The sequence below is a fragment of the Antarcticimicrobium sediminis genome (assembly GCF_004348975.1).
GTDB classification, from domain to species: Bacteria; Pseudomonadota; Alphaproteobacteria; order Rhodobacterales; family Rhodobacteraceae; genus Antarcticimicrobium; species Antarcticimicrobium sediminis.
In genome coordinates this window covers 1-55,577 of sequence record NZ_SMFP01000016.1, presented here as the reverse complement: position 1 = coordinate 55,577, position 55,577 = coordinate 1, and the positions used below count along the sequence as shown (strand labels likewise).

General features: G+C 60.3%; 56 protein-coding genes and 10 pseudogenes (1 of these 66 running past the window's edge). 37 read left to right on the top strand and 29 right to left on the bottom strand.

Annotated elements, in window-relative coordinates:
* From E1B25_RS18635 to E1B25_RS18605, 7 genes are all read right to left on the bottom strand, one after another.
* Window positions 1-383, bottom strand: the 5' portion of a protein-coding gene (locus E1B25_RS18635; protein WP_132831096.1) for a (2Fe-2S)-binding protein. It extends 106 nt beyond the left edge of the window; 383 of the gene's 489 nt are visible here — the first part of the coding sequence; its start codon is at window positions 381-383; its stop codon lies off the left edge, out of view.
* The gene (locus E1B25_RS18630; RefSeq protein ID WP_132831095.1) at window positions 380-1,255 is read right to left on the bottom strand and encodes an FAD binding domain-containing protein; all 876 of its coding nucleotides are present in this window, start codon (window positions 1,253-1,255) and stop codon (window positions 380-382) included. The genes E1B25_RS18635 and E1B25_RS18630 overlap by 4 nt, the downstream gene beginning before the upstream one ends.
* Window positions 1,256-1,265: 10 nt before the next feature.
* Window positions 1,266-2,363 carry an ABC transporter ATP-binding protein gene (locus E1B25_RS18625; RefSeq protein WP_132831094.1) on the bottom strand — a complete coding sequence of 366 codons (1,098 nt, stop codon included), beginning with the start codon at window positions 2,361-2,363 and terminating at the stop codon, window positions 1,266-1,268.
* Window positions 2,364-2,377: 14 nt separating this feature from the next.
* Window positions 2,378-3,334, bottom strand: coding sequence for a carbohydrate ABC transporter permease (locus E1B25_RS18620; protein ID WP_132831093.1), 957 nt, complete (start codon window positions 3,332-3,334; stop codon window positions 2,378-2,380).
* 2 nt (window positions 3,335-3,336) lie between these two features.
* Window positions 3,337-4,257: a carbohydrate ABC transporter permease gene (locus tag E1B25_RS18615; RefSeq protein WP_206338584.1), complete on the bottom strand. Its 921-nt coding sequence runs from the start codon at window positions 4,255-4,257 to the stop codon at window positions 3,337-3,339.
* A gap of 90 nt (window positions 4,258-4,347) precedes the next feature.
* A complete protein-coding gene (locus E1B25_RS18610; RefSeq protein ID WP_132831092.1) occupies window positions 4,348-5,676 on the bottom strand; it encodes an extracellular solute-binding protein in 1,329 nt (442 codons plus the stop codon).
* 237 nt (window positions 5,677-5,913) lie between these two features.
* Window positions 5,914-6,525, bottom strand: coding sequence for a TetR/AcrR family transcriptional regulator (locus E1B25_RS18605; protein WP_132831091.1), 612 nt, complete (start codon window positions 6,523-6,525; stop codon window positions 5,914-5,916).
* Window positions 6,526-6,806: 281 nt separating this feature from the next.
* Between E1B25_RS18605 and E1B25_RS18600 the strand changes: the two genes are divergently transcribed.
* Complete coding sequence (locus E1B25_RS18600) at window positions 6,807-7,118, top strand: NIPSNAP family protein (RefSeq protein ID WP_132831090.1); 312 nt, start codon at window positions 6,807-6,809, stop codon at window positions 7,116-7,118.
* Window positions 7,119-7,294: 176 nt separating this feature from the next.
* Here the strand turns inward: E1B25_RS18600 and E1B25_RS18595 are convergent, their stop codons facing one another.
* Window positions 7,295-7,894: a helix-turn-helix domain-containing protein gene (locus E1B25_RS18595; RefSeq protein WP_165937677.1), complete on the bottom strand. Its 600-nt coding sequence runs from the start codon at window positions 7,892-7,894 to the stop codon at window positions 7,295-7,297.
* 192 nt (window positions 7,895-8,086) lie between these two features.
* Between E1B25_RS18595 and E1B25_RS18590 the strand changes: the two genes are divergently transcribed.
* The 13 genes and pseudogenes from E1B25_RS18590 to E1B25_RS18530 all read left to right on the top strand — a co-directional run bounded on the left by E1B25_RS18590 (window position 8,087) and on the right by E1B25_RS18530 (window position 19,558).
* Window positions 8,087-9,691 carry an ABC transporter substrate-binding protein gene (locus tag E1B25_RS18590; RefSeq protein WP_132831088.1) on the top strand — a complete coding sequence of 535 codons (1,605 nt, stop codon included), beginning with the start codon at window positions 8,087-8,089 and terminating at the stop codon, window positions 9,689-9,691.
* A 62-nt stretch (window positions 9,692-9,753) separates the two neighbouring features.
* Entirely contained in the window at window positions 9,754-10,716 is a 963-nt protein-coding gene (locus tag E1B25_RS18585) for an ABC transporter permease (protein WP_132831087.1), read from the top strand.
* Window positions 10,713-11,540 carry an ABC transporter permease gene (locus E1B25_RS18580; protein WP_132831086.1) on the top strand — a complete coding sequence of 276 codons (828 nt, stop codon included), beginning with the start codon at window positions 10,713-10,715 and terminating at the stop codon, window positions 11,538-11,540. Before E1B25_RS18585 ends, E1B25_RS18580 begins: the two co-directional genes overlap by 4 nt.
* 1 nt (window position 11,541) lies before the next feature.
* Window positions 11,542-12,402 carry an ABC transporter ATP-binding protein gene (locus E1B25_RS18575; RefSeq protein WP_132831085.1) on the top strand — a complete coding sequence of 287 codons (861 nt, stop codon included), beginning with the start codon at window positions 11,542-11,544 and terminating at the stop codon, window positions 12,400-12,402.
* Complete coding sequence (locus E1B25_RS18570; RefSeq protein WP_132831084.1) at window positions 12,402-13,205, top strand: ATP-binding cassette domain-containing protein; 804 nt, start codon at window positions 12,402-12,404, stop codon at window positions 13,203-13,205. Before E1B25_RS18575 ends, E1B25_RS18570 begins: the two co-directional genes overlap by 1 nt.
* Window positions 13,206-13,222: 17 nt before the next feature.
* Window positions 13,223-13,960, top strand: coding sequence for a DUF1028 domain-containing protein (locus E1B25_RS18565; RefSeq protein ID WP_132831083.1), 738 nt, complete (start codon window positions 13,223-13,225; stop codon window positions 13,958-13,960).
* 49 nt (window positions 13,961-14,009) lie between these two features.
* Window positions 14,010-15,161 (top strand): acetylornithine deacetylase, encoded by a 1,152-nt coding sequence (argE, locus tag E1B25_RS18560; protein ID WP_132831082.1) that lies wholly within the window; start codon window positions 14,010-14,012, stop codon window positions 15,159-15,161.
* Window positions 15,162-15,415: 254 nt separating this feature from the next.
* A pseudogene (locus tag E1B25_RS22615) lies at window positions 15,416-15,550 on the top strand (IS110 family transposase); the annotation flags it as partial.
* A 251-nt stretch (window positions 15,551-15,801) separates the two neighbouring features.
* A complete protein-coding gene (locus E1B25_RS18550) occupies window positions 15,802-16,185 on the top strand; it encodes a hypothetical protein (RefSeq protein WP_132831081.1) in 384 nt (127 codons plus the stop codon).
* A gap of 39 nt (window positions 16,186-16,224) precedes the next feature.
* The gene (locus E1B25_RS18545; protein WP_132831080.1) at window positions 16,225-16,797 is read left to right on the top strand and encodes an NYN domain-containing protein; all 573 of its coding nucleotides are present in this window, start codon (window positions 16,225-16,227) and stop codon (window positions 16,795-16,797) included.
* A 20-nt stretch (window positions 16,798-16,817) separates the two neighbouring features.
* Window positions 16,818-17,087 (top strand): GSU2403 family nucleotidyltransferase fold protein, encoded by a 270-nt coding sequence (locus E1B25_RS18540; RefSeq protein WP_132831079.1) that lies wholly within the window; start codon window positions 16,818-16,820, stop codon window positions 17,085-17,087.
* A gap of 123 nt (window positions 17,088-17,210) precedes the next feature.
* Window positions 17,211-17,300: pseudogene (locus E1B25_RS18535) on the top strand (transposase); the annotation flags it as partial.
* A gap of 338 nt (window positions 17,301-17,638) precedes the next feature.
* Window positions 17,639-19,558, top strand: coding sequence for an FAD-dependent monooxygenase (locus E1B25_RS18530; protein ID WP_132831078.1), 1,920 nt, complete (start codon window positions 17,639-17,641; stop codon window positions 19,556-19,558).
* A 292-nt stretch (window positions 19,559-19,850) separates the two neighbouring features.
* On the opposite strand, the gene E1B25_RS22225 is transcribed toward E1B25_RS18530, so the two are convergent.
* Entirely contained in the window at window positions 19,851-20,057 is a 207-nt protein-coding gene (locus E1B25_RS22225; RefSeq protein WP_165937675.1) for a hypothetical protein, read from the bottom strand.
* A gap of 59 nt (window positions 20,058-20,116) precedes the next feature.
* Between E1B25_RS22225 and E1B25_RS18525 the strand changes: the two are divergent.
* The 3 genes and pseudogenes from E1B25_RS18525 to E1B25_RS18515 all read left to right on the top strand — a co-directional run bounded on the left by E1B25_RS18525 (window position 20,117) and on the right by E1B25_RS18515 (window position 23,090).
* A pseudogene (locus E1B25_RS18525) lies at window positions 20,117-20,807 on the top strand (IS6 family transposase).
* Between the two features lie 122 nt (window positions 20,808-20,929).
* Window positions 20,930-21,424: a hypothetical protein gene (locus tag E1B25_RS18520; protein ID WP_132831077.1), complete on the top strand. Its 495-nt coding sequence runs from the start codon at window positions 20,930-20,932 to the stop codon at window positions 21,422-21,424.
* 934 nt (window positions 21,425-22,358) lie between these two features.
* Window positions 22,359-23,090 (top strand): site-specific integrase, encoded by a 732-nt coding sequence (locus E1B25_RS18515; RefSeq protein ID WP_132831076.1) that lies wholly within the window; start codon window positions 22,359-22,361, stop codon window positions 23,088-23,090.
* A 100-nt stretch (window positions 23,091-23,190) separates the two neighbouring features.
* Here the strand turns inward: E1B25_RS18515 and E1B25_RS18510 are convergent, their stop codons facing one another.
* The 9 genes from E1B25_RS18510 to E1B25_RS18470 all read right to left on the bottom strand — a co-directional run bounded on the left by E1B25_RS18510 (window position 23,191) and on the right by E1B25_RS18470 (window position 31,179).
* Complete coding sequence (locus tag E1B25_RS18510) at window positions 23,191-23,397, bottom strand: hypothetical protein (RefSeq protein WP_132831075.1); 207 nt, start codon at window positions 23,395-23,397, stop codon at window positions 23,191-23,193.
* A 516-nt stretch (window positions 23,398-23,913) separates the two neighbouring features.
* Window positions 23,914-24,903 (bottom strand): NAD(P)H-quinone oxidoreductase, encoded by a 990-nt coding sequence (locus E1B25_RS18505; RefSeq protein ID WP_245510769.1) that lies wholly within the window; start codon window positions 24,901-24,903, stop codon window positions 23,914-23,916.
* Window positions 24,904-24,987: 84 nt separating this feature from the next.
* Window positions 24,988-26,037, bottom strand: a complete 1,050-nt coding sequence (locus E1B25_RS18500; protein ID WP_132831074.1) for a TRAP transporter substrate-binding protein — start codon at window positions 26,035-26,037, stop codon at window positions 24,988-24,990.
* Between the two features lie 34 nt (window positions 26,038-26,071).
* Window positions 26,072-27,376 carry a TRAP transporter large permease gene (locus tag E1B25_RS18495; protein ID WP_132831073.1) on the bottom strand — a complete coding sequence of 435 codons (1,305 nt, stop codon included), beginning with the start codon at window positions 27,374-27,376 and terminating at the stop codon, window positions 26,072-26,074.
* Complete coding sequence (locus E1B25_RS18490; protein ID WP_245510768.1) at window positions 27,373-27,891, bottom strand: TRAP transporter small permease subunit; 519 nt, start codon at window positions 27,889-27,891, stop codon at window positions 27,373-27,375. Before E1B25_RS18490 ends, E1B25_RS18495 begins: the two co-directional genes overlap by 4 nt.
* On the bottom strand, window positions 27,888-28,919 hold the full coding sequence (locus E1B25_RS18485; RefSeq protein ID WP_132831072.1) for a phosphotransferase family protein: 1,032 nt from the start codon (window positions 28,917-28,919) through the stop codon (window positions 27,888-27,890). The genes E1B25_RS18490 and E1B25_RS18485 overlap by 4 nt, the downstream gene beginning before the upstream one ends.
* A complete protein-coding gene (locus E1B25_RS18480; protein WP_132831071.1) occupies window positions 28,916-29,155 on the bottom strand; it encodes a hypothetical protein in 240 nt (79 codons plus the stop codon). The genes E1B25_RS18485 and E1B25_RS18480 overlap by 4 nt, the downstream gene beginning before the upstream one ends.
* A 24-nt stretch (window positions 29,156-29,179) precedes the next feature.
* Window positions 29,180-30,388, bottom strand: coding sequence for an acyl-CoA dehydrogenase family protein (locus E1B25_RS18475; protein WP_132831070.1), 1,209 nt, complete (start codon window positions 30,386-30,388; stop codon window positions 29,180-29,182).
* 17 nt (window positions 30,389-30,405) lie between these two features.
* Window positions 30,406-31,179 (bottom strand): SDR family NAD(P)-dependent oxidoreductase, encoded by a 774-nt coding sequence (locus E1B25_RS18470; RefSeq protein ID WP_132831069.1) that lies wholly within the window; start codon window positions 31,177-31,179, stop codon window positions 30,406-30,408.
* Here E1B25_RS18470 and E1B25_RS18465 point away from each other — a divergent pair.
* Complete coding sequence (locus E1B25_RS18465) at window positions 31,178-32,068, top strand: TetR family transcriptional regulator (protein ID WP_245510771.1); 891 nt, start codon at window positions 31,178-31,180, stop codon at window positions 32,066-32,068. The genes E1B25_RS18470 and E1B25_RS18465 overlap by 2 nt on opposite strands.
* Window positions 32,065-34,416, top strand: a complete 2,352-nt coding sequence (locus E1B25_RS18460) for a molybdopterin guanine dinucleotide-containing S/N-oxide reductase (RefSeq protein ID WP_132831068.1) — start codon at window positions 32,065-32,067, stop codon at window positions 34,414-34,416. The genes E1B25_RS18465 and E1B25_RS18460 overlap by 4 nt, the downstream gene beginning before the upstream one ends.
* Window positions 34,417-34,658: 242 nt before the next feature.
* Here E1B25_RS18460 and E1B25_RS22380 read toward each other — a convergent pair.
* From E1B25_RS22380 to E1B25_RS18435, 5 genes and pseudogenes are all read right to left on the bottom strand, one after another.
* Window positions 34,659-34,757 (bottom strand): annotated as a pseudogene (locus tag E1B25_RS22380) (IS5/IS1182 family transposase); the annotation flags it as partial.
* 15 nt (window positions 34,758-34,772) lie between these two features.
* The gene (locus tag E1B25_RS18450; RefSeq protein ID WP_132831067.1) at window positions 34,773-35,069 is read right to left on the bottom strand and encodes a hypothetical protein; all 297 of its coding nucleotides are present in this window, start codon (window positions 35,067-35,069) and stop codon (window positions 34,773-34,775) included.
* A pseudogene (locus E1B25_RS18445) lies at window positions 35,069-35,332 on the bottom strand (transposase domain-containing protein); the annotation flags it as partial. The pseudogene E1B25_RS18445 and the gene E1B25_RS18450, both read right to left, overlap by 1 nt.
* A gap of 230 nt (window positions 35,333-35,562) precedes the next feature.
* Window positions 35,563-36,135: a GNAT family N-acetyltransferase gene (locus E1B25_RS18440; protein WP_132831066.1), complete on the bottom strand. Its 573-nt coding sequence runs from the start codon at window positions 36,133-36,135 to the stop codon at window positions 35,563-35,565.
* Window positions 36,135-36,443 carry a type II toxin-antitoxin system TacA family antitoxin gene (locus tag E1B25_RS18435; RefSeq protein WP_132831065.1) on the bottom strand — a complete coding sequence of 103 codons (309 nt, stop codon included), beginning with the start codon at window positions 36,441-36,443 and terminating at the stop codon, window positions 36,135-36,137. The genes E1B25_RS18440 and E1B25_RS18435 overlap by 1 nt, the downstream gene beginning before the upstream one ends.
* Window positions 36,444-36,570: 127 nt before the next feature.
* On the opposite strand from E1B25_RS18435, the pseudogene E1B25_RS18430 reads away from it, so the two are divergent.
* Window positions 36,571-36,675: pseudogene (locus E1B25_RS18430) on the top strand (IS6 family transposase); the annotation flags it as partial.
* Between the two features lie 31 nt (window positions 36,676-36,706).
* Here E1B25_RS18430 and E1B25_RS18425 read toward each other — a convergent pair.
* On the bottom strand, window positions 36,707-37,786 hold the full coding sequence (locus E1B25_RS18425) for a helix-turn-helix domain-containing protein (protein ID WP_132831064.1): 1,080 nt from the start codon (window positions 37,784-37,786) through the stop codon (window positions 36,707-36,709).
* Between the two features lie 4 nt (window positions 37,787-37,790).
* Complete coding sequence (locus tag E1B25_RS18420) at window positions 37,791-38,096, bottom strand: WGR domain-containing protein (protein ID WP_245510767.1); 306 nt, start codon at window positions 38,094-38,096, stop codon at window positions 37,791-37,793.
* 305 nt (window positions 38,097-38,401) lie between these two features.
* On the opposite strand from E1B25_RS18420, the pseudogene E1B25_RS18415 reads away from it, so the two are divergent.
* Both E1B25_RS18415 and E1B25_RS22220 read left to right on the top strand, forming a co-directional pair.
* Window positions 38,402-39,375: pseudogene (locus E1B25_RS18415) on the top strand (IS5 family transposase).
* A gap of 336 nt (window positions 39,376-39,711) precedes the next feature.
* Complete coding sequence (locus E1B25_RS22220) at window positions 39,712-39,888, top strand: hypothetical protein (RefSeq protein WP_165937674.1); 177 nt, start codon at window positions 39,712-39,714, stop codon at window positions 39,886-39,888.
* Window positions 39,889-40,069: 181 nt separating this feature from the next.
* Here the strand turns inward: E1B25_RS22220 and yczE are convergent, their stop codons facing one another.
* A complete protein-coding gene (yczE, locus tag E1B25_RS18410) occupies window positions 40,070-40,663 on the bottom strand; it encodes a membrane protein YczE (RefSeq protein WP_245510766.1) in 594 nt (197 codons plus the stop codon).
* Between the two features lie 279 nt (window positions 40,664-40,942).
* Between yczE and E1B25_RS18405 the strand changes: the two genes are divergently transcribed.
* Window positions 40,943-41,590, top strand: a complete 648-nt coding sequence (locus E1B25_RS18405) for a hypothetical protein (protein WP_132831062.1) — start codon at window positions 40,943-40,945, stop codon at window positions 41,588-41,590.
* Window positions 41,591-41,815: 225 nt separating this feature from the next.
* Here the strand turns inward: E1B25_RS18405 and E1B25_RS18400 are convergent, their stop codons facing one another.
* Entirely contained in the window at window positions 41,816-42,718 is a 903-nt protein-coding gene (locus tag E1B25_RS18400) for a LysR family transcriptional regulator (protein WP_132831061.1), read from the bottom strand.
* A gap of 139 nt (window positions 42,719-42,857) precedes the next feature.
* Here E1B25_RS18400 and E1B25_RS18395 point away from each other — a divergent pair, with 139 nt between their 5' ends.
* The 14 genes and pseudogenes from E1B25_RS18395 (at window position 42,858) to E1B25_RS18335 (ending at window position 54,754) form a co-directional block, all read left to right on the top strand.
* The gene (locus E1B25_RS18395; RefSeq protein ID WP_132831060.1) at window positions 42,858-44,351 is read left to right on the top strand and encodes an ABC transporter substrate-binding protein; all 1,494 of its coding nucleotides are present in this window, start codon (window positions 42,858-42,860) and stop codon (window positions 44,349-44,351) included.
* A gap of 101 nt (window positions 44,352-44,452) precedes the next feature.
* Window positions 44,453-45,406 (top strand): ABC transporter permease, encoded by a 954-nt coding sequence (locus tag E1B25_RS18390; protein WP_165937673.1) that lies wholly within the window; start codon window positions 44,453-44,455, stop codon window positions 45,404-45,406.
* Window positions 45,403-46,221: an ABC transporter permease gene (locus tag E1B25_RS18385; RefSeq protein WP_132831059.1), complete on the top strand. Its 819-nt coding sequence runs from the start codon at window positions 45,403-45,405 to the stop codon at window positions 46,219-46,221. Before E1B25_RS18390 ends, E1B25_RS18385 begins: the two co-directional genes overlap by 4 nt.
* The gene (locus E1B25_RS18380) at window positions 46,218-47,027 is read left to right on the top strand and encodes an ABC transporter ATP-binding protein (protein WP_132831058.1); all 810 of its coding nucleotides are present in this window, start codon (window positions 46,218-46,220) and stop codon (window positions 47,025-47,027) included. Before E1B25_RS18385 ends, E1B25_RS18380 begins: the two co-directional genes overlap by 4 nt.
* Window positions 47,020-47,826: an ATP-binding cassette domain-containing protein gene (locus E1B25_RS18375; RefSeq protein ID WP_132831057.1), complete on the top strand. Its 807-nt coding sequence runs from the start codon at window positions 47,020-47,022 to the stop codon at window positions 47,824-47,826. Before E1B25_RS18380 ends, E1B25_RS18375 begins: the two co-directional genes overlap by 8 nt.
* A gap of 40 nt (window positions 47,827-47,866) precedes the next feature.
* Entirely contained in the window at window positions 47,867-49,273 is a 1,407-nt protein-coding gene (locus E1B25_RS18370; RefSeq protein ID WP_132831056.1) for an amidase, read from the top strand.
* 232 nt (window positions 49,274-49,505) lie between these two features.
* Window positions 49,506-49,652, top strand: a complete 147-nt coding sequence (locus E1B25_RS18365) for a hypothetical protein (protein WP_245510765.1) — start codon at window positions 49,506-49,508, stop codon at window positions 49,650-49,652.
* 82 nt (window positions 49,653-49,734) lie between these two features.
* Window positions 49,735-50,446 (top strand): annotated as a pseudogene (locus E1B25_RS18360) (IS6 family transposase).
* Between the two features lie 46 nt (window positions 50,447-50,492).
* Window positions 50,493-50,615, top strand: coding sequence for a hypothetical protein (locus E1B25_RS22760; RefSeq protein WP_280960255.1), 123 nt, complete (start codon window positions 50,493-50,495; stop codon window positions 50,613-50,615).
* A 186-nt stretch (window positions 50,616-50,801) separates the two neighbouring features.
* Entirely contained in the window at window positions 50,802-51,392 is a 591-nt protein-coding gene (locus E1B25_RS18355) for a TetR/AcrR family transcriptional regulator (RefSeq protein ID WP_132831054.1), read from the top strand.
* A gap of 48 nt (window positions 51,393-51,440) precedes the next feature.
* Entirely contained in the window at window positions 51,441-51,857 is a 417-nt protein-coding gene (locus tag E1B25_RS18350) for an organic hydroperoxide resistance protein (RefSeq protein WP_132831053.1), read from the top strand.
* A gap of 3 nt (window positions 51,858-51,860) precedes the next feature.
* Entirely contained in the window at window positions 51,861-53,018 is a 1,158-nt protein-coding gene (locus tag E1B25_RS18345; RefSeq protein ID WP_132831052.1) for an iron-containing alcohol dehydrogenase, read from the top strand.
* Between the two features lie 12 nt (window positions 53,019-53,030).
* Window positions 53,031-54,065, top strand: a complete 1,035-nt coding sequence (locus E1B25_RS18340) for an NADP-dependent oxidoreductase (protein ID WP_132831051.1) — start codon at window positions 53,031-53,033, stop codon at window positions 54,063-54,065.
* Window positions 54,066-54,076: 11 nt separating this feature from the next.
* Entirely contained in the window at window positions 54,077-54,754 is a 678-nt protein-coding gene (locus tag E1B25_RS18335; RefSeq protein ID WP_132831050.1) for a type 1 glutamine amidotransferase domain-containing protein, read from the top strand.
* Between the two features lie 78 nt (window positions 54,755-54,832).
* Here E1B25_RS18335 and E1B25_RS18330 read toward each other — a convergent pair.
* Window positions 54,833-54,928: pseudogene (locus tag E1B25_RS18330) on the bottom strand (IS5/IS1182 family transposase); the annotation flags it as partial.
* A gap of 103 nt (window positions 54,929-55,031) precedes the next feature.
* A pseudogene (locus E1B25_RS18325) lies at window positions 55,032-55,454 on the bottom strand (IS6 family transposase); the annotation flags it as partial.
* Window positions 55,455-55,577 lie beyond the last annotated feature (123 nt).

The window sequence follows — 55,577 nt, the reverse complement described above, 5'->3', positions numbered from 1 at the left end:
ACCCCGGCTTCATCGGGGTCGGGATTGTCGCGCAGCCAAACCTCGAAGGTCAGCACGATGCCAGGGGTGCAGAACCCGCATTGCAGCCCATGCACTTGGGTGAGTGCGCGCTGCAGCGGAGTCAGTTCGCCGCTCTTCGCCACGGCCTCGATGGTGGTCAACTCGTGACCTTCCATCTGCACCGCATAGGTTAGGCAGGCGCGCGCCGGTGCCCCATCGATCAGGATGGTACAGGCCCCGCAGACACCGTGTTCACAGCCCACATGGGTGCCGGTAAGGCCAAGATCTTCGCGCAGCACGTCGGCCAAGGTCTTGCGCGGTGCCACCACGAGATCGTGCGTCGCACCGTTCACGGTCAGAGAAATGGACACGGGTTCAGTCATGACGGGCTCTCGGTTTTCAGGACGGCGGCGGTCAGGGCGCGCGCGGTCACAGCCTCGACCAACTCGCGGCGGTAATTTGCGGGCACCTGCGGGTCGTCCTCGGGTGTCACGTTGTCGGCGGCTTGGCGCGCGAGGACGGCGATTGTTCCGACATCGGCCGCGAGCCTGCATGCGTCGCGTTCCACTACCGCGAGTCGTTCGGGGACCGGGCCGACGCCGCCCACGCCCAGTCGAAGATTGGAAATCGCGCCGTGGCCATCACGCCGCAGTGTCAGCGCCACGCTTACCAGCGCGAAATCACCGTGGCGGCGGCTGAACATCTCAAAGCCCCAGCCTTCGGCCGGGGCCAGACGGCGAAAGCGCACGGCGGTGACCAACTCGTCGGGGGCAAGATCGACGGTCATGATCGACTGCACGAAATCGACCGCCGGGACCACGCGGGTGGTGCGCGCCGAACGGATCACCACCTCGGCGTCCAAGGTGATCGCAACGAGGGCGTATTGCGCCGCCGGATCAGCATGAACCAAACTGCCGCCCAGAGTACCGCGCTGGCGGATCGCATAGTGACCGATGCTCTGCGCGGCCTTTGCCAGCAGCGGCAGCGCCCGGGCAATCTCGGGGTCGGTCGCCACTCGGTGATGACGGGTAAGCGCGCCGATTTCGACCACCGCATCAGTGACCCGGACAAAATCGAGTTCCAGCAGATCGTTGAGATCGACCACATGTTCGGGCCGGGCAAGGCGCATGTTCATCATTGGCCCCAGGCTCTGACCGCCAGCCAACGGTTTGGCGGTAACCCCGAGGGTCGCCATCAGCCCCAGCGCGTCGTCGAGACAGCCGGGGCGATGGTAGGTGAAGGAGGCAGGTTTCATGTTGGAACAATCACCACAGCAGCGAAGCGCCACTATCCTTGTCGAACAGGTGCAGGCGATTCAGGTCAACCGACAGCGACACGTCGTCGCCCACCTTGTGAGCGAGGTCCTTGCCAACCCGGAAGAACAGCTCGTTGCCATAGAAATCGAAACCCAAGAACTGGTCTGATCCCACCGGCAGCACCGAGTTCACCTTGCCATGGATGGTGGCACCGGGGCCGCCAGCGGCAGCCTCGTCAACATCTTCGGCACGAATGCCAAGGCGGACCTTGCGGCCGTCCTGACCGCTGAGCTTGGCGGTGATCGCTTCCGGCAGGTCAAGCGCCAGCGCTTCGTGAAGGAACTGCGCGCCACCGCCTGCGAACTTCAGTGTGCCATCGATATAGTTGATGGGCGGACTGCCCAGGAAGGAGGCGACGAAGGTGTTTTCCGGTCGTTCGTAGATGTCATCGGGGGTCCCCACCTGCTTTACCACGCCATCCTTCATCACCACGATCCGGTCAGCCAGGGTAAGCGCCTCTGCCTGGTCATGGGTGACGTAGACAAAGGTGGTCTGCATCGACTGGTGAAGTTCCTTGATTTCAGCCCGCATCGAGATGCGCAGCGCCGCGTCGAGATTCGACAATGGCTCGTCCATCAGGAACACCGAGGGTTCGCGCACCATCGCGCGACCCAAAGCCACGCGCTGGCGCTGGCCACCCGAAAGCTGGCTCGGTCGCCGGTCAAGCAAGTGCGTTATTTCCAGCTTTTCGGCGGCCTCGCGCACGCGCTTGTCGATCTCGGCGCGATCAACCTTGCGCATTTGCAGACCGAAAGCGATGTTGTCGAACACGGATTTGTGCGGGTAAAGCGCGTAGCTCTGAAACACCATCGCGACATCGCGTTTGTGTGGCGGTGTGTAGTTGACCAGTTCGTCGTCAAACAGAAGCGCCCCGCCCGAGACGTCTTCGAGTCCCGCGATCATGTTGAGCGTGGTTGACTTGCCGCAACCAGAAGGCCCGAGCAGAACGAGGAATTCCTTGTCCTGAATGTCGAGGGTGAGATTCTGCACGGCATGGAAGCCGTTGGCATACTTCTTCTCGACGTTATTGAAGCGAATGCGCGCCAAGGGAGGGTCCTTTCCTAGCCTTTCACCGCACCGGCGGTGAGGCCGGAAACGATGTAGCGTTCAAAGATCACCGCGACGATGATCGGGGGAACGATGGCCAGAACTCCGGCCGCGTTGATGAAAGAGAAACTGATGGTGAAGTCGGAGGTAAACGCCGCCAGCACGATTGGCAGGGTCTGCGAGGCCGAAGTCTGGGTGAACATCAGCGCCAGCAGGAATTCGTTCCAGCTGGTGAGAAAGGCAAACAGCACCACCGCCACCAATGACGGAAGCGACAGCGGCAGGAACACCCGCACCAGAGCCTGGATTCTCGAACAGCCGTCGACCCGTGCCGCCTTGTCCAACTCGTCGGGCAGACCTTCGAAATATTGCACCAGGATGAACACGGTGAACGGTACGGTGACCGCGAGATAGGTAAGCACCAGCGACCAGATCGAGTCGAGCATGCCCAGATTCTTGATGACCAGAAAGAACGGCACCACCAATGCAATATCGGGAATGACCCGGGTCATCAGGATGAAGTAGATCGACGCATCGCGGCCCATGAACCGGATCTTGGCCAGCGCATAGGCCGCTGGTACGCCGACAAGCAGGTTCAGGATCACCACCAAAGTGGCCACCACGGTAGAGTTCCACATCGCCGGCAGCAGGTTCTTGGCAGTCGAGGGGATGTAGCCGCCCGAGGCCGGGTCCTGCCCGGAGCGGTTTTCGTAAGTGATTTCTTCCTCGTTGCCGGCTGTGAAAATCGCCTCGAAATTGCGCAGCGTTGGATCTTCAGGAATCCAGTGCGGCGGCACCGAAACGATCTCGGCCTCGGTCTGGAATGACGAAGAGACCAGCCAAGCCACCGGTGCCAGCACATAGATGGCGACGACAAGCGCGCCGATCAGGATCGCCAAATTTCGCGAAATACGCGCCAGTTTCTGGCGGCGGCGATAATCGACGGCGGGTTTGTGGATCGTGTCCGTCATGGTCAGACTCTCCGGCCCAGGGTGCGGATGAAAATGTAGGATAGAGCAAAGGTAACCAGCGCCAGAACGTAGGACATCGCCGCGCCGCTGCCGAACGAAAGGTTGCGGAAGGTTTCGACGTAGATGTGCCAACTCAGCACATGACTGGCATCGCCCGGACCGCCTTCGGTGAGGATGAAGAACAGGTCGAAATGGCGGATTGCCATCATCGTCTCGTAGATCATCACCAGAAGGAAACCGGGCTTCATCGCGGGCAAAGTGACGTGGACGAAGCGGCTCCAGACTGTTGCACCATCAACCCGTGCCGCGGCGTAGAGATCCGAGGGGATTGCCTTCAGCGATACCAGAAGTAGGATCGTGGCCAGCGGCACTTCCTTCCAGACGAAAGCGTTGGCAATAAGGTAGATCGTCTTGTTCTGGTCGCCAAGGAAGACCATGTAGCGGCTGATGAAATCCAGTTGAAACAACAGACCGTTGAGCGCGCCGTAACCCGAGTCGTAAATCCATTTCCACATCAAGGCGTTGGCCACATACGGAATGGCCCAGGGCACGAGGATGATGGTGGAGAGCACCCGGCGGAAGCGGAAATCCTGGTTGAGCAGCAGCGACACCAGCAGTGCGATCACCGCGATGGCGCTAACCGAAACGACCGAGAATACCACAGTACGCGCAACCGATGTCCAGAACAGTTCGTTGCCGAACAGGTCGGTGTAGTTGTCGAGCCAAACAAATGGCGTGCGGTTCGGTCGGGTCAGCTTGATACGGAAAAAGCTGAGATAAAGCGAATAGAGGATCGGGAAGACCGCCACCAGCATGAGCACCAGCATCACCGGTGCGAGAAAGATCATGGCGCTGCGTTCTTCATAGCCGAATGCGGCGCGCAGGCGGCTGCGCCCGGGTTGGATATTCACCGTGTCTGTCACGCTGCGTGCCCCGTTTCGTGAATGGTCAGGCCGGCGACGCCGGCGCGTTGGGCCACCCGCCAGCACGAGCGCTGGCGGGTGAGATGAGGATTAGTAGTCTTCCTTGAGTTCGTCCCAAGCGTCGGACGACTTGGCAATTGCCGAAGCGACGTCGGTGTTTCCAAGGATCGCCGACTGCCAAGCCGTGCCGTTGGTCTCGTTCCACTCGCCAAACCACGGTGTGACCACGTCTTTCTGCATCGCCAATGACTGCTGTGCCTTGATCACCTCAACATCGCCGTAGGCATTGTATGCAGCCTTGATTTCAGGGTCGTCAAACAGCGGCTTCACACCGAAGCCTGCGCCGATATCAAGGAACAGCAACTTCTGGAATTTATACGCACCGTCAGATTTTCCACCGAACCACTCGATCAGCTTGGCTGTCGCCTCAGCGCGGATAGGATCTGCCGCGGCTTGGCTCGACATGCCATGAAAGCGCATCCAGCCCACGGTATTGTGGGCACCGTTGCCGCCCTTGGGCATCAGCGTCTGCTGCACGTTTCCAGCAACCTGAGACTGCTCTGGATCGTTCAGCATCCGCAGCCGGTATTTGGCAACCATCGCAAAGGCATGGTTGCCCGAAGCAAACGCCTTCAGACCTGACAATTCGCCAGTTTCAACACAAGCGGGGGACACGATGCCGTGTTTGCTGACGGCGTCGACGACCCATTGCAAGGCCTCCATTGCGCCGTCTTTTTCGCTTGTCATGCTCGACATGCCATTTTCGTCGATGAACCGGCCACCATGCGAAAACACAAGCGTCGACATGAATTCGATCAGCCAGCTTTCCTGAGCCATTGCCAGCATCATCGGATAGTCCGAGATACCCTTTTCCTTCATCACAAGCGACTGCTCGACAACTTCGTCCCAAGTGGTCGGGGGGGCGTCGAACCCAGCCGCCTTCACCTTTTCCTCGTCGTAAAGGAACGCCATATAGTCGGTGTAGTAGGTCAGCCCGTACTGACGACCGTTATACGTCATCGAGTCGTTGCAGAACTCTTCCGCTTCTGAGTTGTACTGTGTCAGGTTCTTGAACCCGTCGACCGGGGCGATCCACCCGGCCTCTACCCATTCCGGCAACCACGCGTCTGACACCCACATCATGTCCAGCGGCGCGCCGCCGACAAACTTGGTGACCATGCCTTCACGGTACTGCGCCCAAGGCGAGTTGCCGTAGTTTACGTTGATGCCGGAGCTGGCGGTGAACGCGTTCAGGTGGCTCTGCACCGTGTCGACCGCAGCCGACCATGTATGCATCGTCAAGTCAGAGGCACCTTGGGCCAGCGCGAGCCGCGGCGCGGCCAGTGCCATCGTACCTGCGGCCGCCGAGGTCCGCAGGAAGTCGCGCCGTCTCATGTGTGAGTTGAAGGGTCGTGACATGTTTTTCTTCCTGTTGGCTATCCGTTCGAGCCGCCCCGCAACACCGCGCTACGGGGACCAACTCGCCGTATGGTCCTTTGACTTCTGTGGCTTGACGTTAGCGAATCGATTTCTTGTCGTCAATTGACGACTTATATCACCACTTGAAACACCTGAACCGCATACGGAACCGGTGCCGCACGCCGCAGGACGCCGGAAAATTCAGCACTTTGAGAAGCGTAAGGGGCGGCGGCGGGCCTAGCGAGCGTCCGAACAGGCTTCGATCATCGGCCCCAGCCCCGCCAGAAAAAGGTGCACATGCATGGCGACGATGGAGGACTCGGGAACCTGCAGGCTCGCTTTGTAGATGTGTCGCCGAATCGCGTAATGCGAAATGCCCCCGTGCAGGGTCCAAGCCATTTCGTGAATCATCGCGCGGTCGTCGGGCAGGGTTACGTCGAGTTCGGCTGCGGCCTCTTTTATCAGCACTTCGAGCAACTGAGTGACGATGCTGGCAATGTAATCCGGCGCCATCGAACTGTCGGCCAGTGACGCGTAGAGAAACAGCCGCATCCACTTGCGGGTGAGCGTGGTGTCCAGATAATCGACGTAAAACGTCGTAATGCGTTGCTCTATTGGAAGACTGCGATCTTGCAGGTCGGCGAACCACTTGCCCTTGAATGCACCGAGGATCTCTTCGCGATAGACCTCGGCAACGATGTTTTCCTTGGTCGGGAAAAACCGATAAAGCAGCCGCTGCGACACTCCCGCGGCTTCGGCCAAGCGACGGGTTGGCCCGGTCAGCCCGTTCTCGGCAAAGAAATCCGAGGCGGTGCTGAGGATCTGCGCGCGCCGATCGGCGTGCGACATGCGCGCTGTGCCACCGGTGGCGGTCGCGGGCTTGTCGCCGGTTCGCCGGGCATTCGCTCTCAACGCGTCGGACTTTGCTCTCAAGATAACACCCCCGCCACAAACCGATCTGGCCTTAGCGTATCAACTCATGAAGGCCAAGGCATCTCCCGTGATTTGAGAGTCTACGCCCGGACAAGTATGTCGTCAATCGACGACTTATGGGTTGCATCGCCAGGAAAACGGGTCTTTAATTTCACAGACAGCACGCCCCGATACCGTTCAATAGCAGGCAGATTCCCATGATCTATGAAAAGCGTACCTACCGGATTACCGCCGGCAAAGCCCCCGAATTTCTGAACATCTACGAGGCCGGGGGCCTGGAGATTATCACCCGCTATGCCAAGTTGATCGGCTGCTGGGTCACCGACAGCGGACCCTTGAACTCGGTGGTGTTCATTTGGGCCTATGACGACTACGCCCACCGCACCGCCCAACGCGCCAAGCTCGGCGCCGACCCGGAATGGCAGGCCTTCGCACCAAAGATCCTGCCCTACCTCGATCACCAGGAGAGCGTATTCCTGCTGCCGACAGCATTCTCGCCGTGCGGCTGAGCAGCCGCCGGCAAAGCCCCCGTTCTGTTCTCCAGTAAACCAGACGGCTTTGCCGGTTTGCTCAACCCCTTGTGTGAGCGGCGCTCGATCCCGGGCAGATCGTAGCCTGTCAGTGATCAGAGTCCTCGGCGGCCGACCTTTTTGCACGGACCAACTGCAACAAGGCCGATGCCCCCTCAGTAGGGCGGGGAGTTCACCCAGACGATACGCGCGGTTGTCGTTCCGATATTGCGATAGCGGTGCGGCAATTCGGAATGAAAGAAGAAAGAGCCGCCCGGACCAACCAGATGGGTCTCGTTGTCGACCGTGATCTCGATATAGCCGTCGATCACGAAGCCCACCTCTTCTCCGTCATGTGAAAGCGCCCCTGCAGACCCACCTCCGGGGGCGACAACATGCAGGTTCGCGTTCAACTGTCGCCCCTGCGCATAGGGAATCAAGCGCTCCAGCAGCGTGTGGCCATCCTTGGTCGCCGCCCCGAGCTCCATCTTGGGCCGCTCACCTTCCTTATACACGAAACAAGACCGCTCCGGCGCATCGACAAAAAGACCCGCGATCGAGGTGTCAAGCTGCATGGCGATACGGGACAAAAGATCGAGGCTTGGCACAACATGGCCGCGCTCAGCTTTTGACAGCATGCTTTCCGAGCACCCTGTCAACGCGCCCAATTGCTTCAAGGTCAGCCCGCTCTTACGGCGCAGGTGGCGCAATTTGTCGCCGAGGTTCGCGGGGGCTTCGGCAGAAACGTCGGGCGTATCGCGCTGGGTGTCTGGCATTTTCGCTCTCCTTGATCGGCGCCGCCGTACTGACTGGTGGGAGATTGCACGAGAATTAAACAACGCGCCGAAACAATGGTCACTACAACTTACTCCGCCCATTTCGTTCTACAATTTTACTTGCCAGACGGTCAAATTGTAATACTGTTCAAGCTCATTCAAGTTTCGTGAAGCACCCCGGAACGAATAGCGTTGAACAATCAGGAGAACACAATGGCTGGATCCAAGTCTATCCGTGGTTTGAATCTTACGCGCCGCGGCCTTCTGGCAAGCACCGGCGCCGCAGCGGTCCTTGCGGGGTTGTCGGTCTTCCCCGGCAAACTTGCTGCACAGGAAAGCCCCGTCAACGGGGGCATCCTGAAGGTTGCCTTCTCCGCCGACCCAGCCGGTTTCGATCCCGCAATGGGGCCATCGGGCATGTCCCACGTCATCATCGAGCAGGTCTATTCCACTCTGATGTCGGTCGACCCTGATGCCCTGCCCTACCCTGATTTGGCCGAAAGCTTCGAGGTCAGCGAAGATGGTCTGACCTATACGTTCAAGCTGCGCGACGGCGTGAAGTTCCACAATGGCGATCCTTTGACGGCGGAGGATGTGAAGTTCACATTCGACCGTCTCAGCGCCGAGGATTCCGGCTATTCCTATAAATCGCAGATCGAGACGATCAAAAGCGTCGATGTTGTTGACCCGCTGACCGTCAAGTTCACGCTGACCGTACCGACCGGTCCCTTCCTTACCTATATGGCCTTCCCCGGATCGTCGATCGTGCCGAAGAAATTGATTGAAAGCGGCCATGACTTGAACGCCCAACCGGTCGGAAGCGGCCCCTTCAAGTTCATCTCCTACCAGCCTCGCTCCATGGTCAAGTTCGAGAAGAACGCGGAGTTCTACGAGGAAGGCAAACCCCATTTCGACGGGATGGAGTTCCACCTGATCCCGGATGTCACAGCGCTTACCAATGCTGTCATCTCGGGCACCGTGCATTTCACCAACGAAGTTCCGCCGAAGGATTGGGCGAGCGTCTCTACCTCTCCAGGCATCGTTGGCGAGACCTTGGAAGGGTCGCGCTATTACTGGCTGTTGATGAACAACACCATCGCTCCCTTGGACAACCCGAAGGTGCGACAGGCCATTGCCTATGCGATCAATCGTCAGGCCATCACGGCCGCGACCTTCTTTGGTCAGGCAAAGCCGCTTCTGGGTGGTGTGATCCCCGAGTGGAACTGGGCCTACCCCGGCATCACCGCGTTCACGCCTCAAGGCGACATCGAAAAAGCCAAGGCGCTTTTGGCCGAGGCCGGTGTGCCCGAGGGTTTCACAACCTCAATGACGATGGCATCTTCCTTCCCCGCGATGGTGGCTATGGCGCCGATCCTGCAGGCCAACCTTGCCGCCATCGGCATCAAGGCGGAAATCAAGACCATGGAAATCCCGCGCTATTGGGACGAGGTCTGGGCACCGAGCGCCTTTGACATAACCACCATGTATTGGGTCAGCCCCCTCGCCGATCCGGATGATTTTGTCTACAATAACTATGCTTCCGGCACCGGCATCAACGTACAGAAGTCGTCCTCTGAAGCGATGGACAAGCTGCTGCGTGATGCGAAATCGGCGACGTCGATCGAAGAACGCAAGGCGCTTTACAAGCAACAACAGGAGTTGGCGCTTGAGGAAATGCCGATTGTGCCGCTGGTCAACGCCTATCTGCTGATCGCCTATACGGACAAGTTGAAGAACTACAAACCGATGCGGACAGGATTCCTCAAAACGCTCAAGGACGCGTGGCTCGAAGGCTGATCGACCGGAAAGAGAATAAAGGGGCCGCCCCAAAGGGCGGCCTCACCCTTTGAATTGGAAAGATGTGTAGCATGGCCCGCTTGGTTCTGACGCGGCTCGGGGCGTTCCTTTTGACATTGTTCGCTGCATCGGCCGTGTTGTTCCTTGCGATCAACGTGATCCCCGGATCGGCGGCGCGATCGGCCTTGGGCATCGACGCAACTCCGCAGGCCATAGCCCGCTTCGAGGCGACGCGGGGGCTGGATCGTCCGTTGGTCGTGCAATATATCGACTGGCTGGGCCAAACCCTGCAGGGGGATCTGGGAACAAGCTTTCAAAGCGCCGTGCCGGTTGGGCCGGAATTGCTGCTGCGTCTTCCAGTGACGTTGGAACTGGCTTTCCTGGCCTTTCTTATCGCCAATCTGATCGCCTTTCCCTTGGGCACCATCGCCGCGGCGCGCCATCGTCGCGGGGCAGATCGGGTGTTTTCAACCTTGGCCTCATTCCTCGGTGCCATGCCGAATTTCTGGCTGGCCACGCTGCTTGTCATGGTTTTTTCCATCAAACTGCGTTGGCTTCCCCCCGGCGGCTTTATCCCTTTTTCCGAAGATTCCGTGCAAAACCTGAAGTTGATGATCATGCCTGCCCTATCGCTTGGCCTTGTATCTTCCGCGCTTTTGCTGCGCATCATGCGGGCATCCATGCTTGAGGTTTTATCACGCGATTACATTCGCACGGCCAAGGCAAAGGGGGCCTCTGAAGTCCTGACCATCAAACGCCATGGTTTGCGAAACGCCGCAATCCCATATTTCAACGTCGCGGCGGTGGAGCTTGGGTTTCTATTTGGCTCGGTCGTCGTCATTGAAGACATTTTCCAGCTCCCAGGCATCGGTTCGCTTGTGCTGGTCGGCATCATCAACCGGGATTATCCGGTGTTGCTGGCGGCGGCGCTGGCGATCACCGTCTTTGTGCTTCTGGCCAATCTGGCCGTCGATCTCTGCGTGGCGCTCTTGGATCCGCGCCGCTCAAAAGGGAGTCAGGCATGAGCGAGGGTTTCGATTTCTATCGCTGGCGCCCGGTCATCTTTGGGGCTGTCATTGTCGGGGCCATCCTGATTTGCGCGATCTTTGCGCCTCTCATCGCGCCCTATTCGCCCTATGATCTTGACTATATGGTCATGCTGCAGGGGCCCAGTGCGACCCATTGGCTCGGCACCGACGAAATCGGGCGCGATATCCTGTCACGGATCATCTATGGCGCTCGGATTTCGATGCAGGTTGCGTTCATTGCTGCCGGTATCGGGCTGATTTTCGGCACGGTCATCGGGGTGACCGCAGCCTATTTCGGTGGCATCACCGACATGATCCTGATGCGCTTCATGGAGCTGCTATTCTCGTTTCCCGCCATTTTGTTGGCGGTGGTTCTGATGGCAAGCCTTGGCACATCGGTGCTGAACGCGATGATCGCCATCGGCATCGTGTTTATTCCGGGCTTTTCCCGCTTGGCCCGCGCCGCGACCGAGGTTGTTCTGCGTGAGCAATATGTTGAATCGGCGCGCGCCATCGGGATGAGCCATGCCCGGATCCTGTTTCGGGAAATCACGCCAAATATCGTGGCCCCCCTGCTGGTCGAGGCGGCGATTGCCTTTTCCTATGCGATCTTGCTGGAATCAGCTTTGTCTTTTCTTGGGCTTGGGGCGCAGCCGCCCGAACCGACATGGGGCAACATGCTGAACACCGGGCGCGGGTTCATGGCGCAATCCGCGATCATGAGCATTGCACCCGGCATGGCAATCTTTCTGACCGTCATCGGCTTCAACCTTATCGGGGACGGCCTGCGCGACGCGCTTGATCCGCATATGAAGGACTGAGATGGCAAGCCAAGTTTCATCAGACCCCCGGGTTCACGACAAACCCGACACCGTAGCGTCCCTTTCAGTCGAGGGGCTAAGCATCGAATTCTCGCGTCGTCGCGTCTGGACCCCTGTGGTCCATGACGTGTCGATGCGCGTGATGCCGGGAGAGATCGTCGGGGTGATCGGCGAGTCCGGTTCCGGCAAGACCCTGAGTTCACTTGCAGCCTTACGACTGTTGCCAAAGCAGGCGCGTGTGGCCTCCGGAAGGGTGCGGCTGGGAGATGTCGACATTCTGACGCAAAGCGAATCCCAGATGCGTAACCTGCGCGGCAACCGGATGGCGCTGATCCCGCAAGATGCGATGCAGGCGCTGAACCCGACGATGCGGGTGGGATTGCAAGTGGCCGAACCCATTTCCCTACACAGCGGCCAGCGATTGAAATCTGTGGCAGGTGTCGCCGCGAAGCTGTTGGAAACGGTGGGGATCGCCCGCCCTGAACAGCAAGCCCGTGCCTTTCCGCATCAGTTTTCAGGCGGCATGCAACAACGCGCCATGATTGCGATGGGCCTTGCCCTTGCGCCAGGCCTGCTGATCGCTGACGAGCCGACCACCGCGCTGGATGTCACGGTGCAAGCGCAGGTTCTGAACCTTTTGCGCGACATCCGCGACACGCGCGGCACCTCCATCATGTTCATCACCCATGATCTTGGCGTCGTGGCAGAGCTTTGTGACTGGGTTTACGTCATGCGCCATGGCCGGATCGTCGAGCAGGGCTCGGTGCGGCGGATCTTTATGGACCCGCAAGAGGAGTATACAAAGATGTTGCTGGCAGCGACGCCCAGCATTCACGGCCCGCGCCGTAAAGGGGGCGTGTAATGTCGCAGGACCTGATCCGAATTCGGGCCGTCAGCAAGGAATTTGGAGCCACGGGCTGGTTCAAGAAACCTGTCGGCGTCAAAGCCGTGGACGGCGTGACACTTGCGGTGAAACGCGGGCAGACACTTGGCATCGTTGGTGAATCCGGCTCGGGAAAATCCACACTGTTGCGCATGGCGCTACGCTTGATAAAGCCAAGCTCTGGCACAGTTGAGATTGATGGGCAGGATATCTGGACCTTACAAGGTGCCGAGTTGAAGGCGTTCCGGCGCAAGGTCCAGCCAATCTTTCAGAACCCCGCCTCCTCGTTCAACCCGCGCCAAAGCATCGGCCAGATCCTTGTTGCGCCGCTTGAGGTTCATGGCATCGGCGACCGGGATAGCAGGCGGGCCAAGGTGGCCGCACTCCTTGAGCGCGTCGGACTGCCGAAAGACGCAATCGACCGGCATCCGCACCAGCTTTCGGGCGGGCAAAAACAGCGCATCGCAATCGCGCGGGCAGTGATATTACAGCCCGAGGCGGTGCTCGCGGACGAACCAACCTCGGCACTGGATGTGTCGGTGCAGGCGCAGGTGCTGGACCTGTTCGATGACATCAGGCGTGATTTGGGCCTGACCGCGATCTTTGTCAGCCATAACCTCGCTGTGATCCGACAGGTCAGTGATCAGATTGCAGTCATGCGCCACGGCAGTGTCGTAGAATATGGCGAGGCGGATCAAGTTTTTGGCGATCCGCAGCACGAGTACACCAAAACCCTGATCGCGGCGGTCCCTGACCACCGCAAACTGATGCGCGCCCTCTGAAACCAAGGAGACATAGAATGTTCCAATTCAACACCTTTTCAATCGCGGCCCGTTGTCCCCGGACCGGTATGTTGGGCGTAGCGGTATCGACCGCAGTTCCGGCCGTGGGCGGCCTTTGCAGTTACATCAAGGAAGGTGTTGGCGCGATAGCGACACAATCCTGGGTCAATCCCTACCTTGGGATTGATGGCCTCAAGCTGTTGGAAGAAGGATTGAGCGCACAGGACACACTGACACGCTTGCTGGCCGATGATACGGGCCGTGATGACCGTCAGATTGGTATCGTCGATGGGCAGGGGCGCACTGCGGTCCACACGGGTGCAAGCTGTGTGGATTGGGCAGGCCATATCGTTGGCGATGGCTTTACGGTACAGGGCAATATGCTGATCGGGGCCGCAACGATTGAGGCGATGGCGGCTGCCGCAAAGGCCAGCGAAGCCTTTGACCTGCCCGAGCGGTTGATGTTGGTGCTGGAAGCCGGACAAGCGGCGGGCGGCGACAAGCGGGGCAAACAATCCGCCGCGCTCAAGGTCTTCAACCGCGAGGCATACCCTTGGTTGGACGTCCGTGTCGACGAACACCGCAATCCCGTCGCTGAATTGCGACGGATCTTCGAAATCGCAAAGCACCAGCTTTTGACCTTCACCAAAGGCATGCCGACACGCGCCAATCCGCTTGCCGAGTTGCCATCCGGGGTAACGTCGATGCTAATGACGCCGCCGCCCTATCGTCCTGGTGGTTCTGGCGGGCTTTGACTTCCAACCGCTTCTACCTCTTTGACGGCGCCCCAAAGGCTTTGAAACAATGACACCCACCGAACGTATTCTCCGCGATCTGGTCGCCTTCGATACGACCAGCGCCAAATCCAACTTGGAATTGATGGCCTATGTTCAGGACTATCTTTCCTCTTTTGGTATCGCCTCGCGCCTGATCCATGACGCAACTGGAAACAAGGCGAACCTTTGGGCGACCGTCGGCCCCGACCGGGATGGCGGCCTGGTGTTGAATGGCCATACCGACTGTGTGCCCGTGGTGGGCGAGGTGTGGCAGTCTGATCCGTTCACCCTGACTAATCGCGACGGAAAACTTTTTGGCCGAGGCTCGGCGGATATGAAGGGCTTCGTAGCGGCGTCGCTGGCGGCTGTGCCGGAACTGATCGCGATGAATCTGGAGCGCCCCGTACATCTTGCGCTGTCACATGACGAAGAAATCGGGTGCATCGGTGTGCGAACGCTTCTGCGTGACCTCTCTGATCGGGGTCAAAAGCCAGCTATGTGCATCGTCGGGGAACCGACGCTGATGCAGGTCGTCACCGGCCATAAAGGCGGGCGCGCCTATCGCTGCCATTTCACCGGTCACGCAGTACATTCCAGCCTTGCGCCGCAAGGTCAGAACGCCATTGAATCTGCGGCAGCGTTGGTCATGTTCCTGAAGGGCGTCGCGGCGGACCTGGCGGCTGGCCCAAGCGACGCTGATTTCGACCTTGTCCATTCGACCCTGTCCGTCGGTATGATCCAAGGCGGGACCGCTATTAACATCGTCCCGGCCGATGCCACCGTCACCTTTGAGTTCAGGAACCTACTGGAAGTCGACCAGCAAGAGATCTTTGATCGCATTGAAGGCGAAGTTTTCAGCCGCATCCTTCCCGAAGCCCAACAGCGCTTTCCGGGGGCTTCGGCAACCTTCGAGCAGATCTATGAATACCCGGCCCATGCAATCAACGCAAACGCGCCACTGGTGAGCGCGATGAAGCATATCGTCGGGCGCAACGATCACAGCAAGGTGGCTTTCGGGGCCGAAGCAGGTCTGTTCTTGCGCGAACTTGGCCTTCCGACTGTGCTTTGCGGGCCGGGTTCAATCTCCGTCGCGCATCGGCCTGACGAATATGTGGAACGCAGTCAACTTGCCAAGGCGGATGCAATGCTCCGGCGCGCTGCGCAGGAGTTCTGCAAATAGGAGAAGGAACGACCTTGTGTCAGCGGCGAATGAAAAGCCAGCAACATGGCGGCGCAAAACCAGACCAGCGGCGCATTGGCCCGCAGGGCGAGAAGCGCGCGAAGGAAGCGCCACCTTCTCGGCGATGCATGCATCGCCTGCCGGTCAATGGGTTGATCCGCGTAAAGCGTAAGCTCAATTCTGTCGATGTGGTCGATACCTAGGCTGATCTGTTCATCCTGCGAGGGCTCCTGACAATCCCAGCAGAGGTGCAAGACATCACTTGGAAAGCGCGGACACGCCTGACGACGCGGTATCGCAAGCTCGTCCAGCGCGGAAAGAAGTCGACGGATGTGACCACCGCCATTGCGCGTGAGATGGCAGCTTTCATATGGGATACAGTACGCTGAGCCATGCCTGCCGGCTGACCATCACCTTCGTGCGCTCAATGGCATGCACGGGATCAACGGCAGGGGAATATCCGACAATCGCTTTGTGGCCAACCTCCGGTTGATACCCGCCGCAAGATAGGAATAGCCCCGAGACGCATATTCGGTCCTACGGTATCCAGCCCACGCATCAGAGCTTGTTCACTGACGTCTTCAGACTTCGCGCCCACCTTTGGGCGTCCAGATTGCAATAAACGCTTCAGCGCCCCCATTTGAGTGCAAAAATACTTGAAAAAGGACATCAGAGCATTGCTCAGGCCTCACACCTGCCGTTCCGCAAACAAGAAAACGATGCCGGGTATCAGTTCAGCTGGCGGGCTGCAGCGTTTCATCTCGGATCACTTCGCAACCTGCAACTGCTTTTCCGTCGCGCACGCCGCCGAAACGCCCAGGCCATCATGACCACCGGATGGAAGCTATTGGCGCTTGGAAAGCGGCGTCCGGCACCACTTGAAGCGACCATCAATCTGGGACACCGATCCTCTTTCGTTGACGTGACAACGCCTTGCCGCCGAACCATCCGACCCGCTGACACGCTGACGACTGCAGACACCCCGAGAGACCCGCTGACAGGTGCTGACGACCCGCTGTGGTGAGGGCTGGCGGCACAGCGGGGAGCAGAGTACAAAGTATTTATGATTGCTCCGATTGTTTTACTCTTGGCTTCCAGCATTGCTGTGGCGGCGACCCTGCTCGTTCCGGACTGGTCGGATTTTCTAATCGTTTCCGGACCCTGCTTTCTAGCAAGTGTCTTCCTGCTTGTCCGCGCGGTCACAAGGCGCACCCAGCGACAGAAGGAACAATGGGTCATCGTCGACGGATCAAATGTCATGCACTGGCGTGAAGGTACGCCCCAGATCGAGACCGTGAAGGAAGTTGTTGGCCATCTCTCGGCGCTCGGCTATACGCCCGGCGTCATGTTCGACGCCAACGCTGGATACCTTCTGGCCGGGAAGTATCTGCATGACGGAGCCCTTGCGAAAGTCCTGGGCATTCCAGAGGAGCGTGTGATGGTGGTTCCGAAGGGGACGCCCGCTGACCCGGTAATCCTAGCCGCCGCGCGCGACCTAGGGGCAAAGATAGTGACGAACGACCGTTTCCGTGACTGGGCTGACCAGCATCCAGAGGTGTACCAGCCTGGCCACTTGATCCGTGGCGGATATTCCTCTGGGAGGATCTGGCTGAATATCGGCGGTCAGTCTGCCTAGGTGTTTGATCCCACGGTTTGATGGTGCGATCCTTTCTCAGGAATGGAAGGGAGCATTATGGGACAAGTTCGTCACGGGAGCGCCACGGTGAGGCCGAACGGTTGAAATCCCGCAACGACCGGGCGCAAGCCGCCTTTCTGATTGCAGTGCTCTCAGAGGACCGTCCCGACGAATTGGCCCTTGCCTATGAGGAAGCCCTGTCTCGCGGGCCGCGCTGGCGTGCGCGGATCATGGCCAGCTCGGCGCGCATGCCCGAAACATCGGCGCAACTGGCGGATCTGGGTGTTTAAGCGTAAAAGTTGCCCCAGCGCCCTCGGAATGCGAGGTGGTAGCGACCGTAGCGCCAGATGGCATGGCCGATAATTTCAGGCGGCAGGCGCCGGCTTCGACCATGGGGGCGGAAACCTGCAGCCAACCCTGACCGGCTGAAATCCGAAGCAAGCTTCGCGGCATTATGTGGCGTCAGTCCCGTCCCCGCCTCTTCCGGAGAAACGGTTCGGCACGGAACCGTTACCGAAATCATGACCTTAGATCATGCTAAGGGGAAGTGTGCGGAGGATTGAGATTGTACCGTTTGGGGCACTCATTCAACTCGGGCCTAGATGTGGAAAGGGCACCCCTTGGGCGCCATATGTTGATCTTGGTTCGCGTTGGCCAGATCCTGTGACCAATTTCCACTGGCGCCCACCGCTCGCGTACACTTCATAAAATGGTATTTTTTTGGTAATTTCCATACTGCCTATGATAAGCATACTTTCTATTTGACTCCATATAGTAAGTATAGGTAGCATATACTTGACCCGAGCGAATGCTCACATCTACATAATTAGGAGGAGAGCTTATGCAGTATTACTTGGATGGCTTTCGCGCCGGTGATCCCGACCTGAAAGAGGCCGCGCCCTGCCGCCGCGCGTACAGCGATTTTGCCCCGCTCCCTGAAAAGGTGGATGTGCTCATCGCCGGGTGCGGGCCCGCAGGCCTCTGCCTTGCTGCACAGCTTTCCCAATTCCCTGAAATCGACGTCATGATCGTCGAGCGCAAGCCGGGCCCGATGGAGAAGGGGCAAGCCGACGGGGTGAATACCCGAACCATGGAGATGTTTCAGGCCTTTGGATTTGGCGAGAAGGTCAAGCGCGAGAGCTATTGGGTGAACCAGACAGCCTTCTGGACGCCCGACCCGGAAATGCCCGCACATATCCGCCGTATTGGTCGGGTGCAGGATGTGGCTGACGATTCCTCCGAGATGCCGCATACGCTGATCAACCAAGCCCGCATTCATGAGCTCTTTCTTGACGTGATGCGAAAGTCGCCGAAGCGGCTTGAGCCGGACTATGGCTGGTCCGTCAAGGACCTGACCATCGACGAGACCACGCAGGATCACCCCGTGACGGTCACGCTCGAAAATACCGGCGTGAACCTTGGCGCGACTCACACCGTGCGCGCCAATTACGTCGTTGGCTGCGATGGTGCCCGCTCGAACGTGCGCAAAGCGATTGGTGGAACGCTGCACGGCGATGCCGCACATCAGGCATGGGGGGTGATGGACATCCTAGCCAATACCGACTTTCCAGACATTCGCCAAAAATGCATCGTTGCCTCTAAGGCCGAGGGCAACATGCTGATCCTGCCGCGCGAAGGCGGCTATCTCTTCCGCATGTATGTCGAACTCGATAAACTCAATCCCGATGAGCGCGTCGCCGGTCGCAACCTGACCTCTGAGGACATGATTGCCGCCGCGAACAGGATCATGAAGCCCTACTCGCTCGACGTGAAAGAGGTAGTATGGTGGTCGGTCTACGAGATCGGTCACAGCATGACTGACCGGTTTGACGATGTCCCGGAAGAGCAGAAAGAGACCCGTAATCCGCGGGTCTTCACCGCGGGAGACGCGTGCCACACGCACAGTCCGAAAGCGGGGCAGGGTATGAATGTGTCGATGCAAGATTCCTTCAACCTCGGCTGGAAGCTGGCGCATGTGTTCCGGAAACGGGCGGATCCAAACATCCTACACAGTTACTCCGCCGAACGCTGGGCCGAGGCCAAGCGCCTCGTTGACACCGACCACAAATGGGCGAGGATCATGTCAGCACCTCCGGGCGAGTCCGACCTAGATGGTTCCGATATGCCGCGCATCCAGAAGCAGTTCATCGAGAACCTCGAGTTTACCGGTGGGCTGGCTGCGCACTATGCCCCGTCGGCGTTGGTCGGGCCGGACACCCATCAAGCGCTAGCCCGTGGACAGATTGTGGGGAAAAGGTTCCACTCGGCTCCGGTCGTACGGTTCTCTGACGCAATGCAGATGCAGCTCGGCCATGTCGCCGAGGCCGACGGACGTTGGCGCATCTACGCCTTCGCAGGAGCCGGGGACAACATCGCCAAAAGCTCAGAAATTCATAAGCTCTCGGATTGGCTAGAGAAAAACCCGTCCTCCCCTGTGGCCCGGTACACGCGCGCCGACGAAGATATCGACGGTTTGATAGACTTCAGGGCGATCTTCCAGCAGACTTTCGATGCCCTTGCCTACGATGAAATGCCGTCACTCTTAAAGCCAGCTAAAGGCAGATATGGCCTGCATGATCATGCAAAAGTCTTCTGTGTCGATCACAAGGGGGCAGGCGACATTTTTGACATGCGCGGGCTTAACCGTGAACGTGGATGCATGGTTGTGGTTCGCCCCGACCAATATGTTGCCCACGTACTGCCGCTGAATGGATACGCAGAATTGTCCAACTTCTTTGCGGAGTTTCTGCGACCAGTCTGAGGGGCACAACCTATTGAGGTGACCCTGAGAAATGGGCGCAAATCTATCATCTCAGCGCGACGGGGGTCCCTCTAATATTGCCCCGCCTACCACATTCTGACCGCCGTCCGATGGCATTTCCGGCTTTGATCACGATGGCAGGTTGAAAGCGCCAGAGGGAAACTGCAGCGCGCTCGGGACACTGTTTCTCTTACGTTGACATGACAATGCCGCAGCGACGTACTGCGCCGGTTTCGCGCCAGACGGTTCTGGCCGCTTTCGCGAATCTCGACGCGGTGACTGCTATGTATGCTCACATGCAGGCGCGCTCTGGCGGCACGCCGCGCGCGGTATGAGGTAACGTGGAATAGCGATACAGCCTGCTCACCGCGACTGGCTGCCGCTGGCGCAGGCTGCTTCTTTCTATGTGCTCATCGAATGCAAGGGGACGCACCCCAAGGCCGACGATACGGCATTTCAGGAAATGCTTGAAGCCGCGCACGAACAGGGCATTCGGCACTGTCAGGTTGCTGGGGCTGTTCCGTCCCAGCAGTCTCCAGTCAGTTTAACTTTGAAGATTTGTCTCAGATCAGAGGCTTCCGGTTTCCATGGAGCATCATCGGCTACGCTGTCTGGGCCTATCATCGCTTCACCTTGAGCCTTCGTGACGTGGAAGACCTTTTGGCGGAACGAGGCACACGGTGTCCTACGAAACGTTCCGTGATTGGGTCGGCCGCTTCGGGCACCAATTTTCAGCCAAAATCCGGCGGGACCGCCCGGCGCCAGCTGACAAATGGCATCTTGACGAAGTCGCCATCCGGATCAGGGGTCGAACGCATTGGCTATGGCGCGCGGTCGACGAGAATGGAGATGTGCTCGACATTATCGTCCAGTCGAGGCACGACAAGACTGCCGCACTGCGCTTTCTGCGCAAACGTCCCAAACGCTGGGGCCGTCCGCGCGTCATGGTGACTGACAAGCTGTGGTCCTGTGGTGCGCGAAGGTCGAAATCGCACCCGGGCTTAAACACCTCCAGCACAAATCGCTGAACAACCGAAGCGAGGCCTCCCACAGGCACACTCGAAAACGCGAGAAGATCATGGGCCGGTTCAAATCTCCGCGCTATGCGCAGCGCTTTCTATCCGTACAGGACCAGACCGCAAATGTGTTCCGCCCGAAACGCCATCACCTGAACGCCCAATCCTATCGCCATGCGAGAACCGATGCCTTCGCCCTTTGGACGGGCTATGCAGCGGAGCTAGCTGCCTAATTGCCGGAGATCACCCAATAGTCTAGCTCGGCTTCAACAACCTAACAAAGCCGCAACCCGGCTTGCTTTAGCGTTTGCGTAATTTTCGCCGCCCATCTGCTTGTCAAACAGGAGCCAAGCAGATGGATCATCACGCACAACGGACATCAGAAAATAATCCCACAAGGCGAAAGCTAGGACAGGATACATACAGGCGACGCGCCGAGGCCCTGGCATTGGCCGGGTTAATGGAGCCTGTGTTGTTTGTTTCGATGAAACCGTCTCGAGCAAGGGCCCATGACGGCCTATCGCTCCGGGGCCGATCCGTTTTCGGTCTCGCGGGGCGAGCCCTCGAGGTCCGGGTGCGGGAGATCCTCGCGCCAGCTTTCTCTCGCGATGACACCGCCAGGTCTGCGCATTTCGAGCTCGACTACCACGGGCTCATGTTGCCCGGCGTGTATAATGCTGTCCCCTTGTATCGGGTGTATGATGTGATCAGTGACATGCCACACTGGCGCGGAGAGCAAACCTTCCTGTTGGGCCGGTTTTCCTTCCACCTGTTCCAGCTGGAAGCTGTGCTTCCGGAACACGGCTGGCTCCTTACGATGCGCGGCGAAGCGGAAAACGTATCGTCATGATGTGGCGTTTTCTCACCTCGGCCAGATGGGTGAACACTACGCTGGGACCCAGCATTTCCAGATCGAAGTGCACAATGGAACGTGCACGTGAGAGGGCGTCTCATAGAACAACTCGGGAAACTTTCCCCCTTGCCGATCAGGATCTTCCACATCGCAGCCGGAGGTTGCCGTGATGCGAAGCGTGATACTCCGCAATTCCGCCGGGATCGTGTCGCTCGTGTCGGAAACCGGCAGGTCCGATCTGCCTGAGCCCGATTTGAACTGTCTATCGTTGCCAGTGATCCTGGCCGCGTTTCGCGCGGCCCGCGAATGCGAGTCAGTTCGGGCGCGGGCATCGCTCGTCGCGAGTGGAACCTGGACAAAGTATATGCGTGTTGTCGATCATCTCGCAAAGACAGCGCCGCACGATCCCTTTGAGGCTTTTCGGCGCCGGTGCCGGGGTGACGACTGGGCATCGCCGAACACACGGCAAGGTGCCCGATCCGCGCTCACGCGATACGCCGCCTATCTCGTAGATCTACACCTGTCGGTGTTCTTGCGAGCACTCTACCGGGCGCTTGCGAACAAGACAGAGCGGAATCTGCTGCATCGCGCCGTCCGAATGCACCTCCTGCCACATGCGACTGATGGCAGTCTACCGGGCACATATCTCGACACGGTTCCGGACGGTGTTCTAGCCGAGCTTGCTAGGGCAGCACGCTTTCTAATGGAAACCCCCCCCGATCCCCATGGCCGACGGCTTCAGAACACAGCAGGGTGGAAGACCGGAACGGCGGAGCCAGACCGCAGAAGCCGATCCAAACGCAGTGCGCTGGCTGCCCTCACAAGACTCGAACGAACCCGGCGAAAGACAAACCCTAGTTTCGACTGGCGCAGCGCGTTGTGGCAACAGGCCGTGAGACATGACAGCGGGCTTGACACGGGCACGCGGATTATGATCGCGCTGTTGATGATGACCGGCTGCCGGCCCGCGGAACTGGTCCATCCCGATGGCATCACGATCCTGGCAACGCGGGCGGAAGGGCAGGATCTGCTAGGAATCGGGCTCAATGGCGCCAAGGTCACCGATCTCGCTTCCCTTCCCAATCAGCAGCCCGCGCTGTTCACATCCCCTCAGGTCACACCGCTCAATCCGGAGCGTCATCTCAAGGGCCAACCCTGGCGCAAGCTTGTTCTGGCCTGTCGCACGCCGGAAACGTGCTGGCTGCACGCACGGCTTAGCTCCGGGCTGCAACCGGTTGGCGCCCCGCAGTGGGATATGAACGGGGATTCTTCCCAAGCACGCTGGCAGCTGACGCCGCGCGCCGCACATGCTCCCTTGTATGGCAGGCGGCACCCCGCGCTTGCGGGTCTCGACAAGCGCGTCGCACGGATCGGAAAGGCCGCTTTTCCACGTTTGCAGGCGCGGGTCACACCATATCTGTTCCGGCATGCCCTCGCTGCCGGCGCCAAGGCTGCGGGACTGGCACGGGAAGATCTTGCCCGCCTGCTCGGTCATGTGAGTACGCGGACCGGATCGGTATACGGTGCGGCCAACCAGGCCCGCACCCGACCATGCCTCCGTACAACACAGATCCTTCGCATCGATGCCCCATTGGTCCCGCGACAGAAGCATAACCCGGTGCCGAAGCAAGCGCGATCACGCGAGGCTCCTCGGCGCGACTGACCGACAGCCGCAGCAAATACCTCATCGACAAAGGACAGCCTGCTGAACCAGTGACCCTAAATTTTGGTAGTACGGTAGACTTGGCCACCGAGCCAAAACCCTAGTCTGTTTCCGCTTGATCGGTCTGGTCAGATTCAAGTTTCAAACACCTGCGGGACGAACCGCCCGCATCGAAATCGCCGAGCACGGCGATACCGAGACGGCGCAAATGCGCCTCTTTCGCCGTCTGGGCCTCCGCCAGTGCGTTCAACAGTACCTTCGTAGAGATCCTGTGAATCTCCACGGGCTCCTTATCATCAATCGACATGCCGGCCCCCACCGCTATCGCTCGAGTGTCCCAAGATATGGTTAACAAAAGTATACCGGAATCTGCCCATGGCCATTCCGCAGAACCACTGCAACAGGATGGATCCGGTATCCTCGAGGACACTGCCCTGTCCACAGAAAGAGGCTTTTCGGTGCATCTGGCACACCCGAAGGACGGCTAGCTGGCGCGTGCCATGGCGCATTGGCCCACAGGGTCAATCCTGTGACGGATAATCAGGTTGAAGCTTCGACTTTTCGGGCGCGGAGTTGGTGGAGGTGCTGCTGACCGTGAAGGTGCCGAGTTCTCCCATCTGGGACCTGAGCTAGGCGGCCGAGAGCGCGCATTCCGCCGAGAGGGGCGTGTCCAGCCCGCTGGATCATGACGTGTTCGGAGGGCTGCGCGCGCCGGAACAACCCGTTCATTTCGCGGGTAGCCTTCGGGCAAAAGCCTTGCATCTCAGGAACCCAGAAACCTCTTGCACAATTGGTAGTGCCGCAAAGGGCTATCTTTGTAGCGTCAGGAGACTTTCAGAACCACTTTTCCAATATGGAGAGAACCTTCCATTCGCGCATGGGCTTTGGACGCGTCGGTGAGCGCGAATTCACTGTCCATCACCGGACCAATGCGGCCCGAGACAAGATGCGGCCAGACCTTGTCCTCCAAGGCGCGTGCGATTGCGGCCTTGGCGACCGACGATTGCGGGCGCAGGGTCGATCCCGTGATCGTCAGGCGACGGGTCATTACCTGCGTCATGTTCAACTCGACCGTTGAACCTTGCAGGAACGCGATCTGCACAAGGCGGCCGTCATTTGCCAGCGCATCGAGATTGCGCGGGATATATGATCCCCCAACCATATCGAGGATAAGATCCGCGCCGCCCTCAGCCTTCATAGCTTCGACGAAATCGACGTCGCGGTAGTTCAAAGCTCTCTCGGCTCCCAGACCAAGACAGGCTTCGCATTTTTCGGCCGACCCTGCGGTCGCGAACACACGCGCGCCATGCAGCGTGGCCAGTTGGATGGCCATGGTGCCGATGCCGGACGATCCTCCATGCACGAGAAAACGCTCTCCGGCCTGCAGACCGCCCCGCATGAACACGTTCGTCCAGACAGTGAAAGCTGTCTCGCAGAGCGCAGCTGCACGGTCCATCGACATGCCCTCTGGTACCGGCAACGCATGAGCCGCGTCAGTCACCGCATATTCGGCATAGCCGCCACCGGGCAATAGCGCGGTTACAGCATCGCCCACCGCCCAGCGGGTCACACCTTCGCCGATCGCCGCGACGTGTCCAGACGCCTCCAGCCCTGGCAGCGGTGAGGCATCGGCAGGCGGTGCGTAATTCCCAGCGCGTTGCAGCGCATCAGGGCGGTTCACACCAGCATAGGCGACGCGGATCAAGATCTGCCCCGGGCCGGGCTCGGGAACCGGTGCGGTTGCAGGTTTAAGCACCTCCGGCCCGCCATATTGCGAGATTTCAACAACGGTCATCTGGGTGGGTCTCTGCATCTGGCTCGCCTTTGGAGGTCTATTTCAAGTAAAATGGCAGCGCCACAGTCCATGTGGCGCTGCCGGGGGTAAGCAACTCGCCAATCAGGCGCGCCCGGTCACCTTGAGGAACTCATGCAGCATCGCCCCAACGCGACCGCAATACTTGGGGTCCTGCGCCGAGAAATCGTCGACCACTTCCAATGAATAGCGACGCAAATTGTCCTGTGCCTGCTGGTCAAGTTGGACAAGTTCACCTCCCATGTCGGTAAAATCCTGTTTGCGCAGCAAATCCTGATACAAGAAATGCGCCGAGGCATCTGCCGAAGTGGCGCGTACAATCTCGTTGAACGTGGCCTTCAAGTCATCGCCAAGCTGGTTCCACTGTTTGAGACCCACCATAACTTCACCGTTGAGGTGGCCCAACAGGTCCGGTTCGATGATGTACTTGTTCACTTCCTGGAAGTTCATGCCCCAGCCGGTCGAGGTGGATCCCCAATGCGCGCCTTCAACAACGCCGGTTTGCAGAGCCTGATAGAGTTCGCCGCCCGGGATCGACACTGGCGCCGCTCCCATCTTGGCAAAGACCAGTGCCGCAGCCCCGGTCGAGCGCACCCGCCAGCCCGAAAAGTCCTCGGTCGTGATCAGCGGCTTGTTGGAATACAGCGTAAGACCCGCATAGGACACCGGGCCGGCCTGGTAGACACCCTGCTCCGCATAGGCTTCGCGGATAACGTCGAGCGCACCCATCTCATAGAAGAAGGCGTGCATTTCCTCGTGGCGGTCCCAAGCTCCGATATAGCCGTTCAGATGTCCTGCAACCGGCATCCGGCCGATCCAGTAAGCGGGATAGATGAAAGCGCTTTCCAGCAGTCCGCGACGCACGGCGTTCAGGACTTCCCCGGTCGGCACGATACCGTTGTTCTGCACCGGCGTGATCGTTAGCTCACCACCGGTGGCTTCGGTGACGCGGTTGCAGAACTTCACGAATACATCTTCGTAATACCAGTTGCCGGTCGGCCAATGGGTTTGCATCCGCCAAGTAATGCCACCTTGCGCAATCGCGGGCGGCGCAGCAAGTGTTGTCGCGGCGGCGGCACCGGCGCTGGCAGCAAAGAAGCCACGGCGGGACATTGGTTTCGTTTTGATAGTCATGGTCGTCTCCTCCTCTGGGTTGGGTCTTGATGCGTCACTGCGACGGAATGTCAGTGAATGTGGTGATGGTCTCAGGGACCAAAAAGATCAGAGCCCCAGTGATCAGCATCAGGATCAGAAACGGCGTCACGGCACGGTAGATCCCGGTGATCGGCGTCGAAGGGCTCAGGCTTTTTAGATAGAACAAGTTGTAACCGAAGGGTGGCGAGATGTACCCGATGCAAAGGTTCAACTGGAACAGAATGCAGAACCAGATCGGATCAAAGCCCAACTGGATGACGATGGGAAAGAAGATCGGCAACACCAGCAGAATGATCCCGATCGGATCGAGGAACATTCCCAGCACCAGGGTGACCACCTGCATGATCAGGATCATCACCAGAGGATGCACGTCCATTCCCGCCAGAGCGCCGGTCATGAAGGCCGTGCCGCCGCCGCCGCCATAGATGGCGATAAACGCCGAAGCCCCGAACACAATCCAGATCACCATGCCGGTCATGGTGGCGGTCGCATGACTGACCTCGCAGATATACTTGAAGCTCAACTCTCCGCGGATCGCAACCGACAGGACCACAAACGCAGCCCCCACGGCGGCCGCCTCGGTCGGGGTGGCTATCCCGGCAAAGATCGAGATCAACACAGAAAGAATGATAATGAGCGGAAGTATTACCGATTTCAGCGCGCCGACCCGTTCAGCCATTGGGGCGCGGAAATCTGCGCCGGGTGCGAGTTCAGGTGACATGCGCGCACGAACGCCGACATAGATGATGAAAACTGCCAGAAGCAGCAGGCCCGCGACCAGTCCGCCCATGAACAGCCGCCCCACGGATTGGCCCGTTTGCATCCCAATCAGGATCAGCGTGATCGACGGCGGGATCATGATGCCCAGCGTTCCCGATGCTCCGATCGTGCCCAGAACGAAGCTGCGGTCATATCCGCGCTTATCCATTGCCGGGATGCCTACCAGCCCAGTCGTTACGGTCGATGCGGCGCAGCTGCCGGTCATAGCGGACAGGGTCGCCGCAAATCCCGAAGTGCCAAGCAGCAAGCCGCCCGGCGTCCGACCCGACCACAGGTAGAACGCGTGGTATAGATCGTTTGCGATGCGCGACTTGGCCAGCGCCACGCCAATGAAAACGAAAAGCGGCACCGCCGAAAGAAGGATCGACCACATGCTGCCAAACATCGTGGACACGATGGAATACATCCCATTCTGCCCGAACATGAGCAGACCGAAAACCACCGCGGTGCCGCCCATGGCGAAAGACAACGACACCCCTGCGATGATCGAGACAAGCAAAAGGCCAAACATGCCGATGGTCAAAAGTTCAGGGGTCATGCCAGTTCACTCCGCTTGACGTCCGCGCAAGGATTGATGATCAGAATGATCGATCGGATTGCTTCGGCGACCCCCTGCGCGGTGATTAGCAATGCGCCTAAAAACAGTGAGAGCTTGATCGGCCACATCGGGTGGCCGAGCGCGCTGTCGTCAAGTTCGTTGAACGACCACGCATCCTCGAAGAGAAGCCAGCCCTCGCGCGTTAGAACCAGACCCCAGAGGATCAGAAAGGCACAGTTGAAAAGATCGAGCGCCGCATTGATGCGCGGCGAGCGGGTGTTGAGAAAAATATCCACCCGCACATGGTCGCCCTTGATCAGCGTATACGCCCCGACCAATACGAAATAGGCGCCGAATATGCGCTGCGTATAGCCATGCGCCCAAAGCGTGGGCTGGCCGAATCCATAGCGCGCCACCACCTCAAAGCAGAGCACAATAATGCCCGCCCAAATGAGGAAACTGACAGCCTTTCCAATGAAGATATTGATCGCATCGATCAGTCTCAGAAGGATCATGACGTAACTCCGGTGCTGGAAGAAGCGCGCGCGATGACCTCGCGGGCGCGGGCGGCGAAACGTGGCGCAAGCGTGCCAAGGCTGGCAGCCTCGGACGAGGCCGCGCTCCCGGATCGGGCGCGGTCGGCGATCCCAACGAAGATCACGGCAAAGCGGAACATCGCGAAGGCGATGTGAAAGGCTCGCAAAGGCGCGGTCGGCTCGGCATGGGCATAGTATTCGGCGACGAAATCTTTCTGCGATGGAACCCCCCCGTCGGCCCAATCGGTGCCAAGCAATCCGCCATATTCCTCAGGCGAGGAATTCCACGGCATCACGCAATACCCCAGATCGGCGAGTGGATGGCCAAGGGTGGAGAGTTCCCAATCCAGCACCGCGATGACACGCGGCTCGGTCGGATGGATCATCAGATTGCCGAGGCGAAAATCACCGTGCGCGATCGAAACCGCACCGTCCTCCTCCGGGATGTTGGCGGGAAGCCATCCGATCAGGTAATCCAGATCGGGGATACGTGGGCCGAGGGAGGCGTTGTATTGCCTGCTCCAGCGCGCGATCTGGCGGGCAAAGTAATTGCCCGGCTTGCCGAAATCGCCGAGCCCAACCGCATCGGGGCGGACCGCATGCAGCCGCGCCAACGTGCGCGCCATGTCAAGGTAGATCTCACGCCGTTCTCCGGCGCTCAGACTTGGCAAGGTGCAATCTGCGAAAACCCGTCCGTCCAGCCGTTCCATGACGTAGAACGGAGTACCGAGGATACCAGCATCCTCTTCAAAATAAAGCATTTTTGCCACCGGAACACCGGTCTCTGCCAGCGCTTTCTGGACACGGTATTCGCGGTCGATCGCATGCGCGCCACGCAGGATCGGACCGGAGGGCTTGCAGCGCAGCACCAACCGGACGTCGCCCCATGTCACGAACCATGTCGGGTTCGATTGTCCACCGCTGATACGCTGCGTGTGCAGATCCCCGTCATCCGGCCACCGCGCCGCCAACCAGCCGCGCAGAGAGGCAAGGTTCAGATCACTCATGCCGATCCCCCCCGACAGACCCGCTCCCGCAAAACGCACGTCTGACACTTTCCGGTGGCGGTGTACGGTAATGCGCCGACCCCAAACCGCTTCGAGCGATTGAATCCCGCCAGATGTTCGCGCCCTGCCTCAGCGGGACGCGCTTCATGAACGCCGAGCGCGCGCGCCAACAGATCGAGCGGCATCATCGGCGTCGAGTTGGCCACGCCGGCGGCCAGATATGGATCGTTGAACATTGCGCCTCCTCCCAAAGCCACGGTTCAGATGTTCTCGACATCCCACGTCCAGAAATCCCTGCCTTCCTCGCCAAGGTGTCGGTTCAGTACCATCTGATGCACCTCATCAGCCCCGTCGACCAGACGGGCCTGACGGGCGTAGCGATAGATCCACTCCAGAACCGTGTCCTGCGAATAGCCCCTCGCGCCATTGATCTGGATCGCAACATCGGCGGCCTTGTGCAAAAGGTTGGCCACATGGATCTTGGCCATCGACACTTCCTTTTTTGCAAAGCGGCCCTGATCCAGCGCCCAAGCTGCCTTCATCACCAGCAGACGACCTATTTCGATCCCCATCGCCAGATCGCCCATCTTAATCTGGATGCTTTCCCGGTCGGACAGACGGACACCGAACCCATGCCGGTTTGCGGCATATTCCTGCGCAATCTCGGTGCAGCGCTTGGCAAGGCCAAGCCAGCGCATACAATGCGTCAGGCGTGCTGTGCCAAGGCGCATCTGGGTAATTTTGAGCCCCATACCCTCGCCCATGATGATGCGATCGGCGGGCAGTTCCATATCCTCGTAAACCAATTCGCAATGACCGCCATGTTCTTCAGGGCCCATGATCGGGATGCGGCGGTCGATGCGCCAACCCGGCTCGTCGCGGTGATGCAGAAACGCCGTAAGACCCCGGCGAGGATCATCCGAAGTGCGCGCTAGCAGGATGAAATGATCCGCATCCGCAGCGCCGGTGATGAACCACTTACGCCCGCGAATAACATAGCTGTCGCCTTTTTTCTTGGCCGTGGTGATCATCATTCCCGGATCGGATCCGCCGCCCGGATGCGGTTCGGTCATAACAAAGGAAGAGCGCGCATCGCCCCGCACGATCGGGTCAAGCCAACGCTCTTTCTGCTCGGGCGTTCCGGCCTGTTCGAGCACCATCATGTTACCGTCATCCGGCGCCGCCGCATTGAAGATCACCGGACCAAAGATCGACCGGTTCATCTCTTCGTAACAGACTGCCATGCCGACCCGGCCAAGTCCCTGTCCGCCGGTTTCGGATTTGAGCTGCAGACACCAAAGCCCTTCGTCGCGGGCCTTTTCGCGCAGCGGCACCATCCAGTCATGGGCGATATTGCCATGCGCATCCCAGGCCTCGGGCTGGGCTTCGACAGGAAGGATATCGTCAGCGACAAAGCGGGCAATGCGGGCGCGAAAATCTTCGACGCGGGGGGAAATGGTGAAGTCCATGAAATGTCCTCAAACGGTCAGAGCGATGAAACGAGGTGGCCACCGTCGGCCACGACTTCGGTTCCGGTCATGAAGCGGCCAAGATCGGAAATCAGAAGCAAAAGCGGGCCATCCAGATCCGAAGGCTGGCCAAGGCGGCGTTGCGGCACACGGCGGATAAGCGCCTGGCCCGGTTCGGACGCAAAGAAATCGCGGTTCAACTCGGTCTCGATATAGCCGGGGCAGAGCGCATTGACCCGAATGCCGTGCCGCGCCCATTCCAACGCCAGCGCGCGGCTCAATTGGATCAGCCCGGCCTTGGAGGCCGCATAGGCCGCCACATTTCCGGCTACACGCGCGCCAAGAATCGACGCCACGTTCACGATCGTGCCACCGCCACCCTTGGCAACCATTGCCTCCGCAGCGACACGCGCGACATGGAATGAGCCTTTGAGGTTTGTATCGAGAATGCGGTCGATATCCTGCGCCCCATGATCCAGCGCCGGGGCCGACAGGGTGGTTCCCGCATTGTTGACGACGATGTCGAACGCCCGCCCGCTCAACACCGTCTCGACGGAGCTCGGATCCGCGACATCCAGCGGCAAGGGCTCGGCCAGGCCACCCGCGTCGACGATCCCTTCGCAAATCGACGAAATCCGATCCAGCCGCCGCGCGGCCAAGGTGACCATTACGCCCTTGCCAGCCAGCAGACGCACAAAATGCTCGCCAAGCCCTGAAGATGCACCCGTCACGAGCGCCGTCCGTCCGGCAAGCCCCGGCCAGATCGATTGATCCGAAGACGTGGTGGACATGCTCGTCAAAGGCCTCCCCTCCTTATCCTGCAATATCGATTGCCCTATCTTTTTTTCGAGCGATCGCTCGAAAAACCTAGGCCAAGCCACGTTCCCGTGCAAGCCCTCGTTTATGTTTCTGAACGGAAGGCGTAGGTTGGAACCGAAAATGACGACAGGGAGACTGCGCGTGCTGGATATTGACGACTTGAGAACGGAGGCATTATGCCGTCACATTCTGGAGCGGCACCGCGATACGATCACTGTGAAGAAGCAGGATTTCGCCCTGCGCAAGCTCAAGGTCATCATCACCGCTGCGCTTGAATTGTCCAATCTCAAGGGCTTTCAGGTCATGTCGCTACGCGATCTGTCCAGCGCTTCGGGCGTTTCGATGGGGGGACTGTATGCCTATTTCGACACCAAGGACACGCTTCTGAAGATGATTTTGTCCGAAGTCACAGATGCTGTGCAGCGCACCCTTTCGACCCCACCGCCCGAGGTTTGCGGCGATCCGGAGGCACATCTGAACTGGCTTATCGACGCGCATGTGCGCATGACAGAGGAAATGCTGCCCTGGTTCACCTTTTCCTTCATGGAAGCCAAGAACTTTCCCCGCGCCGCGCGCCAAAAAGCAATCGACAGCGAAGAGCTGACGGAACGCTATATCGCCGATGTCTTAAACACCGGGATCGCATCACATGTCTTTCGCCGCGACACCTCGCCTCTGCTGGCCGCACTGATCAAGCCGCTACTGCAGGACTGGTATGTCAAGCGCGCCAAGTATCAACGCCGCGCGGTGCCCATCGACACCTATATATCCACTGTACAGACTCTGGTCCTGTCCGCCTGCCTGGAAAAACCCGATACTGGTGTCGGTGCAGTGAGCCGGTCTCAGGACACCTCCGCATGACCCAAAACAGTTTCAAAGAGGCCACGATAGCATCTACCAACCGCGATCTACTGACCAGTGCCCACTGGGGCACCTACTGGGTCGATGTCAGCGACGGACGCGTCACCAACCTCCGCACTTTCGAACACGACCCGGACCCCTCGCCCATCGGCCACGGGATCGTCAATGTGATGGACGGCCCGCTGCGGATCACCAGCCCCGCAGTCCGAAAAAGCTGGCTCGAGCACGGCCCCGGCACCCGTGGCGACCTGCGCGGTCAGGAAGATTTCGTCAGTGTCAGTTGGGACGAGGCAGAGCGCCTTGTCGCAACCGAGTTGGACCGGGTACGGACACAGCATGGCAACGACGCGATCTATGCCGGCTCCTATGGCTGGGCCAGTGCAGGGCGCTTCCACCACGCTCAAAGCCAGCTCAAGCGGTTTCTCAATTGCATCGGGGGCTTCACGTCTTCGGTCAACACCTACAGCTACGCCGCCGCCGAAGTAATCATGCCGCATGTTCTGGGCGACTTTTCCAGCCACCTCGAACGCCTCACATGTTGGGAGGTTCTGACCGAAAGCTGCGAGCTGTTCGTTGCATTCGGCGGCCTTCCAGTGTCGAACGGGCAGATCGGACAAGGTGGCGTCGGCGCGCATGTACAGCGCGCCGGGATGCTTTCCGCCCACGCCAACGGGACAAGGTTCGTCAACGTCTCACCTATGCGATCGGATGCGCTGGACCAACTTGGCGCCGACTGGCTGCCGCTGCGCCCCTCCAGCGATACCGCGATGATGCTGGGACTGGCGCAGACGCTGATCGAGGACGACCTGCACGATAGCACCTTTCTCGACCGCTACACCGTGGGGTTCGAGCGCTTTGCCGCCTACCTGCGGGGGGACACTGATGGCATCGCTAAGAACGCTGAATGGGCGGCCGCGCTCTGCGACATTCCAGCCGCGCGCCTGCGCACCCTGGCACACGATATGGCCGCACATCGGACCATGATTTCAACCTCCTACTCGCTCACCCGGCAGGAGCACGGCGAACAGCCGATCTGGGCAGCGATTGCGCTTGCCGCAATGCTGGGACAGATCGGCCTGCCCGGCGGCGGTTTCGGATTTGGCTATTCGGCAATGAACAATAACGGCCTGAACCGACGCTACGTTCCCTATGCCGCCCTGCCGCAAGGCAAGAACCCGGTCAAAAGCTATATCCCGGTGGCCCGGGTTTCCGACATGCTGTCCAATCCGGGCGGGACGGTCAACTACAACGGAAGAACTCTGACCTTTCCCAATATTAGGCTTGTCTGGTGGGCCGGGGGCAATCCGTTTCACCACCATCAGGATCTAAATCGACTGCGCGCGGCTTGGGCCAGGCCGGATACCGTGATTGCAAACGAATGGTGCTGGAACAGCCTAGCACGCCATGCCGATATCGTTTTGCCCTGCACGACACCGCTGGAACGTCGCGACATCGCCATGACGTCGAAAGACCCGTTCATCACCGCGATGGACCCCGCCGTTCCACCCGTAGGCGAGGCCCGGGACGATCATGTGATCCTGCGCGGTATCGCGGCCCGCATGGGGGTGGAGGATGCCTTCACCGAAGGCCGCAGCCCCGATGACTGGCTCCACTGGATTTACGAAACCTCGCGCGAATCGGCGGCGCGCGGTGGCATCACGTTGCCCGATTTCGACACGTTTCAGCAACAGGGCTGGGTTCGCGTACCGCTGCCAGAAAAGCGCGTCATCCTGATGGAGCAATTCCGCACCGACCCGGAAACCTATCCGCTCAAGACACCGAGCGGAAAGATCGAGATTTTCTCGGAAACCGTCGCAGGTTTCGATTACGAGGATTGCCCAGGCCATCCGGCGTGGCTCGAACCGCTTGAGTGGCTTGGACGCGCCACACTGGAGGCGCCCTTGCACATGATCTCGCCTCAGCCCAAGACGAAGCTGCATTCGCAGCTGGATCATGGTATCGTCAGCCGGAGCGACCGCATAAACGGGCGGGCACCGGTCCTGATGCACCCAAAAGATGCAGCGGAGCGGGGATTGGCCGAAGGTCAGACAGTACGGATCTTCAACCAGCGCGGCGCTTGTATGGCCGGATTGAAAATCGACGAATCGATCCGCCCTGGTGTCGTGCAGATCGCCACTGGCGCGTGGTACGATCCCGATGGCCCGACCTGCTTGCATGGCAATCCCAATACGTTGACGCAGGACAGGGGTACGTCACAGCTAGCGCAGGGGCCGATCGCGCATAGCTGCCTGGTTCAGATCGAGGCCGCAAAATGTGAGACGAAGCCCAAGATTGACAATCCTCCCATCAGGTCGAAGTTGAGGAGTGCCAAACTAGCTTGCGGTTGATTGAGAAGGATAAGAGACACCGTAAACTCAATGCGGCCGCCCGCGTAAATGCGACCTGGCGGCATGACCGACGCTCGCCTCTATCGCCACCACCGTTTCCCGCCCGATGTGATTGCCCATGCCGTCTGGTTGTATTATATCAGTCCGTTGTGACTGCTCTGGCAGATGGCACAAGGGTCGTTGCGACGGGCGATGTTGCGCAATTCAGCCTCTGACCTGAACAGGCCCTTTCCCAAGGTCGTTCAGGCGATGGCCTCGATCTCCGCCCTGCCGAGGGCGGAGAAGTGATTCATGATGGCGATGCGGATCTGGATTTCGGCGGTCTGGCAGTCAGGGTCTCGGTAAGTGCCCGGTTTCTACCGCAGTGGCTGGTCCTTGACGCGGGTGATGATTTCGGGCTCGTCGACGAAGTCATGGAGGAAGTTATGCCATGTCTCGTCGGACACGCGTGCGGGTTCGAGTATGTCGCGCAATTCGTCAATGCCGTCGTCGGTGAGCGCCGTGATGTACTCGTCCGGTCCGATGCGAACGCTTACGATGTTGCCATAGGAGAGATTGTCGTCGTTGCTGACGATTGCCTCGAGAAGTCCGGGATCCTCGCCCAGCCGGCTGGCGACGTGAACGATGGAGCAGACGTAGGTCGCTGCCGCCATCACGCAGCCTCGCTGTGTGGCTGGCCTGCTGGCTCCCAGTTCCAAGGAAGCAATTCGGCGAGTCTGTTGATCTTGTGATCGTGGATGCGGTCGAGGACATCGGCCAGGTAGGCCTGCGGATCGAGCCCCTTCATCTTTGCGGTTTCGATCAGGGTCATGGCGCGGGCGAGGGTTTCTCCGCCAGCGTCGGAGCCGGCAAATAACCAGTTGCGGCGGCCGACGCCGATCGGACGCATGCCGCGTTCCGCCGCGTTGTTATCGATGTCCCTGATGATGCTGGAACTGGACTGACACCGCACAAAGCAGCGAAGCTGACTTCGGATTTGAGCCCTTCAGCGCCGCCAATGCGACCTTCGCCTTGAACGCGGCGCTGTGGTTTCTCCTCAGACATTTTGCCATCTTTCGCTCCTTCGTCACGGCATGGCTGCCGGACCGGGAGCGGAAAATCCACCGAACCTACCAGTTCAGATTTCCAGAGCCATCTCTCGGGAGATCAGGTCTGGTCGGACGTGACGCCGTCAGCTTCCGCGATAAGTCGCCGCACGACGCTTACAGACATGAACATCCGCAGCGGCATCGTCGGCAACGACTGGAACCCGTAGCTTTCGTAGAGCGCTTTGCGGCGCGCAACCCGGTCAGGATCACCACAGTCGAGAACGTCCAGCATGACTACCGCGACACCGATTGCGTCCGCAGCTGCGGCAATCCGGCGCAAGGCGTCTACCAGAAGATCACCGCCATAACCGCCCCCGCGGAATTTCTGGTCACGCCCGATCATCGAGATGTAGGCTGCGGGAATATTTCCATGCGCCGGTCGGGTGCGGGCGTATTTCGTGGGCAGATCCCCATAGTCGACGGCATGGGCGTTGAGGGCATAAAAACCGATCAGAGCACCATCGGCGGTAACCATGACATAGAGGCGGACGTTGTCCGCCTTGGCGAGCTTGTTCGCCGTCTTCTGGAAATAGTTGTCGACCTGTTCGACGCCGCAAGAAAAAGCCGCTCGATCATGCCGGGAAGGATCGAACAGCTCGGTGACGATGCCCGCAGGCTCTGATGCCGCCACTATTTCGAAGTGACGGTTTCGCTGTGCCGGCGAAAAGCCGTGCGCAATGCATCAGTGGGTGCGGCAGGTGCATCCAGGGCGGTGAAAAACGCGTCATGATCGACCGGCTGCAATACCGTGCGCTCATGCGCCGAGATCGTCGCGAGAGCGGCCTGGTAAGCCGCGTTCATCGTGAAGACGGAGTCGTCCACGCCGGACAGCGCCGCTGCCTGCTGGATCGCGCTCTTGATGCGCGGTTTGGTCCGGAAGTTCATCCGGGCCTCGTTGCGCTCATCGATTGCGCGCGTGGTGTCATGGAAACCAAGCATGGTCGCCTCCTGTTTCGCTGCCCATCACGTACGCCATATTGACGTACATTTCAATCTCTCGATTTGGAAGGGATTGCCAGACACCGTAAAGTTAACGCGGCCGACCGAAAAAGTACGGCATGGTGGTATGACCGACGCTCGCCTCTATAACCGCCACCGTTTCCCGCCCGGCGTGATGGCCCATGTCGTCGGGCTGTATTTCCGGTTTCCCCAGAGCCTGCGGATGGTTGAAGGGGGGACCTTGATGCTGTAACCGCCCCACTCTACACCCGCGCCGCCCAAATTCTGTACCGCCCCTGACCAGTAATTTCGCGGATCAAGCCGCGCTGCACCAACAGGTCAAGGTTGCGTTGCACAGCGGGGCGAGAGACGCCGGTTTCGGCCTCGGCCATGGGGGCAGAGACCTGCGGCCAAGCCTCGAACAAGGCGATCAGCGCCGGCGGAGTCCGCCCCGAAAGATCGGCGACGCTGTCCTGCGCCCGCGACCGCCAAGCGGCGACGCGGTCGAGATGCAGCAGCGCCGCCAATGTCGCCCGTTCCGCCCCGCGCAGCCATGCGGCGAATTTCGCCTCCGGCGCCCCCTGCCCGCGCAGCGCATCGGCGCCGGTCTGCGCCAGCGGCAAGAACAAGGCCCCCTGCCCCGCCCCACGCACCATTGATGCGGCATGACGGGCGGCGAGCACCGCCGCCTCCAGATCCACCGCACCCGCCGGCCCCAGCGCGCGCCAAGCATGGAACAGCCGCGCTGCGGCAGTGATCGGATGCAGCGCCTGCCCGCAAATCCAGACCTCCGCCAGATCAGCCAACGGATCCTCAATGGCAGTATCGGGCTGACCCTGGTCCATCGATCCGGGCGACCGGTCCAGGAATGACGCCAGCTCGCCTCCGGGTGTCGGTCTCGGGGCAGGCCCCGAGGCCAGCCGCCGCATCGCCCAGCCAGCCCGCGCCAATGCCCGTTCAGTATCCTGGGTCGAGCCGATCCGCAGCGTGACCCAGAGCGCGATGCGCTCTTGCCCCAGCCGATCACCAGTCCACCAGCTCAGGTCCGAGACCTCGCGCAAAGCGAGACGCTGTCGCCACCCGTCCGGGGCCAAACGCAGGCGCTGATCCAGCGCCCCGAACAGACCCGCGACCTCAGCCAACTCCCGGGCGAGCGCGGCTTCTGCCGCCCGCCACGGCGCTGGATCGAACAGCGTACCGCTTTGGGGTCTGGGTTCGGGCGCCGCACCCGGCGGCACATCCTCGTCCGGATCAGGACCGGGCAGGAACCACAGATCTTCCTCGGCGACCTCCTCCTCTTCATCCAGGTCTTCCGGCTCTGGAATACCACTGCCAGGAAGCATCGGCTCAGGCTCCGGAGGCCAGCGGCAAGTCCAACTGCTCTGGAAGCCTCACATAGCCCCGGCGGCATTTCTCGGCCTCCAGACGTCGGGAAGCGGCCAGCGCCTCACCCACGGTGGCAAAGGTCTCGTACCGGTCGCGGCCACGGGTTCCGATCCGCCCCCAGCTGCGGCGCAGGCTCCAATACCCGAACAGGGTTGGTTGGATTTCGAGGTGATAAAACCGTGCCATGTTGTCCGACGGCACGTGACGTTCGAAATGCCCCCGCATGGCGATCTCCGGCTTCTCAAAATTCTCCGAGTATAATGGCACATTATCTGCTTAATGTGCAAAATATTCACTTAATAAATAGCACTGGCGGCTGTGTCGAACTCGCCTCATTAGACACGATAAGTGCCCGCGCGAGGCGGCGCGCCCAAATGCGCGATGGTCTCTGGACTTTCTGTCGGACAATCCTTCGTCACCAAAATCATGGTATTCTGCCTCTATATTTCGTCACGGTATGGCGTGAAACCGCGATTGTGAACAAGCATGCAATTTTGACCCCGTAGCGGGACTCTGTTGCGCAAATCGGATTGGGGATTCATCCCTTGAATCCAGCATGATAGCTGGGAGGCATGTGCAGACCATCACCCCCGACCTACAAGATCAGGAACTGGCGGGCCTACAACGAAGCGCTTAAGCGCCGGGGCTCGCTGACAATCTGGTTCGACCCCAAGATGACGTGGGAGGCCAAGCCGACCGGAAAGCGTGGCCGCCAGCCCACCTATAGCGACGCCGCGATCCAGGCCTGCCTGACGATGAAGGTGCTGTTCGGCATGGCGCTCAGGCAGACGACCGGTTTCGTCGAAAGCCTTTTGCAGCTGAGCGGGCTGGACTGGTCGGTACCGGATTTCAGCACCGTGTCACGCCGGCAGAAGACCCTGGCCGTGGACATCCCGTATCGGGGTTCGCAGGGGCCGCTACACCTTCTCATCGACAGCACCGGCATCAAGGTCGAGGGCGAAGGAGAGTGGAATGCCCGCAAGCATGGCGGTGCCAAACGCCGCGTCTGGCGCAAGGTTCACCTCGGGATCGACGAGAAAACACTGGAAATCCGGGCCGTGGAGTTCACCAGCAGCGGCATTGGCCCCTCTCGGCAGCATCCTTCGGATGCGCCTGCCGGGCAGCGGATGCGCCCATGCTGCCGGATTTGCTCGATCAGATTCCGCCTGAACAGGAGATCGGTAGCGTCACCGCGGACGGCGCCTACGATACCCGAAACTGCCACGATGCCATTGCTGACCGAGGCGCCGCCGCCGTCATCCCACCCCGGAAGAACGCAAAACCATGGAAGCCGAACACTGCCGGAGCGGTTGCGCGAAACGAAGCCCTCCGGGCGTCGAAATATCTCGGTCGGGCGCTCTGGCGAAACTGGAGCGGCTATCACCGCCGAAGCCGCGTCGAGAGCAAGATGCATTGCATGAAACTTCTGGGCCAGCGGCTCATGGCACGGGACTTCGACCTCCAGGTCGCCGAGCTTCAGGTTCGTGTCGCCGTCATGAACGGCTTCACCGCACTCGGCATACCCGTCACAGAGGCCGTGGGATAAGTGTGTCCGGGGAAAAGGGGGAGCTTGGCCGCCAATCAATTTGCGCAACAAAGTCCTGGCGAACCGCAAAAGGTTTTATCACCGGATTGTGCTGTCTGTCCTCCGGCAGGGCGTGACGCAGGGATGTTGGAGAACACGCCAGCAGGTTCAGGAGACCGGGCACCCGGCGGATCGCGATCCCCTCTGGCGGTGATCCTGCAATTTCATGCATCCCCCGCGTCAGTGCAACCCATGCCCGCAGACCTTTACTGCTGCCGCCGAATGATGCGCGCACCGAGCGATCTTTAACCAGTTGGTGCGTGACACGGCAGCGACCGATCGGGTACGTTCGAGCCCATGAAACATGTCCCCAAAGAAACCACGGATGATGCGCTTATTCAGGAATTCCTGAACAAGGGCGGCAAGGTCAGCGTCGGGAAGACCAAACCTCTTCCAAGCGAGTTGGGTTTGAGCAACAATTCCTGGAACAACACGCTGACCAAGGAAGAAAAGGCCGCGCGCAGCAAGAAGTGAGCATGGCGGCGGTCTCTTCATGCCTCCCCCCCTACCCGCCGCAGATGTCGCAATCACCTTGGCGATGCCGACACAGCAGACCAAGTGGAAGAGGTGTGAATACCGTCCGCCCTTAGCACAGACTGTGCGTATGACACCTATGGCCCTCAGCCGAACCTGCAATGAAGGGCTCCGGCAAATGTTAGTGAGCGGCACCGCGACGTTGTAGAATTTGCATCCCAATTGCCATTGCTGGTCCGATGCCCAAGGCAAAGAAAACCGTGCCCAAACCAAGCGTACCGCCCAACGCCCAACCGATCGCGACGACCGTCAGTTCAAGACACATGCGCACGAGCGCGATGGGGCGATGTGTAACAGTCTGAAGCCCGGTCATGAGGCCATCTCTGGGCCCTGGGCCCAGGTTCGCGATCAGGTATATCGCCCCCCCGAATCCGGTCACAAACACCCCCACCAAAGCCAGCACGGCATTCGCAACATACGTCTTGAATTCTGGCAAAAAGGGCAGCACGTATTCCAGCACCAACGCTATTATGATCGCGTTGAGGATCGTTCCCATACCGGGTGTTTGCTTGAGAGGGATCCACAATGCCAAGACGGATGCGCTGAGGACAAAGGTCGCGAATCCCAAGCCCCACCCTGTGACCGTGGTCACGCCTTGCGCGAACAAGGTCCACGGGCTCACGCCAACACCTGCTGTGACCAGCAATGCCTCTCCCAGACCAAAGACCACCAAGCCAATGATGAGAAATCCGACGGATGCCAATGGCGGTTTCATGGTGAACGCCTTTGGCGAACTCCAGCGGAGCTTTGGAACAGATGTGACCGAAAGAAAACTCAAAGCTGGATCCACGCAAAAGCGGCAAGTAGGTGGGGTTTGTGCCAGTTCAGATGAGACACAACAAGACGAACCTTTGCAGAGCACGCGTGGCGCCCGGAATGTCGCGCCATCCCGGTCCGATGGCCACGTCATCCTGTCCGGTGCCGTCGAAGATCTTGAAGCCCCATCCCGAAGGCGTATACCGCTTCTATGTCAGTAAGAAATTTCACCATACATATGCGGGACGATGGCAGCGCCCGCCTCTCGCTCAGCTACAAGGGCGCACGCCAAAATGGCATAAATCGTATCTCTTATGAAATCTCGGCAACGGATCTGGTCCAACTCGTCCTGTTCGAGGCAGCCATCGGTCTGCGGGACGCTCTTGGTGCGCACCGACGCGGCGAATTGGCGCTTGACGGGCTGGTGCTGAAATACGGGGCCGGGGATAGGGACCTACTCTCTTTTGACCGACAACTCGGGTTCTCATCGCAGACGGCCTTCTGCCCCTTGAAGGAATTCCATGCCGCAATGGCAGAGGTCACGGAGAGTTGCCTCGCACGGGCAGAGACCTCAAAGCACGGGGCTTCGCTAAAAGGTAGTCTGGCTCAATGCCGTATTCCTGAAACGCTGTTGGCGGGTATGAGCCCTGATATCGCAGATCAGATACTTTATCGTCTCCGCGAAATGGCCCTGCTAATTCTTGCAGAAGACGTCGCCTCAAGAGGGTCTGCTCTGGCGCGCGAGCTACGGGGTCGGAAGACGCAAAAGGACGCGGTCGAAATGATTGAAGCGGTCCTCTTGTCCCTTGTGAATGAATTTGTCGACGACGAAGACTTTCGACGTGACGATTGTGCGAGGTTGCTTGAGCCGTCCGAGAAGTACTAAAATGGCTGTCCGGTACTTCTGAAATCCGCACCAACATTTCAGCGCGCCCTCTTGGCGAGGGCGGAGGTAAAGCCGCAGTCAGTGCAGGTGAACGGATTCCTCTGGCGTAAGGTCGGCGTTGATGATGTGCCCCCGTCCCTGACGGCAGCCGGTCGCGGAGTCCGGAGTGGGGCTTTGCTTGTGTCGTCGTCAGTGGCCTGTGGGCGTTAAAGGACAATGCCGAACTCAGCCGTGGTGCCGCTCAAGGAAGGCGCCGAGGAAATCCAGCAACTGACGGGCCGTGAAACTCTGATGGCGCGCCACCGAATGGCTCAGTTCCAGCAAAGTTTCGATGCGGCTGCGCGGCGCGAAGGGCCGCATCACCAGATCACCATCGTCAATCTCGCGCTGCACCGCCATCTGCGGCAGGATCAGCACTGCCGACCCGCTGCGCGCCAGTTCCTTCTGCAACTCCAGCGACGAGGTGGTGAAGGCGGTTTCAAACGGTTCGAACCCATACGCCCTAAGCCGGGTGTCAAAGCTGCGCCGCACACCGAAGCTGCGGTCAGGCAAGGCGAGGCGATGGTCGACGATGTCGGGGATGGTGATCTGTTCCAGTTCGGCCAGCGGGTGCCGTGGTGACAGGATCGGTTCGTGTCGCAGGGGCATCCGGAACCGGGTCATCACCCGCGCATCGGCGGGGGCGAACATGGTCACCGCCATGTCGGTCTGCCCAGTTGCCACCGCGTCAAGCGCGCTCTGCGCCGAGGTGACCACCACTTCGATCGTGATATGGGGATGCATGCTGGAGAACTCGGACATCGCCGGCGCAAGGATCGAGCTGATCGCCGCGCCGTTCACATGCACCGATACATGGCCGCGCCGCAGCCCTTTCAACTCGTCGATCATCTGCTTGGCCGTGCTCAGCTCACGCGCCACGTCACGCGACTTGGCCGCGATCACCTCTCCCGCCGCGGTCAGCCGCACGCCGCGCGGTGTGCGTTCGACCAGCGGTGTGCCGAACTCGCGTTCGAGCTTGTCGATCTGACGGGCCACGGCGGTGGGCGAGACACCGCTAGCCTCTGCAGTCTGACGGATCGACCCCGAGCGGACCAGTTCTTGAAATAGTGTGATGGTGGACAAATCCATGAGGAGCTCCGTTGAGTGCAACGGTTTTCGTAGCACAGTGACTTTGTATTTTCAGTTTTAATGTCACTCGATCTGTTCTTTGATCCGTCGTCAAGCTGTGACGAAGACCACACTGACATTCACAAGACAGGGAACCGACATGTCTCTTACTCTTTGCGCCTTTGCCCGGTCCGTTTCGACCGCCGCTTTCATCGCCGCCGCACCGCTCGCGGCCCTCGCCGGTGGCGAGGTCAGCTTCATCCAGGCGGTCGAACCCGCGGGCCTCGATCCGACCGAAGGCTCGCCCGTGGCCTCTGGCCAGGTGACTTGGCAGAACGTCTTTGAGGGGCTGGTCACCATCGACCGCGACGGCGCGCTGCAGCCGCAACTCGCCGACGACTGGGACATCTCGGAGGATGGGCTGACCTATACCTTCCATCTGCGGCCTGACGTGCGCTTCCACAATGGCGCGGCCTTCGACAGCGCAGTGGCCAAGTTCAGCCTTGAGCGCATCCTTGCCGAGGAGTCGACAAACGGTCAGAAGGCTCTTTTCACGGTGATCGAGACGGTAAACGCGCCCGACGCTGAAACGCTGGTGCTGCATCTTTCCGCGCCCTCGTCGGACCTGCTCTACTGGCTGGGCTTCCCGGCGGCGGTGATGGTCGAACCCGGCTCGGTCGAAACCAACCGCAGCGCGCCGGTGGGCACCGGCCCGTTCAAGGTGGATGAGTGGCGCCAGGGCGACCGGGTGATCATGAGCGCCAACGCCGATTACTGGGACGGCACGCCCGCGCTTGACGCGCTGACCGCACGGTTCATCGCCGATCCGCAGGCACAGGTCGCCGCGCTGCGCTCCGGTCAGGTCGACGGCATCGCAGAATTTGGCGCCCCCGAACTGTTCGAGCAGTTCACCGCCGATGACACCTTTACCACCCATGTCGGGGCCGGTGAGATGGAGATCGTCGCGGGCATGAACAACGAAAAACCGCCCTTCGATGACGTGCGCGTGCGCCAAGCGCTGATGATGGCGGTGGATCGCAACATGCTGGTCGAGGCCGTGAAATCTGGCTACGGAACGCCCATCGGCTCGCATTTTTCGCCGGCCAGCCCGTTCTACGAGGATCTGACGGACGCGTTTTCCTACGACCCCGAGGCCGCCAAGGCGTTGCTGACCGAGGCCGGCTATGGCGACGGGTTCGAATTTACCTTCAAGGTGCCCACCCGTACCTATGCGCAGCGTTCGGCCGAGATCCTGCAGGCCTATTTCGCGCAGATCGGCGTGACGGCGAACATCGAGAGTTCGGATTTCCCGGCGACATGGATCCAGGATGTGTTCAAGGACACCAATTACGACATGACCATCATCGGTCATGCCGAACCGCTGGACATCAATGTCTACGCCCGCTCTCCCTATTACTTCAACTACGACAACCCCGAGTTCAATGCGGCTATCGCGGGCATCGCCGCGGCGGCGAGCCCGGAAGCGCGGGCCGAAGGGTACCGGTCGGCGCAGGAAATTCTCGCGCAGGACATGCCGGCGCTGTTCCTTTACTCCGAGCCGAAGCTGGGAATCTGGAAGACCGGTCTGGAAGGCGTCTGGCTGAACGGCCCCGTGCCGGCCAATGACATGACCGACGTGCGCTGGTCCGACTAGGGCCGCGCATCAGGGCTGGTCGAGATATCCCCGGCCGCGCCCTGTCACCTTTCCCGGACAGACATCCCGCAGAACAGGCCCTTCGGGGGCCGAGAGGTATCATGCTTGCACTCAAGAGATTGGCCCGGCAGATCGGCGGCTTGGGGATCGTTCTGGCGATCGCCTCGCTGGTGATCTTTCTGCTGATCGAGGCCGCCCCGGGCGATCCCGCCTCGATCATCCTGGGCACCAGCGCTTCGCCCGACACCGTCGCCGCGCTGCGCACAGATCTCGGGCTCGATCGCCCGCTCCTGCTGCGCTACCTGTCTTGGATAGGCGGGGTGTTTACCGGCGATCTGGGCAATTCCTACACCTATGACACGCCGGTCTCGGCGCTGATCGCCAACCGGCTGGCAGTAACCGCGCCGCTGACGCTGATCGCCACGCTGCTGTCGATCGTCATCTCGCTGCCGCTCGGCGTCTGGGCCGCTAACCGCCCGAACGGACCGGTGGACACGCTCGCCTCGTTGTTCTCCCAGGTGGGCATCGCAGTGCCAAATTTCTGGATCGGGCTGCTGCTGATACTCGGTGTCGCGCTGGGGCTGGGCTGGCTCACCCCCGGCGGTTTTCCCGGCTGGGACGCCGGTTTCTGGCCCGCCCTCGAAGCGCTGATCCTGCCCTCGATCGCGCTCGCCGTGCCGCAATCAGCGGTGCTGACGCGGGTGACGCGGGCGGCGGTGATCGAGGTGACCAACGAGGACTTCATCCGCACCGCCCGCGCCAAGGGTATGAGCCGCACCCGCGCGCTCTGGCGCCACGCCGTGCCTAACGCGCTGTTGCCGGTGGTCACCATGCTGGGGCTGCAGATCCCCTTCCTGATCTCGGGCGCGGTGCTGGTCGAGAACGTATTCACCCTGCCGGGGATCGGCACGCTTGCCTATCAGGCGCTATCGCAGCGCGACCTGATCGTGGTGCAGAACGTGGTGCTCATGTTTACCCTGATCGTGATGGTCGTGAACGTCATCGTCGACGCGCTTTACGCGGTGCTCGACCCACGCCTGAGAGGCCGGACATGAAGAAACTCCCCTTCTCGCTCATCGCCGGTGGGCTGATCACCGGCGCGCTGCTGGTCGCAGCGCTGCTGAGCCGGGTCTGGACCCCGGTCGATCCTACCGCGATGAACATCCTCAACCGCCTCAAGGCTCCGGGCGAGGCGGGCCTGTTGGGCGCCGACCAGATCGGCCGTGACGTGCTGTCGATCATCATGGCCGGCGCCTGGACCTCGCTGGGCATCGCGGTGACGGCAACGCTGCTGGGCGGCGCCATCGGCACGCTGGTCGGCGTCTCGGCCGCCGCCAAGGGCGGTGCGTTCGAACGTGGCACGATGGCGATCAACGGTGTGCTCTTCTCCTTCCCGCCGATCCTTTCGGCGATCCTGCTGGGCGCGCTGATGGGACCGGGGGCGCTGACCTCGATCACCGCCATCGGCGTGTTCATGATCCCCGTTTTCGCGCGCGTCACTCGTGGCGCGGCACTGCAAATCTGGTCGCGCGATTTCGTTCAGGCGGCGCGCATGGCCGGCAAGGGCCCGGCGCTGATCACCCTGCAACACGTCATCCCCAACATCTCGGCGCAGATCATCGTGCAACTGGCGATCCAGACCGGGCTTGGCATCCTGTCCGAGGCGGGGCTCAGCTTTCTCGGTCTGGGGGTCGCGCCGCCGACGCCAAGCTGGGGCCGGATGCTGGCCGATGCGCAGACCTTCCTTTCGGCCGCACCGCACCTCGTGCTTGCACCGGGGCTCGCCATCGCCGCTGCGGTGCTTGGCCTCAACCTGCTGGGAGACGGGCTGCGCGATCTGACCGACCCAAGACGGAGGCAGGCATCATGATGCTTTCTGTTCAGGACTTGCGCGTGTCCTTCGCGCGTGAATACGGCGATCCGGTCGAGGTCATCCACGGGATCAGCGTCGATCTGGAAAAGGGCGAGACACTGGGCATCGTCGGCGAGAGCGGCTCGGGCAAATCCGTGCTGTCGCTGGCGACCATGGGGCTGCTGCCGCGCACCGCGCGGGCGAGCGGCAAGATCCTGCTCGACGGTGAAGACATCCTGACCATGTCCGAGCGCCAGCTGTGCCGGGTGCGCGGGCGCAAGATCGGCATGATCTTCCAAGAGCCGATGACCGCGCTGAACCCGTCGATGCGCGTGGGGGCACAGATCGCCGAGGGATTGCGCCTGAACCGCGCGCTGTCACGCCGCGATGCCCGGGCCGAGGCGCTGCGCCTGCTGGAAATGGTGCAAATTCCCCGCGCAGCCGAGCGCATCGACAGCTTCCCGCACGAGATGTCGGGCGGACAACGTCAGCGGGTGGGCATTGCCATCGCGCTGGCGTTGGAGCCCGAGTTGCTGATCGCAGACGAGCCGACCACCGCCCTTGACGTGACGGTGCAGGCCGAGGTTCTCGGCATTCTCGACGAACTGGTGAGCGAGCTGGGCATCTCGCTGGTCCTGATCTCGCATGATCTGGGCGTCATCGCCCGCATCGCTGACCGCACGCTGGTCATGTACCGCGGCGACGAGATGGAGCAGGGCGAAACCGAGCAAGTGCTGCGCCGGCCTTCGCATGAGTACACGCGCAAGCTCATCTCGGCGCTGCCGGGCCGGGTACGCGCTTCGCTGGAGATGTCCGATGGCTGAAATCCTCAAGGTACAGAACCTCAGCCGCCATTTCGATCTGGGCGGCACGACTGTGAAGGCGCTGGACGATGTCACGCTGGGCCTTGAAGAGGGGAAAATCCTCGGCGTGGTGGGCGAAAGCGGGTCGGGCAAGTCGACTCTGGCCAAGCTGGTGATGGCGCTCGATCGGCCAACCTCGGGCGAGGTTCTGCTTGATGGGCAGAACCTGTTTGCCATGTCGCCGCGTCAGCTCTGCGCGGCGCGCCGCAACTTCCAGATGGTGTTTCAGGATCCCTACAGCTCGCTTGATCCGCGCCAGACCGTGGGCACCATCGTGGCCGAGCCGCTGCATCTTGATCCGGGCGCACCGAAAGGCGCAGATCGCCGCGAGATGGTCGGCGCGCTGCTCGAGGACGTGGGTCTGTCGGTGGGCGATCTGACGCGCTATCCGCACGAATTTTCCGGCGGGCAGCGGCAGCGCATCGCCATTGCCCGCGCGCTGATCACCAAGCCGCGGCTGCTGGTCGCGGACGAGGCGACCTCGGCGCTCGACCTGACGGTGCAGAAGCAGATCCTTGAGCTGATCCTCAAACTGCGCGCCGAGCATGGCGTCAGCGTGCTGTTCATCACCCACAACATCGGCGTGGTCGATGAGATCTGCGACGAGGTGGCGGTGATGCAGCACGGCAAGCTGGTCGAGACCGGCGCCGCCCGCGCCGTGCTCGACCATCCGCAGCAGGAATATACCCGCCAACTTCTCTCGGCCGAACCCACCCTTGAGGTCATCGGCCGCAAGGGGCGCCGCGTCGCAAGCCGCTGACGGAAGCATATCAGAGCCGCATATAAGAAAGGTCCTTTCAATGTCTGAAATCCTAAACAAATCCGCGCGTGAAACGCTGACGGCCTTCGCCGCGAAAGACCTGTCGCCAGTCGAATACATGCAGGCGCTGATCACACGCGTCGAAGACAGCGAACCGCAGGTCGGCGCGCTTTACGCTTTCGAGCCCGAGCGGTCGCTGGAAGAGGCCAAGGCGTCGGAAGCGCGCTATATGGCCGGAACGCCGAAAGGCCTGCTCGATGGGATGCCGGTGACGATCAAGGATCTGATCGCGATGAAGGGCGAGCCGGTGCCGATGGGGACCGCAGCGACCGAACTGATCCCGGCTGCCGAGGATGCGCCGATCCCCGCGCGCCTGCGCGAGGATGGCGCGATCATGTTCGCCAGAACCACCTGCCCCGACTACGGCATGCTGTCATCGGGGCTGTCGAGCTATCACAATCTGGCCCACAATCCGTGGAAGCTGTCCGAGAACCCCGGCGGCTCCTCTGCCGGGGCCTCGGCGGCGGGCGCGGCGGGCTACGGCCCGCTGCATATCGGCACCGATATCGGTGGATCGATCCGCCTGCCCGCAGGTTGGACGGGGCTTTTCGGCTTCAAACCGACGCTGGGGCGGATCCCGATCTATCCCTATTACACTGGCCGCTGCGCCGGTCCGATGACGCCAACGGTGGATGACGCCGCGCTGCTCATGCCGACGATTACCCGTCCCGACTGGCGCGACGCCACCGCACAGCCCTATGAGGCCATCGACTGGCAGGTGCCGGCCGCCGACGTGCGCGGCATGAAGATCGGGCTGATGCTGGATGCGGGCTGCGGCATTGACCCCGAACCAGAGGTGATCGCCGCCGTACAGGCCGCCGCCGATACCTTTGCCGCGCAGGGGGCCGAAATCGTGCCGATCGCGCCGGTGCTGACGCGCGAGATGCTCGACGGGCTCGACATTGCCTGGCGCGCGCACTTCTGGGGCATCATAGAAGCACTGGCGCCCGAACGGCGCGACATGATCCTGCCCTATATCCGGCAATGGGCCGAGGCCGGGGCCAGCGCGTCTCCGGTCGCGGTGGCGCTGGGGGCCGATCAGACCTTTGCCATGCGCGAGTCGACCGCCAAGGCGTTCCAACACGTCGATGCGATCCTTACGCCGGTCAATCCCAACGTCAGTTATCCCGCCGACTGGGCTTCGCCCACCAATGACCCGGCCCTCCCGTTTGAGCATATCGGCTTCACCGTGGCGTGGAACATGGGAGAGCAGCCCGCCTGTTCGATCAACTGCGGTTTCTCTGCAAGCGGCATGCCGATCGGGTTGCAGATCGTCGCGCCGCGCTTTCAGGACACAAAGGTCTTCGCGTTGGCCAAGGCCTTTGAAGGGTGGCGCGGTCCGATTACCAACTGGCCTCGCTTTGACCGCGAGAGGACTTCGGCCTGACAATCTTTCAGGCTCTCATCTTGGGGTCTTCTAGGCGTTAGTGGGCGGTGGCAGCGAGGAGAAATTCGTCGTTTGCCCCGCCTGGCGTCTTTGCTCGTGGCATGGATGGCGCCTACCTTGGCACGGTCAGGAGCAAGCCGTTGGCAACACAGGCGGTTCTGATCGGCTATGTCCTGAGAAAACTGGACATATCCCTTGTGCCGGTGGCCCTTGGGCTTCCGCTGGCGCCGATATGGAGAACAACCCGCGCCGGGCGCTGTCGACCTCCGGTGGAGGTTTTTCCATTCTCTTTAGAAGCTGGATCGCTTTGGTGATCTATGCCTTCACTGCGCGGATGTTGGCCATGGCGCGGCGTCGACCCAAGCGCGACACCCTCTGATCCGGTTGCTGACCCCACCTCGATAACTTGTTCGGGGGCATTGCCAAGTTGATCCACTTCCCCATCTCGGATAACGGGCGCCGTGACGTTTCCCACCTCGATGCCAAGCCTGAAAGGCTTTCGTTTCCCCCCGCGAGATCATCTCGTATGCCGTCTGGGCCTACCATCGGTTTGCGCTCAACACGGCCGATGTCGAGGGCCTGCTCGCCGAGCGTGGTGTCGTCGTCAGCCGCGAGGCCATTCGTCTCTGGGTGAACCGGTTCGGCCCCCAATTCGCGGCTTGTATCCGGCGCGATCGCCCCCGGCCGAGCGACAAATGGCGTATGGATGAGGTCGTCGTCCCGATCAACGGCATGAAAAACTGGCTGTGGCGGGCCATCGATGCCAACGGAGACGTTCTCGATGTTCTCATTCAGCCCCGCCGCAACGCCAAAGCCGCAAAGCGTTTCTTCGCTCGTTTGGTTGCTGCCTATGGCGATCCGCGTGTCGTGATCACCGACAAGCTCCGCAGTTATACCAAGCCGATCCAGGCCATCGCGCCTGACACTGACCATCGAGCACACAAGGGCCTCAACAATCGGATCGAGGGGTCACATCGACCGACGCGGAAACGGGAAAAGATCATGGGCCGGTTCAAGTCACCACGCCAGGCACAACGGTTTCTCGCTGCCCACGATCAGGTCAGCACGATTTTCCGACCCCGCCGCTATCGCCTTTCCGCTCTTTCCTACCGCCACGCCAGAGCTGACGCATTCGACCTCTGGAACGGATATGCTGTCGAAATATCGGCCTAAATGCCCGATCTCACCCATATCGCAATCCACGTCAGATAACTTGGCAATGCCCGACGAAGTCTTGATCCGGATCAAGAACCTGATGCCTTGGCTTTGGCGGGCGGTGGACGATAATGGCGATGTCCAAGATCTCGCCGCACGGGATAAGAGCTACAATGTGAGGCTGTGACAGCACTTACAATCGATCTGCGCCGCCGTTGGCATATCGATGCCGTCGGCGGACGGTCACTTCGCCCCGACCGGGTTGCAACGCGCATCCTCCCGGTGTCACGGTTTGCAACACCGTTTCCGCATTCACGAAAACGTGCGCACACACCACTAGACGACTGGTCTAATTTAGCCTAGATGTCCAAACATGAAAACGGAAACACCAGACACGAAAAGCCAGATATTGATGGTCGGGCGCAAGCTGACCGCAGAGCACGGCTATGCGGGCGTTGGGTTGAACCAACTACTGACGGCGGCGAATGTCCCGAAGGGTTCCTTTTATCACTATTTCCCGTCGAAAGAGGCCTATGGCTGCGCCCTTTTGGAGGAATTCATCGCGCAATATCGTGCAAGCCTTGCCGAGACATTGAACGATCCGACGCGAAATGCGCATGACCGATTTCTTGCCTATTTCGAGGGGTGGAAACGCCATCAGACGAGCCCGAACCCCGAAGACCGCTGCCTTGTTGTGAGGTTGTCTGCAGAAGTGGCCGATCTCTCGGAAAACATGAGCCAGATTCTTCAGCGCGGCGTGGATTGTATCGTCGAAAGCCTGAGCGACGTGCTCACTCAGGGTATTGCCGAAGGATCGGTCCCGCACTTGGACGATCCCACGCTTCTGGCGCGATCAACCTACTATCAATGGCTTGGCGCAAGTCTCGTCGCCGGGCTGTCGCACAACGAAGAGCCGCTGAATGCGGCCATGACAGCCACGATCGAAGCCGTCAGACCGGGTTAATTTTTTTGACCAACAACTAGACGACCGGTCTAATACAGGAAGACTCCCATGAAAATCTTCTACAAGACATCTGCCACGGCAACCGGCGGACGTTCGGGCGTCACCACCTTGGGTGACGGGTCCCTCACCTTCGAGATGGCCCCGCCGGGTGGAAAGAAAACAGGGCAAAACCCCGAACAGCTGTTCGCCTTGGGCTATGCGGCCTGCTTCGACAGCGCCATGGATCTGACCGCAAAGTCCCTCGAGATGGAGCTGCACGACGCGCGCACCACGGTTGAAGTCGGGATCGGCCAGCGGGCCGACGGCGGCTATGGCCTCGACCTTGATATTACCGCGCATCTGCCCGGCCTTTCGCCCGAGGATGCCCAACGCCTGATCGAGGCCAGTCATCAGGTTTGTCCCTATTCACATGCCACACGCGGAAACATCGATGTGCGCTTGCATGCTATCACCGAAGGAAACTGAGACATGAATAACTTCGATTTTCACAACCCGACCCATATTCTGTTCGGCAAGGGGCGCATTTCGGATCTGAACGATCAGATCCCAGCAGATGCAAAAGTGCTGATCCTCTATGGCGGCGGCAGCGCGGAGCGTACGGGTGTTCTCGGTCAGGTTCGCAAGGCTCTGGGCGACCGCATGGTCGTCGAGTTCGGCGGTATTGAACCGAACCCTCGTTTCGCGACCGCGATGAAGGCCGTGCAAGTGATCGCCGATGAAGGTGCCACATTCCTGCTTGCCGTTGGTGGTGGCTCGGTGATCGACGCCACGAAATTCATCGCGGCGGCATCAAGGTTCAAGGGCGATCCTTGGGAAATCCTGACCTCACGCGGCGCGGTGGTGAAAGAGGCCATGCCGTTCGGCACCGTTCTCACCTTGCCCGCAACGGGATCGGAAATGAACTCGGGGGCTGTGATCACCAATGCTGAAAAGGGTGCGAAACTGCCGTTCCTCAGCGCGCATTGCTATCCGGTCTTCTCGATCCTTGACCCGGAATTGACTTACACCTTGCCGCCGCGCCAGATCGCGAACGGGGTCGCGGATGCTTTCGTGCATATCATCGAGCAATATCTCACCTATCCGGTGGCCGCCCGCGTGCAGGATGGGTTTGCCGAAACGCTTTTGCGCACCTTGATCGAACTGGGACCCAAGGCGCTTGATGCGCCCAAGGACTATGACGTTCGCGCCAATCTCATGTGGACGGCGACGCTGGCCTTGAACGGGTTGATCGGTGCCGGTGTGCCCCAAGACTGGGCCAGCCACATGATCGGCCATGAGATCACCGCCTTCAATGACACCGACCATGCCCGGACACTCGCCGTTGTGCTGCCCGCTTTGCTGAACGACCAGCGCGGACCGAAACGGGAAAAGCTGTTACAGTACGCCGCCAATGTCTGGAACATCCGCGAGGGGGAGGACGACGCACGCATTGATGCTGCGATCGAGGCCACCCGCGACTTCTTCCATCGGATGGGTATCCAGACACGGCTTGGTGATTATGGCGTGGCCGCGTCCGATATCGAGACCATCGTTTCCGCCCTGACCGAGCACGGGATGACCCAGCTTGGAGAACAGGGTGCGATAACCCCCGAAGATGCCCGTCGTATCCTCGAAACCGCTCAATAAGAGAGATCCCAGATGACACAGATAGACACTCGCAATCGCCAACTCGTTCTGGCGCAACGCCCCAAAGGCACGCCGAGCAAAGACACGCTCAACCTGATCGAGACCGAGGTTCCCACGCCCGGTCCGGGTCAGATGTTGCTGCAAACGCAATACCTGTCGCTTGACCCCTACATGCGCGGACGCATGAGCGATGCCCCCTCCTATGCCGCACCGGTGGACATCGGCGGCGTGATGGTGGGCGGCACCGTCGCGCGCGTCGTCGCATCGCAAGTGAAGGGTTTCGCGGAAGGTGACTGGGTTCTCAGCTTCAACGGGTGGCAGGACTATGCGCTTTCCGATGGCATGGGTGTGACCAACCTCGGCAAATCGCCAGCCCACCCGTCCTGGGCGCTTGGCATCCTTGGCATGCCCGGGTTTACCGCATGGGCAGGGCTGACCCAGATCGGCGCGCCCAAGGCTGGGGAAACCATCGTCGTCGCCGCCGCAACCGGCCCTGTCGGGGCCACCGTGGGGCAGATCGGCAAGCTTCTTGGCTGCCGCGTTGTCGGTGTCGCGGGCAGCGCAGAGAAATGCGCCTATGCGGTCAAAGACCTCGGGTTCGACGCCTGTATCGACCACAAGGCCGACGACTTTGCCGAGCAACTCGCCAAGGCCAGCCCTGCCGGAATCGACGTCTATTTCGAGAATGTCGGCGGCAAGGTTCTCGATGCGGTCATCCCCCTGTTGAACGCCAACGCACGAATTCCGCTCTGCGGTTTGGTTTCACAGTACAATGCGACCGAACTGCCCGCAGGTCCGGACCGGATGAACTGGCTGATGGGGCAGATCCTGCGCAAGAAGGTCAAGGTGCAGGGCTTCATCATTTTTGATGACTTCGGCCATCTCTATCCTGAATTCGCCGCCCAGATGGGCGCGTGGATCGAAGCCGGAAAAATCAAGTATCGCGAAGAAATCATCGACGGGCTTGAAAACGCACCGGACGCCTTCATCGGGCTTCTCAAGGGTGACAATTTCGGCAAGCGCGTTATCCGCGTTGCCCAAGCATGACTGGAAAAACAATGAAAATTCTGATGGTCCTTACCTCCCACGATCAGCTTGGGGATACGGGAAAAAAAACCGGCTTCTGGCTGGAGGAATTCGCCGCACCCTATTACGTCTTCAAGGATGCGGGCGCAGAGATCACGCTGGCCTCGCCCAAGGGGGGACAGCCCCCGATCGATCCGGTGAGCGATGATGAAAACGCGCAAACCGACGACACGCGGCGGTTCAAGGCGGACGCGGCGGCGCAGCAACAACTAGCGTCGACCCTCAAACTCGCCGATGTCTCCGAGGAGGGTTTTGATGCGATCTTCTATCCGGGCGGACACGGACCACTTTGGGATTTGGCCGAGGATGCAGACAGCAAGCGCCTGATCGAGGCGTTTGCCTCCGCCGGGCGCCCCGTCGGCGCCGTTTGCCACGCACCCGCGATCTTTCGCCATACGAAAGGAACGGATGGCAAACCTCTGGTCTCGGGCCGCAAGGTGACCGGTTTCTCGAACAGCGAAGAAGACGCCGTGGGCCTGACAGAGACCGTCCCCTTCCTGGTGGAAGACATGCTCAAAGCCAATGGCGGAAATTTCGAGAAAGGGGCCGATTGGGACGCGTTTATTCTGCGCGACGGGAACTTGGTCACCGGCCAAAACCCGGCCTCTTCCTCGGGTGCCGCAGAACAGATAGTGGCGCTTCTGAAGTAGACTGCCCCCTAAGACAAGATCGCGGCGAATGGCCTTCGCCGCGACAGTCCTAAACCTCAGGCTCGTTAACTTTCATAGTCAAAAGATGACGGTTGCGGCGAGAACGACGGCAGAGAAGAAGACTTTCGGACATCGGTCGTAACCGGTTGCGATACGTCGCCAATCCCTGAGCCGCTCATGATGTGGGCTGGGTGTCGCAGATGGAAGATTATCGCAACAGGCGGAGTGGTTTTGTCAGGTTGTTGGTGCCGGGTTGAGTTTGCGGTGGAACCCAAACTCAGACGGTCAACTCGGCTGCATAGCCGGCCCACAGCGTGAACGCATCGGACCTGGTATGGTGGTAGGATTTTGCGGACAGACGGTGACGTTTCGGGCGGAACAGACTGGCGGCCTGGTCATGCACTGACAGGAACTTCTGCGCCTGGCGCGGGGATTTGAACCGCCCCATGATTTTCTCGCGCCGCCTTGTGTGCCGGTGGGACGCCTCACTTCGGTTGTTCAACCCTTTGTGCTGGCGATGTTCGAGCCCCGGTGCGATCTCCGCCTTGGCCGCCCCGTAGGACCGCAGTTTATCCGTGACAAGGACCCGAGGCTGACCCCAGCGTTTCATGAGTTTGCGGAGGAAACGCAGCGCCGCAGCCTTGTTGCGGCGCGATTGGACTAGGATATCGAGCACATCTCCATTGGCGTCCACGGCCCGCCTGTGAATCGGCATGCGAAATTGACCCACTTGGGTGGGTTATGAGCGAGTAAAATTGACCCACCTGCCACGTTAGAATCCGCGCTGGATAGCGCGGAGGAATGAGCAGGTGATATTGATGGA

Excerpts from the sequence above, each read along its gene's own strand:
- E1B25_RS18630 (WP_132831095.1), bottom strand. The coding sequence starts at position 1,255 with ATGAAACCTGCCTCCTTCACCTACCATCGCCCCGGCTGTCTCGACGAC.
- E1B25_RS18620 (WP_132831093.1), bottom strand. The coding sequence starts at position 3,334 with ATGACGGACACGATCCACAAACCCGCCGTCGATTATCGCCGCCGCCAG.
- E1B25_RS18610 (WP_132831092.1), bottom strand. The coding sequence starts at position 5,676 with ATGTCACGACCCTTCAACTCACACATGAGACGGCGCGACTTCCTGCGG.
- E1B25_RS18605 (WP_132831091.1), bottom strand. The coding sequence starts at position 6,525 with ATGTCGCACGCCGATCGGCGCGCGCAGATCCTCAGCACCGCCTCGGAT.
- E1B25_RS18600 (WP_132831090.1), top strand. The coding sequence starts at position 6,807 with ATGATCTATGAAAAGCGTACCTACCGGATTACCGCCGGCAAAGCCCCC.
- E1B25_RS18595 (WP_165937677.1), bottom strand. The coding sequence starts at position 7,894 with ATGCCAGACACCCAGCGCGATACGCCCGACGTTTCTGCCGAAGCCCCC.
- E1B25_RS18585 (WP_132831087.1), top strand. The coding sequence starts at position 9,754 with ATGTGTAGCATGGCCCGCTTGGTTCTGACGCGGCTCGGGGCGTTCCTT.
- E1B25_RS18580 (WP_132831086.1), top strand. The coding sequence starts at position 10,713 with ATGAGCGAGGGTTTCGATTTCTATCGCTGGCGCCCGGTCATCTTTGGG.
- E1B25_RS18575 (WP_132831085.1), top strand. The coding sequence starts at position 11,542 with ATGGCAAGCCAAGTTTCATCAGACCCCCGGGTTCACGACAAACCCGAC.
- E1B25_RS18570 (WP_132831084.1), top strand. The coding sequence starts at position 12,402 with ATGTCGCAGGACCTGATCCGAATTCGGGCCGTCAGCAAGGAATTTGGA.
- E1B25_RS18565 (WP_132831083.1), top strand. The coding sequence starts at position 13,223 with ATGTTCCAATTCAACACCTTTTCAATCGCGGCCCGTTGTCCCCGGACC.
- argE (WP_132831082.1), top strand. The coding sequence starts at position 14,010 with ATGACACCCACCGAACGTATTCTCCGCGATCTGGTCGCCTTCGATACG.
- E1B25_RS18545 (WP_132831080.1), top strand. The coding sequence starts at position 16,225 with ATGATTGCTCCGATTGTTTTACTCTTGGCTTCCAGCATTGCTGTGGCG.
- E1B25_RS18540 (WP_132831079.1), top strand. The coding sequence starts at position 16,818 with ATGGTGCGATCCTTTCTCAGGAATGGAAGGGAGCATTATGGGACAAGT.
- E1B25_RS18530 (WP_132831078.1), top strand. The coding sequence starts at position 17,639 with ATGCAGTATTACTTGGATGGCTTTCGCGCCGGTGATCCCGACCTGAAA.
- E1B25_RS18520 (WP_132831077.1), top strand. The coding sequence starts at position 20,930 with ATGGATCATCACGCACAACGGACATCAGAAAATAATCCCACAAGGCGA.
- E1B25_RS18515 (WP_132831076.1), top strand. The coding sequence starts at position 22,359 with ATGATCGCGCTGTTGATGATGACCGGCTGCCGGCCCGCGGAACTGGTC.
- E1B25_RS18510 (WP_132831075.1), bottom strand. The coding sequence starts at position 23,397 with ATGTCGATTGATGATAAGGAGCCCGTGGAGATTCACAGGATCTCTACG.
- E1B25_RS18505 (WP_245510769.1), bottom strand. The coding sequence starts at position 24,903 with ATGCAGAGACCCACCCAGATGACCGTTGTTGAAATCTCGCAATATGGC.
- E1B25_RS18500 (WP_132831074.1), bottom strand. The coding sequence starts at position 26,037 with ATGACTATCAAAACGAAACCAATGTCCCGCCGTGGCTTCTTTGCTGCC.
- E1B25_RS18495 (WP_132831073.1), bottom strand. The coding sequence starts at position 27,376 with ATGACCCCTGAACTTTTGACCATCGGCATGTTTGGCCTTTTGCTTGTC.
- E1B25_RS18490 (WP_245510768.1), bottom strand. The coding sequence starts at position 27,891 with ATGATCCTTCTGAGACTGATCGATGCGATCAATATCTTCATTGGAAAG.
- E1B25_RS18485 (WP_132831072.1), bottom strand. The coding sequence starts at position 28,919 with ATGAGTGATCTGAACCTTGCCTCTCTGCGCGGCTGGTTGGCGGCGCGG.
- E1B25_RS18480 (WP_132831071.1), bottom strand. The coding sequence starts at position 29,155 with ATGTTCAACGATCCATATCTGGCCGCCGGCGTGGCCAACTCGACGCCG.
- E1B25_RS18475 (WP_132831070.1), bottom strand. The coding sequence starts at position 30,388 with ATGGACTTCACCATTTCCCCCCGCGTCGAAGATTTTCGCGCCCGCATT.
- E1B25_RS18465 (WP_245510771.1), top strand. The coding sequence starts at position 31,178 with ATGCTCGTCAAAGGCCTCCCCTCCTTATCCTGCAATATCGATTGCCCT.
- E1B25_RS18470 (WP_132831069.1), bottom strand. The coding sequence starts at position 31,179 with ATGTCCACCACGTCTTCGGATCAATCGATCTGGCCGGGGCTTGCCGGA.
- E1B25_RS18460 (WP_132831068.1), top strand. The coding sequence starts at position 32,065 with ATGACCCAAAACAGTTTCAAAGAGGCCACGATAGCATCTACCAACCGC.
- E1B25_RS18450 (WP_132831067.1), bottom strand. The coding sequence starts at position 35,069 with ATGGCGGCAGCGACCTACGTCTGCTCCATCGTTCACGTCGCCAGCCGG.
- E1B25_RS18435 (WP_132831065.1), bottom strand. The coding sequence starts at position 36,443 with ATGCTTGGTTTCCATGACACCACGCGCGCAATCGATGAGCGCAACGAG.
- E1B25_RS18425 (WP_132831064.1), bottom strand. The coding sequence starts at position 37,786 with ATGCTTCCTGGCAGTGGTATTCCAGAGCCGGAAGACCTGGATGAAGAG.
- E1B25_RS22220 (WP_165937674.1), top strand. The coding sequence starts at position 39,712 with ATGAAACATGTCCCCAAAGAAACCACGGATGATGCGCTTATTCAGGAA.
- yczE (WP_245510766.1), bottom strand. The coding sequence starts at position 40,663 with ATGAAACCGCCATTGGCATCCGTCGGATTTCTCATCATTGGCTTGGTG.
- E1B25_RS18405 (WP_132831062.1), top strand. The coding sequence starts at position 40,943 with ATGCGGGACGATGGCAGCGCCCGCCTCTCGCTCAGCTACAAGGGCGCA.
- E1B25_RS18400 (WP_132831061.1), bottom strand. The coding sequence starts at position 42,718 with ATGGATTTGTCCACCATCACACTATTTCAAGAACTGGTCCGCTCGGGG.
- E1B25_RS18395 (WP_132831060.1), top strand. The coding sequence starts at position 42,858 with ATGTCTCTTACTCTTTGCGCCTTTGCCCGGTCCGTTTCGACCGCCGCT.
- E1B25_RS18390 (WP_165937673.1), top strand. The coding sequence starts at position 44,453 with ATGCTTGCACTCAAGAGATTGGCCCGGCAGATCGGCGGCTTGGGGATC.
- E1B25_RS18385 (WP_132831059.1), top strand. The coding sequence starts at position 45,403 with ATGAAGAAACTCCCCTTCTCGCTCATCGCCGGTGGGCTGATCACCGGC.
- E1B25_RS18380 (WP_132831058.1), top strand. The coding sequence starts at position 46,218 with ATGATGCTTTCTGTTCAGGACTTGCGCGTGTCCTTCGCGCGTGAATAC.
- E1B25_RS18375 (WP_132831057.1), top strand. The coding sequence starts at position 47,020 with ATGGCTGAAATCCTCAAGGTACAGAACCTCAGCCGCCATTTCGATCTG.
- E1B25_RS18370 (WP_132831056.1), top strand. The coding sequence starts at position 47,867 with ATGTCTGAAATCCTAAACAAATCCGCGCGTGAAACGCTGACGGCCTTC.
- E1B25_RS18365 (WP_245510765.1), top strand. The coding sequence starts at position 49,506 with ATGGAGAACAACCCGCGCCGGGCGCTGTCGACCTCCGGTGGAGGTTTT.
- E1B25_RS22760 (WP_280960255.1), top strand. The coding sequence starts at position 50,493 with ATGCCCGACGAAGTCTTGATCCGGATCAAGAACCTGATGCCTTGGCTT.
- E1B25_RS18355 (WP_132831054.1), top strand. The coding sequence starts at position 50,802 with ATGAAAACGGAAACACCAGACACGAAAAGCCAGATATTGATGGTCGGG.
- E1B25_RS18350 (WP_132831053.1), top strand. The coding sequence starts at position 51,441 with ATGAAAATCTTCTACAAGACATCTGCCACGGCAACCGGCGGACGTTCG.
- E1B25_RS18345 (WP_132831052.1), top strand. The coding sequence starts at position 51,861 with ATGAATAACTTCGATTTTCACAACCCGACCCATATTCTGTTCGGCAAG.
- E1B25_RS18340 (WP_132831051.1), top strand. The coding sequence starts at position 53,031 with ATGACACAGATAGACACTCGCAATCGCCAACTCGTTCTGGCGCAACGC.
- E1B25_RS18335 (WP_132831050.1), top strand. The coding sequence starts at position 54,077 with ATGAAAATTCTGATGGTCCTTACCTCCCACGATCAGCTTGGGGATACG.